This is a genomic window from Rhodobacter sp. SY28-1 (genome assembly GCF_005222785.1).
Taxonomy (GTDB): Bacteria; Pseudomonadota; Alphaproteobacteria; order Rhodobacterales; family Rhodobacteraceae; genus Tabrizicola.
This window is the reverse complement of record NZ_STGH01000001.1, coordinates 55,867-108,935: the sequence shown is the minus strand read 5'-3', so window position 1 is coordinate 108,935 and position 53,069 is coordinate 55,867. Positions and strand designations below refer to the sequence as shown.

At 65.6% G+C, this 53,069-nt stretch carries 61 protein-coding genes (2 of these 61 only partly in view); 28 read left to right on the top strand and 33 right to left on the bottom strand.

What is annotated here, in order from left to right:
- The 3 genes in view from E8M84_RS00560 to E8M84_RS00550 are tightly spaced (at most 49 nt apart) and all read right to left on the bottom strand, a layout consistent with a single transcriptional unit that may run on beyond the window.
- A protein-coding gene (locus tag E8M84_RS00560; protein ID WP_137109232.1) for a GntR family transcriptional regulator crosses the window boundary here: on the bottom strand, positions 1-538 show its 5' portion. It extends 146 nt beyond the left edge of the window; the window shows 538 of its 684 coding nt (coding positions 1-538); the start codon lies at positions 536-538; its stop codon lies beyond the left edge, outside the window.
- A 49-nt stretch (positions 539-587) separates the two neighbouring features.
- Positions 588-1,463, bottom strand: coding sequence for an amidohydrolase family protein (locus tag E8M84_RS00555; RefSeq protein ID WP_137109231.1), 876 nt, complete (start codon positions 1,461-1,463; stop codon positions 588-590).
- Complete coding sequence (locus tag E8M84_RS00550) at positions 1,460-2,242, bottom strand: crotonase/enoyl-CoA hydratase family protein (RefSeq protein ID WP_137109230.1); 783 nt, start codon at positions 2,240-2,242, stop codon at positions 1,460-1,462. The genes E8M84_RS00555 and E8M84_RS00550 overlap by 4 nt, the downstream gene beginning before the upstream one ends.
- A gap of 130 nt (positions 2,243-2,372) precedes the next feature.
- Between E8M84_RS00550 and E8M84_RS00545 the strand changes: the two genes are divergently transcribed.
- From E8M84_RS00545 to rpsD, 4 genes are all read left to right on the top strand, one after another.
- A complete protein-coding gene (locus E8M84_RS00545) occupies positions 2,373-4,115 on the top strand; it encodes an AMP-binding protein (protein WP_137109229.1) in 1,743 nt (580 codons plus the stop codon).
- A complete protein-coding gene (locus E8M84_RS00540) occupies positions 4,116-4,868 on the top strand; it encodes an SDR family NAD(P)-dependent oxidoreductase (RefSeq protein ID WP_137109228.1) in 753 nt (250 codons plus the stop codon).
- An 8-nt stretch (positions 4,869-4,876) separates the two neighbouring features.
- Positions 4,877-5,320 (top strand): MarR family winged helix-turn-helix transcriptional regulator, encoded by a 444-nt coding sequence (locus tag E8M84_RS00535; protein WP_240790251.1) that lies wholly within the window; start codon positions 4,877-4,879, stop codon positions 5,318-5,320.
- A gap of 168 nt (positions 5,321-5,488) precedes the next feature.
- Entirely contained in the window at positions 5,489-6,109 is a 621-nt protein-coding gene (rpsD, locus tag E8M84_RS00530) for a 30S ribosomal protein S4 (protein WP_137109227.1), read from the top strand.
- Between the two features lie 57 nt (positions 6,110-6,166).
- Here the strand turns inward: rpsD and E8M84_RS00525 are convergent, their stop codons facing one another.
- From E8M84_RS00525 to E8M84_RS00515, 3 genes are read right to left on the bottom strand one after another with little or no spacing between them, the layout of a single operon-like run.
- On the bottom strand, positions 6,167-6,583 hold the full coding sequence (locus tag E8M84_RS00525) for a GFA family protein (protein ID WP_137109226.1): 417 nt from the start codon (positions 6,581-6,583) through the stop codon (positions 6,167-6,169).
- Entirely contained in the window at positions 6,583-7,044 is a 462-nt protein-coding gene (locus E8M84_RS00520) for an SRPBCC family protein (protein ID WP_137109225.1), read from the bottom strand. The genes E8M84_RS00525 and E8M84_RS00520 overlap by 1 nt, the downstream gene beginning before the upstream one ends.
- Positions 7,041-7,373 (bottom strand): helix-turn-helix transcriptional regulator, encoded by a 333-nt coding sequence (locus E8M84_RS00515; protein WP_137109224.1) that lies wholly within the window; start codon positions 7,371-7,373, stop codon positions 7,041-7,043. The genes E8M84_RS00520 and E8M84_RS00515 overlap by 4 nt, the downstream gene beginning before the upstream one ends.
- Before the next feature lie 129 nt (positions 7,374-7,502).
- Here E8M84_RS00515 and E8M84_RS00510 point away from each other — a divergent pair, with 129 nt between their 5' ends.
- From E8M84_RS00510 to E8M84_RS00490, 5 genes are all read left to right on the top strand, one after another.
- The gene (locus E8M84_RS00510) at positions 7,503-8,036 is read left to right on the top strand and encodes a TIGR00645 family protein (protein WP_137109223.1); all 534 of its coding nucleotides are present in this window, start codon (positions 7,503-7,505) and stop codon (positions 8,034-8,036) included.
- A gap of 11 nt (positions 8,037-8,047) precedes the next feature.
- Positions 8,048-9,463, top strand: a complete 1,416-nt coding sequence (locus E8M84_RS00505) for a homospermidine synthase (RefSeq protein ID WP_137109222.1) — start codon at positions 8,048-8,050, stop codon at positions 9,461-9,463.
- A 100-nt stretch (positions 9,464-9,563) separates the two neighbouring features.
- On the top strand, positions 9,564-10,649 hold the full coding sequence (gene hisC, locus E8M84_RS00500) for a histidinol-phosphate transaminase (RefSeq protein ID WP_137109221.1): 1,086 nt from the start codon (positions 9,564-9,566) through the stop codon (positions 10,647-10,649).
- On the top strand, positions 10,646-11,566 hold the full coding sequence (locus E8M84_RS00495) for a prephenate/arogenate dehydrogenase family protein (protein WP_137109220.1): 921 nt from the start codon (positions 10,646-10,648) through the stop codon (positions 11,564-11,566). Before hisC ends, E8M84_RS00495 begins: the two co-directional genes overlap by 4 nt.
- Entirely contained in the window at positions 11,566-12,474 is a 909-nt protein-coding gene (locus E8M84_RS00490) for an extensin family protein (RefSeq protein WP_137109219.1), read from the top strand. Before E8M84_RS00495 ends, E8M84_RS00490 begins: the two co-directional genes overlap by 1 nt.
- A 4-nt stretch (positions 12,475-12,478) precedes the next feature.
- Here the strand turns inward: E8M84_RS00490 and E8M84_RS00485 are convergent, their stop codons facing one another.
- Positions 12,479-13,522 carry a DUF2125 domain-containing protein gene (locus tag E8M84_RS00485; RefSeq protein ID WP_137109218.1) on the bottom strand — a complete coding sequence of 348 codons (1,044 nt, stop codon included), beginning with the start codon at positions 13,520-13,522 and terminating at the stop codon, positions 12,479-12,481.
- Between the two features lie 63 nt (positions 13,523-13,585).
- Here E8M84_RS00485 and E8M84_RS00480 point away from each other — a divergent pair, with 63 nt between their 5' ends.
- The 4 genes from E8M84_RS00480 (at position 13,586) to E8M84_RS00465 (ending at position 17,964) form a co-directional block, all read left to right on the top strand.
- A complete protein-coding gene (locus E8M84_RS00480; RefSeq protein WP_137109217.1) occupies positions 13,586-14,113 on the top strand; it encodes a gamma-glutamylcyclotransferase in 528 nt (175 codons plus the stop codon).
- Positions 14,114-14,186: 73 nt separating this feature from the next.
- Positions 14,187-15,362: a biopolymer transporter ExbB gene (locus E8M84_RS00475; RefSeq protein ID WP_137109216.1), complete on the top strand. Its 1,176-nt coding sequence runs from the start codon at positions 14,187-14,189 to the stop codon at positions 15,360-15,362.
- A gap of 1 nt (position 15,363) precedes the next feature.
- Positions 15,364-16,968 (top strand): peptidoglycan -binding protein, encoded by a 1,605-nt coding sequence (locus tag E8M84_RS00470; protein ID WP_137109215.1) that lies wholly within the window; start codon positions 15,364-15,366, stop codon positions 16,966-16,968.
- 141 nt (positions 16,969-17,109) lie between these two features.
- A complete protein-coding gene (locus tag E8M84_RS00465; protein ID WP_137109214.1) occupies positions 17,110-17,964 on the top strand; it encodes a DUF2189 domain-containing protein in 855 nt (284 codons plus the stop codon).
- A 214-nt stretch (positions 17,965-18,178) separates the two neighbouring features.
- Here the strand turns inward: E8M84_RS00465 and clpA are convergent, their stop codons facing one another.
- Positions 18,179-20,497: an ATP-dependent Clp protease ATP-binding subunit ClpA gene (clpA, locus tag E8M84_RS00460; protein WP_137109213.1), complete on the bottom strand. Its 2,319-nt coding sequence runs from the start codon at positions 20,495-20,497 to the stop codon at positions 18,179-18,181.
- Positions 20,498-20,655: 158 nt separating this feature from the next.
- Positions 20,656-21,423 carry a hydroxyacylglutathione hydrolase gene (gene gloB, locus E8M84_RS00455; protein WP_137109212.1) on the bottom strand — a complete coding sequence of 256 codons (768 nt, stop codon included), beginning with the start codon at positions 21,421-21,423 and terminating at the stop codon, positions 20,656-20,658.
- Between the two features lie 60 nt (positions 21,424-21,483).
- Between gloB and E8M84_RS00450 the strand changes: the two genes are divergently transcribed.
- Positions 21,484-22,239 (top strand): class I SAM-dependent methyltransferase, encoded by a 756-nt coding sequence (locus tag E8M84_RS00450; protein ID WP_137109211.1) that lies wholly within the window; start codon positions 21,484-21,486, stop codon positions 22,237-22,239.
- Positions 22,240-22,262: 23 nt separating this feature from the next.
- Here the strand turns inward: E8M84_RS00450 and E8M84_RS00445 are convergent, their stop codons facing one another.
- A complete protein-coding gene (locus E8M84_RS00445; protein WP_137109210.1) occupies positions 22,263-22,808 on the bottom strand; it encodes a L,D-transpeptidase in 546 nt (181 codons plus the stop codon).
- A gap of 382 nt (positions 22,809-23,190) precedes the next feature.
- Here E8M84_RS00445 and E8M84_RS00440 point away from each other — a divergent pair, with 382 nt between their 5' ends.
- From E8M84_RS00440 to E8M84_RS00415, 6 genes are all read left to right on the top strand, one after another.
- Positions 23,191-23,751 (top strand): F0F1 ATP synthase subunit delta, encoded by a 561-nt coding sequence (locus E8M84_RS00440; protein WP_137109209.1) that lies wholly within the window; start codon positions 23,191-23,193, stop codon positions 23,749-23,751.
- A complete protein-coding gene (atpA, locus tag E8M84_RS00435) occupies positions 23,751-25,289 on the top strand; it encodes a F0F1 ATP synthase subunit alpha (protein WP_137109208.1) in 1,539 nt (512 codons plus the stop codon). The genes E8M84_RS00440 and atpA overlap by 1 nt, the downstream gene beginning before the upstream one ends.
- 21 nt (positions 25,290-25,310) lie before the next feature.
- Positions 25,311-26,177 (top strand): F0F1 ATP synthase subunit gamma, encoded by an 867-nt coding sequence (locus E8M84_RS00430; protein ID WP_137109207.1) that lies wholly within the window; start codon positions 25,311-25,313, stop codon positions 26,175-26,177.
- A gap of 20 nt (positions 26,178-26,197) precedes the next feature.
- On the top strand, positions 26,198-27,640 hold the full coding sequence (atpD, locus tag E8M84_RS00425; protein ID WP_137109206.1) for a F0F1 ATP synthase subunit beta: 1,443 nt from the start codon (positions 26,198-26,200) through the stop codon (positions 27,638-27,640).
- Between the two features lie 9 nt (positions 27,641-27,649).
- A complete protein-coding gene (locus E8M84_RS00420; protein WP_137109205.1) occupies positions 27,650-28,042 on the top strand; it encodes a F0F1 ATP synthase subunit epsilon in 393 nt (130 codons plus the stop codon).
- 121 nt (positions 28,043-28,163) lie between these two features.
- The gene (locus tag E8M84_RS00415; protein ID WP_137110782.1) at positions 28,164-28,511 is read left to right on the top strand and encodes an H-type lectin domain-containing protein; all 348 of its coding nucleotides are present in this window, start codon (positions 28,164-28,166) and stop codon (positions 28,509-28,511) included.
- Here the strand turns inward: E8M84_RS00415 and E8M84_RS00410 are convergent.
- The 8 genes from E8M84_RS00410 to E8M84_RS00375 form a co-directional block, all read right to left on the bottom strand.
- Positions 28,508-29,449 carry a phosphatase PAP2 family protein gene (locus tag E8M84_RS00410; protein WP_170971804.1) on the bottom strand — a complete coding sequence of 314 codons (942 nt, stop codon included), beginning with the start codon at positions 29,447-29,449 and terminating at the stop codon, positions 28,508-28,510. The two genes, E8M84_RS00415 and E8M84_RS00410, sit on opposite strands and share 4 nt — an antisense overlap.
- A 110-nt stretch (positions 29,450-29,559) precedes the next feature.
- On the bottom strand, positions 29,560-30,579 hold the full coding sequence (locus tag E8M84_RS00405) for a ribose-phosphate pyrophosphokinase (RefSeq protein WP_137109203.1): 1,020 nt from the start codon (positions 30,577-30,579) through the stop codon (positions 29,560-29,562).
- 97 nt (positions 30,580-30,676) lie between these two features.
- Positions 30,677-31,693, bottom strand: a complete 1,017-nt coding sequence (locus E8M84_RS00400) for a low specificity L-threonine aldolase (RefSeq protein WP_137109202.1) — start codon at positions 31,691-31,693, stop codon at positions 30,677-30,679.
- Positions 31,693-32,145: a YcgN family cysteine cluster protein gene (locus E8M84_RS00395; RefSeq protein ID WP_137109201.1), complete on the bottom strand. Its 453-nt coding sequence runs from the start codon at positions 32,143-32,145 to the stop codon at positions 31,693-31,695. The genes E8M84_RS00400 and E8M84_RS00395 overlap by 1 nt, the downstream gene beginning before the upstream one ends.
- 39 nt (positions 32,146-32,184) lie before the next feature.
- Entirely contained in the window at positions 32,185-33,108 is a 924-nt protein-coding gene (locus E8M84_RS00390; protein WP_137109200.1) for a bifunctional riboflavin kinase/FAD synthetase, read from the bottom strand.
- 29 nt (positions 33,109-33,137) lie between these two features.
- Entirely contained in the window at positions 33,138-33,581 is a 444-nt protein-coding gene (locus tag E8M84_RS00385; protein ID WP_137109199.1) for a MaoC family dehydratase, read from the bottom strand.
- Between the two features lie 110 nt (positions 33,582-33,691).
- Positions 33,692-34,579 (bottom strand): TIGR01459 family HAD-type hydrolase, encoded by an 888-nt coding sequence (locus E8M84_RS00380; protein WP_137109198.1) that lies wholly within the window; start codon positions 34,577-34,579, stop codon positions 33,692-33,694.
- 106 nt (positions 34,580-34,685) lie between these two features.
- Complete coding sequence (locus E8M84_RS00375; RefSeq protein ID WP_137109197.1) at positions 34,686-35,603, bottom strand: manganese-dependent inorganic pyrophosphatase; 918 nt, start codon at positions 35,601-35,603, stop codon at positions 34,686-34,688.
- Positions 35,604-35,894: 291 nt separating this feature from the next.
- On the opposite strand from E8M84_RS00375, the gene E8M84_RS21350 reads away from it, so the two are divergent.
- The gene (locus tag E8M84_RS21350) at positions 35,895-36,065 is read left to right on the top strand and encodes a hypothetical protein (RefSeq protein WP_170971803.1); all 171 of its coding nucleotides are present in this window, start codon (positions 35,895-35,897) and stop codon (positions 36,063-36,065) included.
- Between the two features lie 28 nt (positions 36,066-36,093).
- Here the strand turns inward: E8M84_RS21350 and E8M84_RS00370 are convergent, their stop codons facing one another.
- The 3 genes from E8M84_RS00370 to E8M84_RS00360 are packed head-to-tail and all read right to left on the bottom strand — an operon-like array spanning position 36,094 to position 38,686.
- Positions 36,094-36,954, bottom strand: a complete 861-nt coding sequence (locus E8M84_RS00370; protein ID WP_170971802.1) for a DMT family transporter — start codon at positions 36,952-36,954, stop codon at positions 36,094-36,096.
- Positions 36,951-37,688, bottom strand: a complete 738-nt coding sequence (locus E8M84_RS00365; RefSeq protein ID WP_137109195.1) for an N-acyl homoserine lactonase family protein — start codon at positions 37,686-37,688, stop codon at positions 36,951-36,953. The genes E8M84_RS00370 and E8M84_RS00365 overlap by 4 nt, the downstream gene beginning before the upstream one ends.
- Positions 37,685-38,686 carry a TraB/GumN family protein gene (locus tag E8M84_RS00360; RefSeq protein ID WP_137109194.1) on the bottom strand — a complete coding sequence of 334 codons (1,002 nt, stop codon included), beginning with the start codon at positions 38,684-38,686 and terminating at the stop codon, positions 37,685-37,687. Before E8M84_RS00360 ends, E8M84_RS00365 begins: the two co-directional genes overlap by 4 nt.
- 182 nt (positions 38,687-38,868) lie before the next feature.
- Here E8M84_RS00360 and E8M84_RS00355 point away from each other — a divergent pair, with 182 nt between their 5' ends.
- The 3 genes from E8M84_RS00355 to E8M84_RS00345 all read left to right on the top strand — a co-directional run bounded on the left by E8M84_RS00355 (position 38,869) and on the right by E8M84_RS00345 (position 41,815).
- On the top strand, positions 38,869-39,156 hold the full coding sequence (locus E8M84_RS00355; protein WP_137109193.1) for a co-chaperone GroES: 288 nt from the start codon (positions 38,869-38,871) through the stop codon (positions 39,154-39,156).
- A 60-nt stretch (positions 39,157-39,216) separates the two neighbouring features.
- Positions 39,217-40,857, top strand: a complete 1,641-nt coding sequence (groL, locus tag E8M84_RS00350; protein ID WP_137109192.1) for a chaperonin GroEL — start codon at positions 39,217-39,219, stop codon at positions 40,855-40,857.
- 106 nt (positions 40,858-40,963) lie between these two features.
- The gene (locus E8M84_RS00345; protein ID WP_137109191.1) at positions 40,964-41,815 is read left to right on the top strand and encodes a DMT family transporter; all 852 of its coding nucleotides are present in this window, start codon (positions 40,964-40,966) and stop codon (positions 41,813-41,815) included.
- On the opposite strand, the gene E8M84_RS00340 is transcribed toward E8M84_RS00345, so the two are convergent.
- The 3 genes from E8M84_RS00340 to E8M84_RS00330 are packed head-to-tail and all read right to left on the bottom strand — an operon-like array spanning position 41,782 to position 43,203.
- The gene (locus tag E8M84_RS00340; RefSeq protein ID WP_137109190.1) at positions 41,782-42,264 is read right to left on the bottom strand and encodes a GNAT family N-acetyltransferase; all 483 of its coding nucleotides are present in this window, start codon (positions 42,262-42,264) and stop codon (positions 41,782-41,784) included. The genes E8M84_RS00345 and E8M84_RS00340 overlap by 34 nt on opposite strands.
- On the bottom strand, positions 42,251-42,751 hold the full coding sequence (locus E8M84_RS00335; protein ID WP_137109189.1) for a GreA/GreB family elongation factor: 501 nt from the start codon (positions 42,749-42,751) through the stop codon (positions 42,251-42,253). Before E8M84_RS00335 ends, E8M84_RS00340 begins: the two co-directional genes overlap by 14 nt.
- A complete protein-coding gene (locus E8M84_RS00330) occupies positions 42,748-43,203 on the bottom strand; it encodes an NUDIX domain-containing protein (protein ID WP_137109188.1) in 456 nt (151 codons plus the stop codon). Before E8M84_RS00330 ends, E8M84_RS00335 begins: the two co-directional genes overlap by 4 nt.
- 89 nt (positions 43,204-43,292) lie before the next feature.
- Between E8M84_RS00330 and E8M84_RS00325 the strand changes: the two genes are divergently transcribed.
- On the top strand, positions 43,293-44,042 hold the full coding sequence (locus E8M84_RS00325; protein ID WP_137109187.1) for an alpha/beta fold hydrolase: 750 nt from the start codon (positions 43,293-43,295) through the stop codon (positions 44,040-44,042).
- On the opposite strand, the gene E8M84_RS00320 is transcribed toward E8M84_RS00325, so the two are convergent.
- From E8M84_RS00320 to E8M84_RS00305, 4 genes are all read right to left on the bottom strand, one after another.
- Positions 43,954-44,454: a low affinity iron permease family protein gene (locus E8M84_RS00320; protein ID WP_137109186.1), complete on the bottom strand. Its 501-nt coding sequence runs from the start codon at positions 44,452-44,454 to the stop codon at positions 43,954-43,956. The two genes, E8M84_RS00325 and E8M84_RS00320, sit on opposite strands and share 89 nt — an antisense overlap.
- Positions 44,455-44,601: 147 nt before the next feature.
- Positions 44,602-45,666, bottom strand: coding sequence for a 5-(carboxyamino)imidazole ribonucleotide synthase (locus E8M84_RS00315; RefSeq protein WP_137109185.1), 1,065 nt, complete (start codon positions 45,664-45,666; stop codon positions 44,602-44,604).
- Positions 45,659-46,138 carry a 5-(carboxyamino)imidazole ribonucleotide mutase gene (gene purE, locus E8M84_RS00310; RefSeq protein ID WP_137109184.1) on the bottom strand — a complete coding sequence of 160 codons (480 nt, stop codon included), beginning with the start codon at positions 46,136-46,138 and terminating at the stop codon, positions 45,659-45,661. Before purE ends, E8M84_RS00315 begins: the two co-directional genes overlap by 8 nt.
- Before the next feature lie 75 nt (positions 46,139-46,213).
- Complete coding sequence (locus E8M84_RS00305; RefSeq protein ID WP_137109183.1) at positions 46,214-46,432, bottom strand: YdcH family protein; 219 nt, start codon at positions 46,430-46,432, stop codon at positions 46,214-46,216.
- Between the two features lie 212 nt (positions 46,433-46,644).
- Here E8M84_RS00305 and E8M84_RS00300 point away from each other — a divergent pair, with 212 nt between their 5' ends.
- The 3 genes from E8M84_RS00300 to E8M84_RS00290 all read left to right on the top strand — a co-directional run bounded on the left by E8M84_RS00300 (position 46,645) and on the right by E8M84_RS00290 (position 47,875).
- Positions 46,645-47,082 (top strand): Hsp20 family protein, encoded by a 438-nt coding sequence (locus tag E8M84_RS00300; RefSeq protein WP_137109182.1) that lies wholly within the window; start codon positions 46,645-46,647, stop codon positions 47,080-47,082.
- Positions 47,082-47,309: a DUF1150 family protein gene (locus E8M84_RS00295; protein WP_137109181.1), complete on the top strand. Its 228-nt coding sequence runs from the start codon at positions 47,082-47,084 to the stop codon at positions 47,307-47,309. The genes E8M84_RS00300 and E8M84_RS00295 overlap by 1 nt, the downstream gene beginning before the upstream one ends.
- A gap of 92 nt (positions 47,310-47,401) precedes the next feature.
- The gene (locus tag E8M84_RS00290; protein ID WP_137109180.1) at positions 47,402-47,875 is read left to right on the top strand and encodes a cytochrome b; all 474 of its coding nucleotides are present in this window, start codon (positions 47,402-47,404) and stop codon (positions 47,873-47,875) included.
- Positions 47,876-47,927: 52 nt separating this feature from the next.
- Here the strand turns inward: E8M84_RS00290 and E8M84_RS00285 are convergent, their stop codons facing one another.
- From E8M84_RS00285 to gpmI, 5 genes are all read right to left on the bottom strand, one after another.
- Positions 47,928-49,634, bottom strand: coding sequence for a bifunctional sulfate adenylyltransferase/adenylylsulfate kinase (locus E8M84_RS00285; protein ID WP_137109179.1), 1,707 nt, complete (start codon positions 49,632-49,634; stop codon positions 47,928-47,930).
- Between the two features lie 298 nt (positions 49,635-49,932).
- Complete coding sequence (locus E8M84_RS00280) at positions 49,933-50,412, bottom strand: RNA pyrophosphohydrolase (RefSeq protein ID WP_137109178.1); 480 nt, start codon at positions 50,410-50,412, stop codon at positions 49,933-49,935.
- A 4-nt stretch (positions 50,413-50,416) separates the two neighbouring features.
- On the bottom strand, positions 50,417-51,766 hold the full coding sequence (locus E8M84_RS00275) for a S41 family peptidase (RefSeq protein WP_137109177.1): 1,350 nt from the start codon (positions 51,764-51,766) through the stop codon (positions 50,417-50,419).
- A 5-nt stretch (positions 51,767-51,771) separates the two neighbouring features.
- Entirely contained in the window at positions 51,772-52,887 is a 1,116-nt protein-coding gene (locus tag E8M84_RS00270) for a murein hydrolase activator EnvC (RefSeq protein WP_137109176.1), read from the bottom strand.
- On the bottom strand, positions 52,884-53,069 hold the final stretch of the coding sequence (gene gpmI, locus E8M84_RS00265; protein ID WP_137109175.1) for a 2,3-bisphosphoglycerate-independent phosphoglycerate mutase. 1,332 nt of this gene lie beyond the right edge of the window; only the last 186 of its 1,518 coding nucleotides appear in the window; its start codon lies beyond the right edge, outside the window; the stop codon is at positions 52,884-52,886. Before gpmI ends, E8M84_RS00270 begins: the two co-directional genes overlap by 4 nt.

Genomic DNA, 53,069 nt, shown 5'->3' with positions numbered 1-53,069 from the left:
TCGCCAGCTGCCGGGCGCGGGTGTCCTCGATGAAGGCCGAGGGGCCGGCGAAGGGCAGGCCCGAAATGCGGGCGATCTCGGTCTGCAGAACCGGGCTTTGGGCCATCCGGGCCAAGAGCGCGTGAAAGCGGCTGTTCAGGTTGGAATAGGCATCGAGGTCGAGGGGGTCGGCCAGCGCGATGTCGATTTTGCCAAGTATTTCATCAGCTTCCGCCAGGTCTGCGGGCAAGACCCCGCGTTCGGCGGCCAGTCGCGCGGCAGTGCCTTCCAGCACGCCCCGCAGTTCGATCGCGTCGACCACGTCGGCCAGATCAAAGCGGCGGACGACAAAGCCTGCGCCCTTTCTTTCCAGCAGTGCCTCTTCGGCCAGCCGAGACAGGGCGGCGCGGATCGGGGTGCGGGAGATTCCCAGTTCGTCGGCAAGGGCCACTTCGGCCAGCCGCGTGCCGCCCGGCAACGCTCCGGACAGGATGCGCTGGCGCAGGGTGATCAGCGCGCGTTGGCTGTGAGAGGTCTTGGCGTCGGACACGGCGGTCACCGGAATGGATACAAGGCGTGGCTAACCCGTCCCGGTCCAAATGTATACATTACATCTTCAATAGACGCCGGGCGTTTTCCTTCAGGATCAGCGGACGGACCTCGTCCCGGATCGCGATGGCCTCAAAGTCCTTCAGCCAGCGGTCGGGCGTGATCGCGGGCCAGTCCGAGCCGAACAGCATCTTATGCTTCAGGATCGTGTTGGCGTAATGCACGAACTGCGGCGGGAAGTACTTCGGCGACCATCCCGACATGTCGATCCAGACATTCGGCTTGTGCTGAGCGACGGCCAGACCTTCCTCGGTCCAGGGAAAGGACGGATGCGCCAGGACGATCTGCATGTCGGGGAAATCCACGGCAACGTCGTCGATGTGGATCGGGTTCGAATACTTCAACCGCATCCCCATGCCGCCCCGCATGCCCGACCCCACCCCGGTCTGCCCGGTGTGGAAGAGCGCAATCGCACCTTCCTCGGCGATGGCCTCGTACAGGGGATAGGCCATGCGGTCGTTGGGATAGAAGCCCTGCATGGTCGGGTGGAACTTGAAGCCCTTGACCCCGAAGTCCCGCACCAGACGCCGAGCCTCGCGCGCGCCGGTCTTGCCCTTGGCTGGGTCGATCGAGGCGAAGGGGATCAGGATGTCGCCGTTCTCGGCGGCGAGGCGCGCGATGTCCTCGTTGGAATGGCGGCGAAAGCCGGTCTCGCGTTCGGCATCGACGCCAAAGATCACCGCGGCGATCTTGCGGTCGCGGAAGTAGGCGGCGGTTTCGGGGACGGTGGGCAGCATGCCGTGCGCGCCCGCCGGATTACGGAAATAGGCGGCCATGCCGGCCTGAAACTCGTTGTAGCCGTCATCCCGGCCGCAGTCACACGGCTCTTCGGCATGGGTGTGGAAGTCGATGGCGATCAGGTCGTCGAGGTTCATTCCTTGGGTGCCTCCAGCTTTGCCACGCGCTTGTCGAGAAAAGCGCGCAGGCGTTCGGTCGCCTCGGGGGTCACGGACGTCAGCGAGGACATCAGGCTTTCGACGAAAAGCCCGTCTTCGGACGACATGTCGCGGATGCGGGGCAGCGCGTTGATGATGGCATAGTTCGACATCGCGGCATTGCTGGCCGCCACGGTCGCCAACTCGATGGCGCGGGTCAGCGCCTGCCCGGCCTCGACGACGTATGAAACACCGCCCCAGACCTCCATCTGCTGGGGCGAGACGGTGCGGCCAGTCAGCATCATGTCCCCCATGCGCTGCGCCCCGATCAGCCGGGCGATGCGGACCGATCCGCCACCGCCGACGAAGATGCCGCGCTGGCCTTCCGGCAGGCCAAAGAAGGCAGTCGCGTCGGCCACCCGGACATGCGCTGCGGCGGCAAGTTCGAAGCCGCCGCCGACCACACCACCCTGCAGCGCCGCGACAAAGGGGATGCCGCCGCGTTCGATGCCGTCAAAGACCCGGTGCCAGCGGCGTGAGCCCTTGACGGCAGCGATTAACGGCTTTTCGGCATGTTCGGCAAGGTCGAGGCCCGCGCAGAAATGCTTGCCTTCACCCCACAGCACGGCAGCCTTCGCCTCATCTTGCGCGCGTTCGACGGCCAAGTGCAGCGCCTCGACCACGCGGTCGGAAATGGCATTTCGCTTGGGTTCGCGGTTCAACCCGATCAGCGCGATGTCGCCGCGCAGTTCATACAGGATGGGGGTGTCGGCGGTCATCTGGTCCTCCCTCGATTTAGTTATCCTATATAATGGTTTTGCCTCACACAAGTCTTGCATTTTTCTTTGGACCAATCATTATGTGATATAACGGTCGGAGGAGGAGTTCGTCCTTGTCTTGGGGGGAGTCATGACCGAACCGCAGCGTCCTGCCCTGCAACATGTCATCCGCGACGATGGCAGCCATCTGATCTGGGTCGAGGGGGAACTGCCGCCACATCCGGTGACGATCAACGACCGGCTTCTGCACTGGGCCGCGACCGACCCGGACCGTGTCTGGATGGCCGAACGGCAGGGCGAGGGCTGGGTGCGGATGACCTATGGTCAGGCGGCCAAGGCGATTGCGGCCCTTGGCGGGGCGCTGCTGGCGATGGGTCTGTCGGCTGAGCGCCCGCTGCTGATCGTGGCCGGAAATTCGCTGGCACATGCTTTGGCTGCGCTTGGCGCGCAGCATGTCGGCATTCCCTCGGCCGCCATCGCCCCGGCCTATGCCGGGCACGGTGGCGAGAAGCTGGGTCAGGTCGCCGTGCAGCTGAGCCCTGGCGCCGTGCTGGCCGACGAGCCCGGCAATCCGGCCTTTGCGGTGCATCTGCCCGGCGTCCCGGTGCTTGCGGCAACGGATATCCAGGCGCTGGCGCGGCAAAGCGCTGGCCCAGAGGTTGCCGCCGCCCATGCTGCGGTGACCGCCGCGACGGTCGCCAAGTTCCTGTTCACCTCGGGCACGACCGGCAAGCCCAAGGCGGTGATCCAGACCCACGGCATGCTGACCGCCAATCAGGCGATGGTGCGCGAGGCCTATGACTTTCTGAAGATCGAACCCCCGGTCCTGCTGGACTGGGCGCCGTGGAACCACACGGCTTCGGGCAACAAGGTCTTCAACATGGCGATCTGGAATGGCGGGACCTACCATATCGACCACGGCCGCCCGACACCCGATGGCATCGCCGCGACCCTGCAGAACCTGGGCGAGGTGGCGCCGACCTGGTACTTCAACGTGCCGATCGGCTATCAGTTCATCCTGGACCGGCTGGAGACGGACAAGGCCCTTGCCGGGCACTTCTTCTCGCGCCTGCGGATGCTGATGTACGCGGGCGCCGGGATGAGCCAGCCCGTCTGGGACCGTCTGGCGACCCTGTCCGCGCGGCATGTGCCGGGCGGGGTGCCGGTTGTCTCGGGCCTGGGCGCGACCGAGACCGGACCCTTTGCACTGTATCACACCGACGCAAAGCCGGCGCCGGGCAATATCGGAATTCCGGCTGTCGGAGTGGTCCTGAAACTGGTTCCGGCGGAAGGAAAGCTGGAGGCGCGGCTGAAAAGCCCGTCGGTGACGCCCGGCTATTGGCGCGATCCTGATCTGACGGCGCAGGCCTTCGATGAGGAAGGCTTCTACCGGCTGGGCGACGCGCTGCGCTTTGCGGTTCCGGGCGATCCGGCGCAGGGCTTCGTGTTCGACGGTCGGCTGGCCGAGAACTTCAAGCTGGCCTCGGGCACCTGGGTTTCGGTGCAGGAGGTGCGGGCGGCACTGGTCGCGGCGATGGAGGGGATCATCACCGATGCGGTCATCGCGGGGCCCGAGCGTGACGATCTGCGGGCCTTGCTGCTTCCCAACCGGGCGCGGTTGCAGCAGGCGCTGGGGCGGGACCTTCCGGATGACCTGAATGGCGATCCCGAGGCGATGGCCCTGGTCGACGCGGGGCTAACGCGGATGCGCGCGATGGGCGGTGGCAGCGCGACGCGCGTGGTGAAGGCCCGCTTCCTCGCCTCGCCCCTGCGGTTCGAAAGGGGCGAAGTCACCGACAAGGGCTCGATCAACCAGCGCGCGGTCCTGCGCGAGAGACCCGACGAAGTCGCGGCACTGTACGGAGAGGCATAGATGGAACTGCAGGGGACTCATGTGGCGGTGACGGGGGCCGGATCGGGGCTGGGGGCCGCGACCGCACGAAGGCTTGCGGCGGAAGGGGCGCGGGTCACCGTAATCGACCTTAAGGGTGCCGAGGCAGTTGCCGCCGAAGTGGACGGCCTGGCCCTTGCGCTGGACGTGACCGACCCGGAGGCTGGCGCGGCGCTGGACAGAACGATTGCCGCATTCGGCCCCCTGCGCGGGCTGGTCAATTGCGCCGGGATCGGCGGGGCGTCCCGAATCGTGGGGCGCGATGGGCCGATGGACCTCGCAGCGTTCCAGAAGATCGTGGCGGTGAACCTGTTCGGCACGTTCAACATGCTGCGCCTGACCGCGGCCCGGATGTCCGCCAACACCCCCGACGCGGGGGGCGAGCGGGGGGCAATCGTCAGCACGGCCAGCGTTGCGGCGTTCGACGGGCAGTTGGGTCAGGCGGCCTATGCGGCGTCGAAGGGGGGCATCGTCTCGCTTGCCCTTCCGGCCGCGCGGGAACTGGCGCGCTTCGGCATCCGGGTGAACACGGTTGCGCCCGGCATTTTCGAGACGCCGCTGCTGGGCGAACTGTCCGAGGAGGTGCGCGCGGGCATTTCGGCCTCGATCCCCTTCCCTTCGCGCTCTGGCACTCCGGCCGAGTTCGCCGATGCCGTGGTCTTCTGCCTGACGAACCGTTATCTGAACGCCGAGGTGATCCGCCTGGATGGTGGAACCCGGCTGCCGCCACGATAGGAGGTCCCGTGAACGACAATCTCGACGCAGGTGTGTCGCAGTTCATCGGCTACAACATGAAGCGCGCGCTGACGGTGGTGCAGGCCGACCTGGCGCAGGTCCTGGCCGAATTCGGCCTGCGGGCCGTGTCCTATTCCGCGTTGCTGGTGATCGTCCGGACCCCAGGCATCAGCCAGAGCGACCTCGCCGATGTCCTGCGGATCGAAAAGTCGAACCTGGTGCAGTTGATCGACGAGCTTGCGAACCGGGGACTGGTGACGCGTGAGCCGGTGCCCGGCGACCGCCGCCGCCATGCGCTGATCCCTGCCAAAGCCGGGATCGCCCTGGCCGAGGCCGCCACCCGCGCAGTCCAGGCGCATGAGGATCGGGTCTTCGCCGCGCTGAGCATGCTTGAACGTGCAACGCTGGTCCATCTTCTCCGCCGCGTCTGGGCAATGCCGGTTCGCGCGTGATCCCGGACGGGGCTGCTGTTGACTCCCCCGGTTTCCCTTGTATAAGCCCGCCAGTCCCGGAAGCGATTCCGGGACTTTTCATTGGTGTTGGTGGCCCCCGCAAGGGGATGCCTGTCGGGCCGAAAGGTCAAAGGACAACGCCCTTCGTAACACAGAAGGAGATCAGCGGTGACCAAACGCACCTCTGCCAAGTACAAGATCGACCGCCGCATGGGCGAGAACATCTGGGGCCGTCCGAAGTCCCCGATCAACAAGCGCGAGTACGGCCCGGGCCAGCACGGCCAGCGCCGGAAGAACAAGCTGTCGGACTTCGGTACGCAGCTGCGCGCCAAGCAGAAGCTCAAGGGCTACTACGGCGACCTGACCGAAAAGCAGTTCCGCAAGATCTATGGCGAAGCCGAGCGTGTGCGCGGCGACACCGGCGAGATGCTGATCGGCCTGTTGGAGCGTCGTCTTGACGCGGTGGTCTACCGCGCCAAGTTCGTCCCGACCATTTTCGCCGCCCGCCAGTTCGTCAACCACGGCCACGTTCTGGTGAACGGCAAGCGCGTGAACATCGCGTCGTACCGCGTGTCGGAAGGTGACGTGATCTCGGTCCGCGAAAAGTCGCGCCAGATGGCGGCGATCCTGGAAGCGATCCAGCTGACCGAGCGCGACGTTCCGGACTATCTGGAAGTCGACAACAACAAGCTGACGGCGAAGTTCGTTCGCACTCCGGGCCTGGGCGACGTGCCCTATCCGGTCCAGATGGAACCGAACCTGGTCGTCGAATACTACGCGAAGAACTAAGCGGTGCTCTAGCGCACCCCGCAAAGGCCCGCCTTCTGGCGGGCCTTTTCATTTGGGTCAGGCGGGCGGCATCTGGGCGTAGGCGGTCAGCCCGGGGGGCAGGCTGTCCCAGGCTTGCGCGGCGCGGGTCCAGGTGACCTGCCGGGGAGCAAAGCGGCCGGGGTCATCCAGACTGGCAGCGGTGACGGCGATAATGCCGGGCATGGCCGGGAACGCCAGATAGACCGGGGTGCCGCAGATCGGGCAGAAGGCGTGGCGCTTTTCCATGCCAGTCTCGGCCAGAACCGACCATGCGCTGGCAGGCCCGCTGACCACAGCCCCCGGCGTTTCGGCAAAGACCAGCCAAGAGGAATGCCCGCTGCCGCTCCGTCTTTGGCAATCGCGGCATTGGCAATGGGTCTGCTCGACTGGCTGGCCCGTCATCGCATACCGCAACGCCCCGCAGGCGCAACCGCCGGTGAAGGGGGCCTCCATCACGCGGCCTTCGGTTTGGCGAAGACGTTCAGGCCGGTGCCGGTCTCAAGATAGGACTTGAGGCTGGACAGCACGATGGGCCAGCCCTTGCTGACGCCCTGCTCCATGCCGCTGCCCTTGATCAGGTCGTCGTGAGTGACGATCAGCTTGGTCATGCCGTCATAGGGGATGACGTCGAAGGTGACGCGGGAATAGGCCTCGGGCTCGGTTTCCTGGGACTTGTTCACCCAACTGATGACCAGCCTGGACGGTGGCATGTGTTCGACCACCTTTCCGGTCAGTTCCGCCACCCCCGTTTCGGTGCGGACATGGTCCCAGCGCGATCCGGGCTGCCAGTCCGATACGTTCGAATGCCCCCAGTAGCGGCTGGTGATGTCGGCGCTGGTGAGGGCCTCGAACACCTTTTCCGGGGGTGCAGAGATGAAGGTGACATAGACAAAACTTGTGCGTTCGGTGGTCATTCCTGATTCCCTTCCAACTCGCGTTTCAGATCATGCAGCAGGGTCAGGCGCTGCGTTTCGAACTTGCGGACCCAGCGTTCATAGATGTCGTGCAACGGCACGGGGTTGATGAAGTGGAGCTTCTCGCGGCCCTTGCGGACAGTGCTGACCAGATTGGCTGCCTCCAGCAGGTCAAGGTGCTGGGTTACTGATTGCCGTGCCATGTCCAGATGCGTGCAAAGCTGGCCAAGGGTCTGGCCGTTGTCTTCGCACAAGAGGTCAAGCAGCCTGCGCCGGGTGGGATCGCCCAGAGCCTTGAACACCTTGTCTGTATCCGGAACCGTTTCCATCAGGTGCAAGATATGCAGGTAAATACCTGCATGTCAACCCGGTTGGACCAGGGCCTCGGTTGCTGCCTTCCATTTCAGCGCCATTTTCCCTATGTCGCAGGACAACGCGTCCGCAGGGGGATCATGCCGATGACCGACAAGCCCAGCCTCGAAAACCGCTTTGAACGGGGGCTGTTTGCCAGCCGCTGGCTGATGGCGCCGATGTATCTGGGTCTGGCCGTGGCGCTTGGGATGCTGACGGTGATCTTTCTCAAGGAGATGGTCTACTATCTGCCGCAGATCTTCGACATGACTGCCGAGAAGATGATCCTCGTCGCGCTGACGCTGATCGACCTGACGCTGGCGGCGAATCTGCTGTTGATCGTCATGTTCTCGGGCTACGAAAGCTTTGTGTCCAAGTTCGATTTCGACGCGGGCGCAGACAAGCCGGGATGGATGGGCAAGGTCGACTTCGGCGGGCTGAAGATGAAGCTGATCGCCTCGATCGTCGCGATCTCGGGGATCCATCTGCTCAAGCGGTTCATGGAAATCAGCGATCTCGATACGGCGACCACCTTCGGCGAGACCGAGATGCTCTGGCTCGTGGTGATACATCTGACCTTCGTGGTCTCGGGCGTCCTGATGGCGCTGATGGACTGGCTGCAGGCCCGGTCCTACAAGTAAGGAGTTACGCGATGACCTATCCCGTGCATGCGCGCATCGACGGCGCGCTGGTGATGATTGGCTTTGGCTCTATCGGCCGGGGGGTGCTGCCGCTGATCGAACGGCATATCGGGTTCGACCGGGCGCAGTTCACCGTGATCGAGCCGCTGGATGACCATGCCGGTATCCTGAGCGAGCATGGGATCCGGCATCTGCAAGTGGCGCTGACCGCCGACAATTTCGCCGAGGTGCTGCGCCCGCTGTTCCCGCAGGGGCGCGGGATGATCGTCAACCTGTCGGTGGATGTGGATTCCATAGAGTTGATGAAGCTCGCGCAAGAGATCGGGGTCCAGTACATCGACACGGTGGTGGAGCCCTGGCCGGGGTTCTACTTCGGGTCCTCGCTGCCCAACGCGGAGCGGACGAACTATCCGCTGCGCGAACGGGTGCGGGAACTGGGCAAGGCCTATGTGGGTGGACCGACCGCGGTCAGCTGCTGCGGGGCGAACCCCGGGATGGTGTCGTGGCTTTTGAAAGAGGCGCTGCTGCGGCTGGCTTCGGATACCGGGGTCAAGGCCGATCCGCAGTCCCGCGAAGATTGGGCGCGGCTGATGCAGGGGCTGGGGGTCAAGGGCATCCATGTGGCCGAGCGGGATACCCAGGTTTCGGCACATCCGAAGCCCTTGGGCGTTTTCGTGAACACCTGGTCGGTGGATGGGCTTCTGTCCGAGGGCTATCAGCCGGCCGAACTGGGCTGGGGCACGCACGAAAAGAAGTTGCCCCCGCACGGCCACGCCTTTGACCACGGGCCCGGCTATGCGATCTGGATCGACCGGCCCGGCGCGGATACGCGGGTGCGGTCGTGGTGTCCGGACGTGGGGCCGCAGTTCGGCTATGTCATCACCCACAATGAGGCGCTGTCGATCCCGGATTACTACACGGTCTGGGACGGGGCGAAGGCGGTCTACCGGCCGACCTGCCACTACGCCTACCACCCCTGCAACGACGCCATCCTGAGCTTGCACGAAATGAACGGGGCCGGAAAGCGGCAGCCGGATCAGCATATCCTGACCGCTGAGGAGATCACCTCGGGCGGCGATGACCTGGGTATGTTCCTCTACGGTCATGCCAAGGGCGCGATGTGGTACGGCTCGCGTCTGTCCTGCGAGGAAGCGCGGCGGCTTGCGCCTTACCAGAATGCGACGGGGATGCAGGTGACGTCCGCCGTGCTGGCGGCAATGGTCTGGGCGGCGGAGAACCCGAACGCGGGCTTCGTCGAGGCCGACGAGATGGACCATGTCCGTTGCCTGGAGGTCCAGCGTCCCTACCTTGGGTCCATCGAGTGCCACTACACCGACTGGACCCCGATCCAGAACCGGATCAATAGCTTTGCCGAGGACCGCGACGATCAGGACCCTTGGCAATTCACCAACTTCCTGGCCGTGTGATCGGCAGGTTGCGGCCTGCACCGCGATGCCGATCCCGGCGAAAGGTTCTGGCCATGCCAGCGCCGGGCGGCTAAACGGGGCGTGACTCCCGGGGGCCCGCATGAACGACCAGATCAAGCCACAGCCAGGCATTCTTGACATCGCGCTTTACGAGGGCGGCAAGGCGCATGTGGCGGGTGTGGCCAACGTGGTCAAGCTGTCGTCGAACGAGAACCCTTTCGGGGCCTCGGACAAGGCGAAGGAAGCCTTTGGCCGCACTGTGCATACCTTGCACCGCTACCCGAACACCGACCACGCCGACCTGCGCGCGGCCATTGCCGAGGTGCACAAGCTTGATGCAAGCCGCATCATCTGCGGCGCCGGGTCGGACGAGATCATCACCTTTCTTTGCCAGGCCTATGCCGGGCCGCGCGATGAGGTCGTGTTCACCGAACACGGGTTCCTGATGTACCGCATCTCGACCATGGCCGTGGGCGCGACCCCGGTCGAGGTGCAGGAGCGGGAGCGGACGGCGGATGTGGATGCAATCCTGTCGGCCTGCAACCGGCGGACCAAGCTGGTCTTCCTTGCCAACCCGAACAACCCCACCGGCACGATGATCTCGGGCGCCGAGATCGCGCGCCTGGCCGAAAGCCTGCCGCCGCAGGCGCTGTTGGTGCTGGACGGGGCCTATGCGGAATATGTCGAAGGCTACGATGGCGGCGCTTCGCTGGTCGATGCGCGTGACAACGTGGTGATGACGCGGACCTTTTCGAAGATCTACGGTCTGGGCGGGTTACGGATCGGTTGGGGCTATGGGCCGAAGCACGTCATTGACGTGTTGAACCGCATCCGGGGGCCCTTCAACCTGTCGACCACGCAACTGGAGACCGCCGAGGCCGCCGTCCGCGACCAGGACTTTGTCGCGCGCTGCCGCAGCGAGAACACGCGGATGCGGTCGTGGCTGGCCAATGCCTTGGCCGAGATCGGGGTGCCCTCGGACACGTCGATGGCCAACTTCATCCTCGCCCGCTTTGCCAGCCAGGAAGAGGCCGAGGCCTGCGATGCCTTCCTGCAGGCGCAGGGTCTGATCGTGCGGCGCGTCGCAGGATACAAGCTGCCGCACTGCCTGCGGATCACGATTGGCGATGAATCGTCCTGCCGCCAGGTCGCCCATGCGGTGGCGCAGTTCAAGGGTGTCAAATGATCTACCAGCGCGTCGCCCTTATCGGTCTCGGGCTGATCGCGTCGTCGATGGCGCATGCCATGCGTGCGCAGGGGCTGGCGGGCGAGATCGTGGGCTACGCCAAGTCACCCGAGACGCGGACGGTGGCGAAGGACCTGTTCTGCGACCGGGTGAACGAGACGGCCGCCGAGGCGGTCAAGGGCGCGGACCTTGTGGTGCTGGCGGTGCCGGTTGGAGCAATGGGCGAGATTGCTGCCGAGATCGGGCCGCATCTGAAACCCGGAGCGACGGTGACGGATGTGGGGTCGGTCAAGCGGGCGGTGGTCGATGCCGTGGCGCCGCACATGCCTAACGGCGTGCATTTCATCCCCGGTCACCCGCTGGCGGGGACCGAGTATTCTGGCCCGCGCTCGGGCTTTGCGACCCTGTTCCAGAACCGCTGGTGGCTTTTGACGCCGGGAGCGGATGCCGATGCGGCGGCGGTGACGCGGCTGCGGTCGGCTCTGGAAGCGATGGGCGCGAATGTCGACGAGATGGATGTCGAGCATCACGACCTGGTGCTGGCCGTTGTCAGTCACGTCCCCCATGCGATTGCCTATACGATGGTGGGCGTGGCCGACCACATGCGGCGGGTCTCGCAGTCCGAGGTCATCAAGTATTCCGCCTCGGGCTTCCGCGACTTTACCCGGATCGCGGCCAGCGACCCGGTGATGTGGCGCGACGTGTTCCTGACCAACAAGGACGCGGTGCTGGATATCCTTGGCCGCTTTGCCGAAGAGCTGTTCGTCCTGCAGCGGGCGATCCGGATGGGGGATGGCGACCACCTGCACGCCTATTTCACCCGCACCCGTGCGATCCGCCGTGGCATCATCGAAGCCGGGCAGGACACGGCCGCGCCGGACTTCGGTCGCGCTGCGCCGCCAGAGAAGAAGGGCTGATGCGGTTGCGCGCGATCCTTCTCGCGCTGAGCCTCTGCCTGTCGCAGGGGGCCTTCGCGCAGGAAATCGACCGCTCGCCCCGGCCGCCCGCGAATCCGAAGCTTTCCCCCATCGTGCAGGCCGCAGACGTGGCGGGGCACCTGCAGGCACAGGCCGAGGCGCTGGTCCCGACCGCAAGCGCAGCGGAGGCCGTCCCGGACCTGCCTTCCGATGCGCTGCTGCGGTCATTGCGCCCGCTGCGCCGTCCCGAGGCTCTGACGACGCGGTTGGCTGGGCTGAAATCTGCCTCGAACGCGCCGGGCCTCGATCTGTCCGGTCGCGAGCCCGACGATGAGATCGACCTGGCGGCCATCCCGCCCCCGACCCGGAAGGAAGAACGCAAGAAGCGACGCGAGAAGGCGTCCACGGCCGGATCGGTCTGCGGCGTGCCGGCGATCAAGGGCGAGGAAATCGCGCGGATCGGATCCAAGGTCAGCGGTTGCGGCGTGGAAAACCCGGTGCGCGTCACCTCGGTCGCGGGGGTGCGCCTGTCGCAGGCGGCGACGGTCGATTGTTCCATCGCCAAGGCGCTGAATTCCTGGGTGGACGAGGTCGCGCAACCCGCCTTCGACGGCAAACTGGTCGAGTTGCAGGTTGCGGCGCATTACATCTGCCGCAGCCGCAACAACGTGAAGGGTGCCAAGGTCAGCGAGCACGGCAAGGGCCGCGCCATCGACATCTCGGCCTTCATCCTGTCCAACGGGAAGGTGCTGACCGTGGCGCAGAACTACAACAAGCTGCTGCGGCGCATCTACAAGGCCGGGTGCGGCTACTTCAAGACGACCCTCGGCCCCGGCTCGGACGGGTATCACGAGGACCATTTCCACTTCGACACCTCGGCCCGGAAGGGCGGGGCCTATTGCCGGTGAGGCTTTAGCCCGAGGGTGGCAGCATCAGCGGTGCGGGTCCGAGCGGGAAGGGTCCAAAGCTCATCCGTCCGTCGGCCAGTGTCAGCTTCAACGTCAGCACCGACAGGTCATCCGACTGCGCCGCAAGGGCCTGCATGCCCCGCGCGATGGTCGGGGCCATTTCGGGCTGAACCACTCCCGCCGCGACCAGAAGCGCGGGCAGGCGGTTCCAGTTGGTGACCTCGACCGTGATCTCGCCCGCGGCAAAGCCCTGGTCGTCGGCCTGGACCTGACCCTTGGCGCTGGCGGAAAGCTGTCCCCAGGTGAAAGCGAACTGGCTGATGTCGAGCTTGGACAGCAGGGGCCGGGTCTCACCCGAATGGCGATCAAGCGGCGCGGTCAGGGTCAGGAAGATGCCCGTCCGCAGGCTGTCGATGGTTTCCGGCAGGTCAGAGACAGGTAGCCCCTCGATGGTCACTGCCTTCACGGCGGCGACGAAGGCGGGGTCCGGCGTGATCCCGGCCAGGTCGGTCGAGAACAGGTAGGTGTTCGGCGCATCTCCCGCGCCCGTCACCTCTTCGTCGGCGCTGAGCGAGACCACGCTGCGACCCGCACCGACAGTCCAGCCTGCCGAGGACGTGGCGCCCAGCCGGTCGGTTTCCAGCACGATGGCCGCCAGTGGCAGATCGGTCGACGGCTTGGCGCGGAAGCTGGCGCGCAGCCCCTCGGACGCCACGCTCACCGTCTGGTCGGGAAGGGTCACCTTCTGCTCGGGTGCCAGCGCCGCGATCACATGCCAGGGCTTCCAGGTCATCGCGAAGACCTGCAGGAAGGGCGTCTCCCATCCCGCGCCCGTCGCGGGGTCCATCAGCCGCAGCCCCTCGACCGTGACGTCGAAGCGGTTCGGGTACCCGGCGACCGTCAATGCCGTCTTCTCGGCCACCAGACCCTGTGCTGTGGCGTCGACAAAACCGTCCTCGACCGCCTGCCGGATCGCGCCCGACCCGACGAACCAGTAGCCCGACCAGAGACCGCTGCCCAGAAGGAGGAGGAACAGCAACTTGCGCATCGCACGGCCCTTTTCATTGCCCTTGGCCCGGTGTTTACAGGGCGAAACGCAACAGGGCCAGCCATGCACGCACCGCTTTGGGTCTTCGGCTACGGATCGCTGATCTGGGACCCGGGCTTTCCGGTGGCCGAGCGCCGCATCGCCCGGCTGGACGGCTGGCACCGCAGCTTTTGCATGCGGTCGATCCACCACCGCGGCACCGTGGACCATCCGGGGCTGGTGCTGGCGCTGGACCGGGCCGAGGGCGCGACCTGCACCGGCGTTGCCTTCCGCGTTACGCCCGGAGAGGAAGCCGCGACCCTGAACGCCCTGCGGGAGCGTGAGCTTGTGTCGTCAGCCTACCTGGAAATGACTCTGCCCGTGGCCACCGACACCGGGCCTGTCGACGCTCTCGCCTATGTCATCGACCCCGACCATGTCCAGTATTGCCGCCTCGACTGCGAGGAACAGGCCCGCATTATCGCCAGCGCCACCGGCGGGCGGGGCCTGAACCGCGATTACCTGTGGTCCACTGCCGCGCATCTGGCAGATTTGGGCATCGGCGACCCTGACCTGGAATGGCTTGCCACACGGGTCCGCGACCTGATCTGACCTTTTGCTTGGCAGTTGTCGCCATCCTGATAGTCTTGGCCGCAAGGCAGGGACCGAAGGACAGAGGACAAGCATGTCCCAGACAGACCAGCGAGCGGCCGAGGTTTCGACGACCTTCTCGCAGCCGATCCGCGCGATCACGACAATGCTTCTGGTCTGCGCCCTGGTCGGCAGCGGGGCCTGGCTAATCCACGCCCAGATCATCGACATCGTGCGCACCAACCCGATCCTGAACGGGATCATCGCGCTGGTGTTCCTGTTCGGCGTCCTGTCCTGCTTCTGGCAGGTCTGGATCCTGGCCCAGTCGGTCTACTGGATCGAGAATTTCGTCCGTGGCACTCCGGGCAGCGAGGATGAAGCCCCGCCGCGACTTCTGGCCCCGCTGGCGGCGCTGTTGCGGTCGCGGTCAGCCCGGATGTCGATTTCGGCCTCGTCCTCCCGCTCGATCCAGGACTCGGTGGTCCAGCGCATCGACGAAGCGCGCGACATCACCCGCTACCTGATCAACCTGCTGGTTTTCCTTGGCCTTCTGGGCACGTTCTGGGGCCTGGCGACCACGGTTCCGGCTGTCGTGGAAACCATCCGGTCGCTGGCTCCGCAAGAAGGCGAAAGCGGGCTGGACGTGTTCGGCAAGCTGATGGGGGGCCTTGAAAGCCAGCTGGGAGGGATGGGGACTGCATTCTCCTCCTCGCTTTTGGGCTTGGCCGGATCGCTGGTGCTGGGGCTTCTGGAACTGTTCGCCGGCCACGGCCAGAACCGTTTCATCCGAGAACTGGAGGAATGGCTCTCATCCATCACGCGGCTGGGCTATGCCGGGGACGGCGACAGCGCGGACCAGAACGCGCTGGGGATGCTGGTCGATCACATGGCACAGCAGATGGAGGAGTTGCAGGCCCTGCAGACCCAGACCGAGAACAGCCGCTTCCAGTCCGAGATGAAGATCAACGAGCTGGTCGCCGCCATGACGCAGCTGACCGACCGGATCGACGCGGAACGCGGCCAGTCCGCCCTGCTGCGCCGGGTCGCCGAAGGGCAGGAACGGCTGCTGGCGGCTTTGGAGACCGGCGAGGCGGGCGGCGGGTCTGACCCCGAAAGCCGGATGCGGCTGCGGTCGATCGATGTGCAGCTTCTGCGGATCCTGGAGGAAATGGCGGCGGGACGGCAGGAAACGCTGACCGACCTCAAATCCGACATCGGCCAGCTGACGATGGCCATCCGCCAGCTTGGCCGCGGCGCCGGGCGGGCCTGAGATGGTCGCGCGGACCCGACGCCGTGACCAAAGCCTGATCTGGCCGGGGTTCGTCGACGCGGTGACGACCCTCCTGATGGTGCTGATGTTCGTGCTGACCATCTTCACTGTCATGCAATCCGTCCTGCGCGACACGATCACCACGCAGGACACCGAACTGGACAGCCTGACTGCGCAGGTCGCGCAATTGGCCGACGCGCTGGGGTTGGAGCAGGCCAAGGCAACGGGGCTGGAGGCGCGGGTGGCCGAGTTGCAGGCGGGCCTGACCTCGGCGCTGGCCGAGGGGGAGCGGCAGGCGGGGCTGATCGCATCCCTGACCGCCGACCTGACGGCGCGGGAAGGCGAACTGGCGTCGGCCAAGTCCCGGATCACCGATTTCGAGGCCCAGGTTGCAGCCCTGCTCGTCGAACGCGACACGGCGCGGGGCGATGCGGAACGGCTGACCGCCTCGGTTGCCGAGCTCGAGTCAGCAAGGGCCAAGCTGGTGTCCGAGGCCGAGGCGATGACTTTGGCCCTGGCCAAGGCGCGCGACGAAGTCGACGCCAATGCCGAGGCCGCCCGCCTTGCCGCCGCCCGCCGCGACGCACTGGAGGCGTTGCTTACGCAAGAAAGGGCCAAGGCCGCTACCGACGCCGCCGCGCTGAAGGCAGCACAGGAACAGGTGACCGAGGCTGAGGCCGCGCGCTTGGCGGATGCGGCGGCCTTGCAAGCCTTGCGTGACCGGCTGGCGAATTCCGATACCGAGCTGACCGCAATGACGTTGGCGCTGGAAGAGGAACGCAAGCGGGCCGAGGAAACGCTGACGCTTCTGGCCGGCGCCCGGGCCGCTGCCGAGGGGGTGAGTGCCAAGGATGCGGCATTGGCGGCGGCCCAGGCGACGCTGCTGGCCGAACAGGAAAAGGCCCTGGCCGCCGCGCGAGAGGTCGAACTTCTGAACCAGCAGGTCGCGGCGCTGCGCAGCCAGTTGGGCAGCCTGCAATCGGTGCTGGACGAGGCCCGGGCAAAGGACGAAGCCGCCAAGGTGCAGCTGGAATCGCTGGGCAACGACCTGAACGCCGCCCTGGCCCAGGTGGCCGCCGAACAGCGCAAGCGGGCCGAGCTTGAGGCGGCAGAGGCCGCGCGGCTGGCCGAGGAAAACAGGGACCTCGCCCGCTTCCGGTCCGAGTTCTTTGGCCAGCTTTCCACTCTTCTGCAGGACCGCGAAGGCGTGCGTGTGGTGGGCGACCGTTTCGTCTTCTCCTCCGAGGTGCTGTTCAACCCGGGCGCGGCTGACCTGGCACCCGAGGGTCAGGCCCAGATTGCCGGGGTCGTGCGGATCCTGGACGAAGTCCGCGCCAACATCCCTCCAGAGATCGACTGGATCATCCGGGTCGACGGGCACACCGACAATGTCCCGCTGTCGGGCGGGGGCGCCTTCGCCGACAACTGGGAGCTCAGCCAGGCCCGCGCCCTGTCGGTGGTCCGCTACATGCAGGACCAGCTGGGCTTTCCACCTGACCGGATGGCCGCCACGGGGTTCGGTGAGTATCGTCCCGTCGCCACCGGGGACGACGAGGCCAGCCGCGCGCAGAACCGGCGGATCGAGCTGAAGCTGACCGAACGCTGACCGGGGCGCACCAATCCGTGACTGCAGGGCCGGGCAATCCGTGCTAGGCTGAACCCAGAACCATTCGTGCTTGCCGTCGTTGCCACTGGGACGTCCCCGGGCAGGACCAGCCGGGACGCCCCCTTTGCGGGAGGACCCCTGATGCCGAAGACGATTGGAAACCCCCTGTCCTGGACCTTTGGCGCGCTGGGCTCGGCCGCCGGGTATGCGACCGATGTCGCCACCCATTCGACGGCCGATCCCAATGTGCGGCCGGAAACGCGGGTGCTGGTGTCGGGCGACCTGACCGACGCCCTGCGCAAGGGCTGGGACGACCTGGCCGCGATGCGGTCGGACGTGATGTTCGCCTGCTTGCTGTATCCCGCGATGGGGGCGGTGCTGCTGGCGCTGGCGAGCCAGGGCGATCTGTCCCACCTTCTGTTCCCGGTGCTGTCCGGCTTCGCGCTGGTCGGGCCGGTGGCGGCGCTGGGGCTGTATGAGCTCAGCCGGCGGCGCGAGGTGGGGCGCGAGGTCAGCTGGGGCGCGATGTTTGACGTGCTGCGGAACCCCCGCTTTCCGCGCATCCTGATGCTGAGCCTGTTCAACGCGGTGATCTTCATGGCCTGGCTTCTGCTGGCCGACGCGATCCACGCGGCGACGCTGGGGTCCGAGCGGGTGCTGAGCGTCGGGGTTCTCTTGAGCGAGGCGGTGTCGACCCCGGCGGGCTGGGTGATGATCGTCGTCGGGACCGGAGTCGGGTTCCTGCTGGCGGTGGCGGTGCTGGCGGTCAGCGTGATCTCGTTTCCGCTGCTCTTGGACCGGGACGTCACGCTGCCGGTCGCGGTGCTGACCTCGGTTCAGGTCGCGCGGGAGAATCCGGTGGTGATCGCCACCTGGGGGCTGATCGTCGCGGGGGGGCTGGTGCTGGGCATCCTGCCGCTGCTGCTGGGTCTGGTGGTGGTGCTGCCGGTCCTGGGCCACGCGACCTGGCATCTGTATCGGGCGGCGGTGGTCTGATCCTGTCCACGGTGGACAGACCTGGATGGATCAATGATTACAAAGACTTGGTCGCGGGCATTAGGGGTTTCTTAACATCCCGCGGAAGGCTCCTCGTTCGCCCTTGGCTTCTCGTCGCGGGGCCCCCGGCGAGGAGTGACGAAGTCTACGAACAGCGGCACAATGAAGACCCCCCGCCGGATCAGGGCGGGGGGTCTATTGACTTGCGTGGGCCTTACTCGGCGGTCAGGAGCGGGGGCTTCTGACCCGTCAGCCGAGGCTTGGCCGGTTCCTCGATGTCCAGAACGATGGCGTCGTCCTTGACTTTCACTCGGACCACACCGCCCTTGACCAGCTTGCCGAACAGAAGCTCCTCGGCCAGCGGCTTCTTGATGTGTTCCTGGATCACCCGGGCCAGGGGCCGCGCGCCCATCTTGTCATCATAGCCCTTGTCGCCCAGCCACATCGCGGCCTCGGGCGACAGCTCGATATGGACGTTGCGGTCCATCAGCTGAGCCTCAAGCTGCAGGACGAACTTCTCGACCACCTGCATGATGATCTCCTTGCCCAGCGGGGCAAAGTTGATCACGGCGTCCAGGCGGTTGCGGAACTCGGGCGTGAAGGTCCGCTCGATCGCGGCAGTATCCTCACCCGTGCGGCGTTCACGGCCAAAGCCGATGGCGGCCATCGACTGTTCGCGCGCGCCCGCGTTCGAGGTCATGATGAGGATCACGTTGCGGAAATCCACCGTCCGGCCGTTGTGGTCGGTCAGTTTCCCGTGGTCCATCACCTGCAGCAGGATGTTGTAGACATCCGGGTGGGCCTTTTCCATTTCGTCCAGCAACAGGACGGAATGCGGGTGCTGGTCGATGGCATCGGTCAGCATGCCGCCCTGGTCAAAGCCGACATAGCCCGGAGGAGCGCCGATCAAGCGGGAAACGGCATGTTTCTCCATGTACTCCGACATGTCGAAGCGGATCAGTTCCACGCCAAGCGACGAGGCAAGCTGCTTCGCGACCTCGGTCTTGCCGACGCCCGTGGGGCCCGCGAACAGGTAGTTGCCGATGGGCTTTTCCGGTTCGCGCAGGCCGGCGCGGGCCAGCTTGATTGCGGCACACAACGCCTCAACCGCCTTGTCCTGGCCGAAGACCACGCGCTTCAGGGTCTTTTCCAGATCGCGCAGGGTTTCGGCATCGTCCTTCGACACGGTCTTGGGCGGGATGCGGGCGATCTTGGCAACGACGGCCTCAATCTCCTTCACGCCCAACGACTTGCGGCGCTTGATACCGGTCAGCAGGTGCTGGGCGGCCCCGGCTTCGTCGATCACGTCGATGGCCGAGTCTGGCAGTTTCCGGTCGTGGATGTAGCGCGCGGCCAGTTCCACCGCCGACTTGATCGCGTCGTTGGTGTATTTCAGGTCGTGATGTTCCTCGAAGCTGGGCTTCAGGCCCATGAGGATCTTGATCGCATCCGGCACCGAAGGTTCGTTCACGTCGATCTTCTGGAAGCGCCGCGACAGGGCGCGGTCCTTTTCGAAGTGCTGACGGAATTCCTTGTAGGTAGTGCTTCCCATGCAGCGCAGCTTGCCGCCCTGCAGCGCGGGTTTCAGCAGGTTCGAGGCATCCATCGCGCCGCCGCTGGTGGCACCAGCGCCGATGACGGTGTGAATCTCGTCGATGAAGAGGATCGCGTCGGGGTGATCCTCAAGTTCCTTCACAACCTGCTTCAGCCGTTCTTCAAAGTCGCCACGATAGCGGGTTCCGGCCAACAGAGCGCCCATGTCGAGCGAGAAGATCGTCGCCTTGGACAGAACCTCGGGCGTCTCGCCATTGACGATCTTGCGAGCGAGGCCTTCGGCAATGGCGGTCTTGCCGACGCCCGGGTCGCCCACGAGCAGCGGGTTGTTCTTGCGGCGGCGGCAGAGCACCTGGATTGCACGCTCAACCTCGGCCTCGCGGCCGATGAGCGGGTCGACGTCACCCTTGCGGGCCTTAACGTTCAGGTCGACGCAGTACTTGGACAGCGCCGATTCCTTGGCTTCGCCAGCCTCGGCCTTCGGGGTTTCATGCTGTTCCTCGGCGCCCTGAACGGGACGCGCCTCGCCGTAGGACGGGTCCTTCGCCACGCCATGCGCGATGAAGTTGACCGCGTCGTAGCGGGTCATGTCCTGTTCCTGCAGGAAGTAGGCGGCGTTCGATTCGCGTTCGGCGAAGATCGCGACCAGGACGTTCGCGCCGGTGACTTCGGTGCGGCCCGAGGACTGCACATGGATCGCGGCGCGCTGGATCACGCGCTGGAAGGCGGCGGTGGGGACGGCCTCGCTCCCCTCGACATCGGTCACCAGCGTCGACAGGTCGTCGTCGATGAAGTCGGTCAGGGTCTTGCGCAACTCGTCCAGGTTCACGGCGCAGGCCTTCATCACGCGGGCGGCGTCGGGTTCGTCGATCAGGGCGAGGAGCAGGTGTTCCAGCGTCGCCAGTTCGTGGCGGCGCGAATTGGCCAGTGCCAGCGCCGAGTGGATGGCTTGTTCAAGCGTGGTCGAAAACGATGGCACGTTCGGTGCTCCTGTCCTGCAGGTCGGCCGGGCACGAGCGCCCGTACCAACCGTGGCCTCATAAGCTTAAAGTTCGGTTTTATTCACCGCACTTCAAGCGCAATTTTCCAGATTTTGGGGTTTCCCCCGAAGTTCACGCCATTTGTGATACAGGGCGCCTAGAACTTGTCTTTTCTGGCCCGGATTTCGGCGAAAACCGTGACATCGTCGGCATCTGGGAGGCCGACTGCTGTCTTCAGCGCGGGCAGATGTGCCCGCAGGTAGGGGTTCGTCGCCAGTTCTTCTTCGAGCGGAACGGGGACGGTCGGAAGGCCCTTGGCGCGCCGCTCGGCGACCCAGGCGATACGAGAGATAAGCCGTGAATTGCCCGGTTCAAGGGTCGCGGCAAAGCGCAGGTTCGAGGCGGTGTATTCGTGGCCCGAGCAGATGAGCGTTTCCGGCGGCAGCGCGGCGAGTTTCTGAAGGCTTGCATGCATCTCGCGGGCGGTGCCTTCAAACAGCCGACCGCAGCCCCCGGCCATCAGGCTGTCGGCGGTGAAGGCGAGTTTGGACTGGGGAAAGTGGTAGGCGATGTGGCCGAGCGTGTGGCCGGGCACGTCGATGACGCGGGCGAACGCGTTGCCGACGGAAAAGCTGGACGCCTCGGTCAGGGCAAGGTCGAGGCGGGGCAAGCGGTGGGCGTCGGCGGCGGCGCCGAGGACCATGGCTCCGGTCCGGGTGCGCAGGGTGTCGACGCCCTGGATGTGGTCGTCGTGGTGGTGGGTGATCAGGATGTCGGTCAGCCGCCACTGGTGGGCTTCCAGCGCGGCGAGGATGGGGCCGGGCTCGGGGACGTCGATGACGGCGGTGTGGCCGGTGTCGGGGTCGTGGATCAGGTAGGCGTAGTTGTCCTGCAGGCAGGGGACGGTGACGAGTTCAAGCGGCATGGTCTTTGGTCCCTTGCTGGGTATGATGCGCAGGATTGACCCCAACGGGCGACCGCCGCAATGCATCTCGACGTGCTGGACCTGAGGAATTTCTACTATCGGACGCAGCTGGGCCGGGTGGCGCAGCGGGCGATCCGGGATCAGGTCGTGCGGTTGTGGCCTCCTAAACAGGGCGAGACGGTGGTGGGGTTCGGCTTCGCGGTGCCCCTGTTGCGGCCCTATCTGCCTGAGGCGCGGCGGGTGATCGGGCTGATGCCGGGGCCGCAGGGGGTGATGCCCTGGCCTGCCGGGATGGAGAACGTGAGCGTGTTGTGCGAGGACACGGCCTGGCCGGTGCCGACGGGGCTCGTGGACCGGCTGGTGCTGATGCACGGGCTGGAGACCTCGGAAAACCCGTCCTCGGTGCTGGAGGAGGCGCACCGGGTGCTGGGGCCGGGGGGGAGGGCGCTGTTCATCGTGCCGAACCGGGGGGGCCTGTGGTCTCGGCGGGACGAGACGCCCTTTGGCTATGGCCGGCCCTATTCGGTGGCGCAGCTGGAGGCGCAGCTGAAGCGGCACGGCTTCACGCCGGAGCGGAACTGTTCGGTCCTGTTCGCCCCGCCCCTGAGCACCCGGTTCTGGCTGCGGTCGGCGGATTTCTGGGAAGGCTTTGGGCGAAAGATGCCCTGGCTGGCCGGGGGCGTGCTGATGGTCGAGGCGTCGAAGCAGGTCTATGCACCCACGCAGGGTGGTCTGCGCGCGGCGGTGAAGAAGCCGCTTCGGGTGCTGGAGGGCGTCGGTCAGGGCGCGGCGGAACCGGCCCTGAGCCGGGAGTAGGGTGGGCAGCTGCCCACCGTCCCTCAGATCACGCGGACCAGGGTTCCGACCGGGCACAGGTCGAACAGTTGCGCGATGTTCTCGTTGTACAGTCCTATGCAGCCGTCCGACGACCTGCGCCCGATCTTCCGGGTGTCGTGGGTGCCGTGGATGATGTAGGCGGGCCAGCCCAGATACATCGCGTGGGTGCCCAGCGGGTTGTCGGGACCCGGGCCGATCGGCTTCCAGTCGGGGTAGCGCTCCATCTGCGATGGCGTCGGCGTCCAGCTGGGTCCCACCTTCTTGCGGACAATCTCGGTGTAGCCGCGCTTGGTCAGCTCGTCCGAGATCGGGACCGAGGTCGGGAAGATGCGGTGGTCTGTCCCTTCGGCATTCCAGTAGTGCAAAGCGCGCGACGTGGTGTCGGCAACGATCATCGCCCGACCAAGTCCGTCGAAATGGTCGCGCCAGTCCTGCATGGCAAAGCTGGAGACATTGCTGCGCACCGAGGCGCTTTCGGCCCAAGCCGCCGTGGCAAGGAAGGGCGCGCCAAGCGCTGCGCCGAGAAGTCCGCGTCGGTTGAGGGTCATGGACCTGCCTTTCTGCTTTTGGCGGGCAGGTGTCCGCCTGACCGGCGGGAGGGTCAACCCGTCAGGACCGGTGCCTGACGCAGCTGTGACCCGATGTGAGCCGCGAATCCGTCCGGATGGCGCGACGGAATCGGCGCCCGGCAAGATGTCAAACAGAGACCGCCATGGGCGCCGGGACACCGCCGCCCATGCGTTTGCGCCAACAGCGACAATCTGGCCGGTTCGAAGGCTCAAGAAACCGTGTGCAACCCGGTTGCGGGGTAGGGAAGCCTCTGCTAAGGACCCCGCGACGGATGGCGCCGCCCAGACGAATGTCGAGGTATGCGCCGAAGGGACGCCCGGTTCGCAAGAGCCCGGGGCATGAGACAGCGGAAGGGTTGACGTGTCAGAACCAGCTTCGATCTCTCTGGGCATCGCCGCACGCTATGCGTCGGCCTTGTTCGATCTGGCCAAGGAAGGCGGGGCGCTGAAGGCACTGGAAGCCGACGTCGCAGCGCTGACCGAAACGCTGGCCGCCAGCGAAGACCTGCGGGGTGTGATCGCCTCGCCCGTGGTCACCCGGGAGGAGCAGGGCAACGTCATCGCCGCCATCGGCGCGAAATTGGGCCTGTCCACGCTGACCGCGAACACGCTGGCCCTGATGGCCGACAAGCGCCGCCTCTTCGTGCTGCCGCAGCTTGCCGCGCAACTGACCGACATGATCGCTGCCGAGAAGGGCGAAGTGACTGCCGAGGTCACCGCCGCCCGCGCACTGTCGGCCGCACAATCGAAAAAGCTTGCCGAAACGCTGAAGGCCCGCGTCGGCAAGACCGTGAAACTGAAAACGACCGTCGATGAATCCCTCATCGGCGGTCTCGTCGTCAAGCTGGGCTCGACCATGATCGACACTTCGGTCAAGGCAAAGCTCGCGGCCCTGCAAAATGCAATGAAAGAGGTTGGGTGATGGGAATCCAGGCTGCTGAAATCTCTGCGATCCTCAAGGAGCAGATCAAGAACTTCGGCAAGGACGCACAAGTGGCCGAAATTGGCCGCGTGCTGTCGGTCGGCGACGGGATTGCCCGCGTCCACGGGCTGGACAATGTCCAGGCTGGCGAGATGGTCGAATTCCCCGGCGGTATCCGCGGGATGGCGCTGAACCTCGAAGTCGACAACGTCGGTATCGTTATCTTCGGGTCCGACCAGGACATCAAGGAAGGCGACACCGTCAAGCGCACCAAGTCCATCGTGGACGTTCCGGTGGGCAACGGCCTGCTGGGTCGCGTCGTGGACGGCCTGGGCAACCCGATCGACGGCAAGGGCCCGATCGTGTCGACCGAGCGTCGGATCGCCGACCAGAAAGCCCCGGGCATCATCCCGCGCAAGTCGGTGCATGAACCGATGGCGACCGGCCTGAAAGCCGTGGACGCGATGATCCCGGTTGGCCGTGGCCAGCGCGAACTGATCATCGGCGACCGTCAGACGGGCAAGACCGCCGTGGCGCTGGACACGATCCTGAACCAGAAGTCGTACAACGACGCCGCAGGCACCGACGAATCGAAGAAGCTGTACTGCGTCTACGTCGCCATCGGGCAGAAGCGGTCGACCGTGGCCCAGCTGGTGAAGAAGCTGCAGGAAACCGGCGCGGACGCCTATACCATCGTCGTTGCCGCAACCGCCTCCGACCCGGCCCCGCTGCAGTTCCTGGCGCCCTACGCCGCAACCGCTATGGCGGAATTCTTCCGCGACAATGGCCGCCATGCGCTGATCATCTACGATGACCTGTCGAAGCAGGCCGTGGCCTACCGTCAGATGTCGCTGCTGCTGCGCCGTCCGCCGGGGCGTGAAGCCTATCCGGGCGACGTCTTCTATCTGCACTCGCGCCTTCTGGAACGGTCGTCGAAGCTGAACGAGGATTTCGGCGCTGGCTCCTTGACCGCGCTGCCGATCATCGAAACCCAGGGCGGCGACGTGTCGGCCTTCATTCCGACGAACGTGATCTCGATCACCGACGGCCAGATCTTCCTGGAAACGGAACTCTTCTACCAGGGCATCCGTCCGGCCGTGAACACCGGTCTGTCGGTGTCGCGCGTGGGTTCGTCGGCACAGACGGCCGCAATGCGGTCAGTTGCCGGCAAGGTGAAGCTGGAACTGGCGCAGTACCGCGAAATGGCGGCCTTCGCGCAGTTCGGCTCGGACCTCGACGCCTCGACCCAGCAGCTTCTGAACCGCGGCGCGCGTCTGACCGAGCTGATGAAGCAGAACCAGTACTCGCCGCTGACCAACGCGGAAATCGTCTGCGTGATCTTCGCGGGCACCGCCGGTTACCTGGACAAGATCGCCGTCAAGGACGTCGGCCGGTTCGAGCAGGGGCTCCTGAAGCACCTGCGCACCAGCGGCAAGGCGCTTCTGGAAGACATCACCAAGAACGACCGCAAGGTGGCGGGCGATCTGGAGAAAGCGATCCGCGCGGAACTTGACGCCTTCGCCAAGACCTTCGCTTGAGCCCCCTGAAGGAGTAGGCAGATGCCCAGCCTTAAGGACCTCAAGAACCGGATCGGAAGCGTGAAGAACACGCGGAAGATCACCAAGGCCATGCAGATGGTCGCGGCGGCAAAACTGCGCCGCGCCCAGGAAGCTGCCGAAGCCGCGCGTCCGTTCGCCGAACGGATGACCGCGGTCATGTCGGCGCTGGCTGCGGGCGTGGGCACCGGGGAAGGCGCACCGAAGCTTCTGGCCGGGAACGGCAAGGACCAGGTGCATCTTCTGGTGGTCATGACCAGCGAGCGCGGGCTGTGCGGCGGCTTCAACTCGTCGATCGTCAAGCTGGCCCGGACCCGGGCTGCAGAGCTGACGGCGGCGGGCAAGACGGTGAAGATCCTCACCGTCGGCAAGAAGGGCCGTGAACAGCTGCGCCGCGACTGGGGCAGCGCCTTCGTGGGTCACGTGGACCTGAGCGAAGTGAAGCGCGTGGGCTATGCCAACGCGCAGGCCATCGCGCGGGAAGTCATGGCGGCTTTCGAGGCTGGCGAGGCGGACGTGGTCACGATCTTCTACAACCGCTTCCAGTCGGTGATCAGCCAGATCCCGACCGAGCAGCAGGTCATCCCGGCCAAGTTCGAAACCGCAGGCGCCACGGCGCTGTACGACTACGAACCCTCGGAAGAGGCGATCCTGGCCGATCTGCTGCCGCGCGGCGTGGCGACGCAGATCTTTACCGCTCTCCTGGAAAACGGCGCCTCGGAGCAGGGCGCGCGGATGTCCGCAATGGACAACGCGACCCGCAACGCTGGCGACATGATCAACCGGCTGACGATCCAGTACAACCGGAGCCGTCAGGCCGCGATCACCAAGGAACTCATCGAAATCATTTCGGGCGCCGAGGCGCTCTGACGAACCCGGAGTAGACAACAATGGCAAAAGCCCCGAAAGCCTCTGCTGGCGCTGGCAAGGTGACCCAGGTCATCGGCGCGGTCGTCGACGTGCAGTTCGACGGCGCACTTCCCGCGATCCTGAACGCGCTGGAGACCGACAACAACGGCAAGCGTCTGGTCCTGGAAGTGGCCCAGCACCTTGGCGAAAACACCGTCCGCTGCATCGCGATGGACGCGACCGAGGGCCTGGTCCGCGGCGCTGCGGTCAAGGACCTTGGCGCGCCGATCTCGGTCCCCGTGGGTGACGCGACGCTGGGCCGCATCCTGAACGTCATCGGCGAGCCGGTGGACGAAAAGGGCCCGGTCGTGGCCAAGGAAATGCGCCCGATCCACCAGCCCGCCCCGTCGTTCAGCGAGCAGGCGACGGAAAGCCAGGTGCTGGTCACCGGCATCAAGGTCATCGACCTGCTGGCACCCTACGCCAAGGGCGGGAAGATCGGCCTCTTCGGCGGTGCCGGCGTGGGCAAGACGGTTCTGATCATGGAACTGATCAACAACATCGCCAAGGTGCACTCGGGCTATTCGGTGTTCGCCGGTGTGGGTGAACGGACCCGTGAGGGCAACGACCTGTATCACGAGATGATCGAATCGGGCGTTATCAAGATCGACGACCTGACGGCATCGAAAGTGGCGCTGGTTTACGGTCAAATGAACGAACCCCCGGGGGCCCGTGCCCGCGTGGCGCTGACCGGCCTGACGCTGGCCGAACAGTTCCGCGACCAGTCCGGGACCGACGTTCTGTTCTTCGTCGACAATATCTTCCGCTTTACCCAAGCCGGTTCGGAAGTGTCGGCTCTCTTGGGCCGTATCCCGTCCGCCGTGGGCTACCAGCCGACGCTGGCGACCGACATGGGTGCGCTGCAGGAACGCATCACCTCGACCAAGGCGGGCTCGATCACCTCGGTTCAGGCCATCTACGTTCCGGCCGACGACCTGACCGACCCGGCGCCGGCCACGTCCTTCGCCCACCTCGACGCCACCACGGTTCTGTCGCGTGCGATCTCCGAACTCGGGATCTACCCCGCCGTGGACCCGCTCGACTCGACCTCGCGTCTGCTGGACCCGGCGGTCATCGGGGAAGAGCACTACAACGTCGCCCGTTCGGTGCAGGGTATCCTTCAGCGCTACAAGTCGCTGCAGGACATCATCGCCATCCTCGGCATGGACGAACTGTCGGAAGAGGACAAGCTGACCGTGGCCCGCGCCCGGAAGATCCAGCGCTTCCTGTCGCAGCCGTTCGACGTGGCGAAGGTTTTCACCGGCTCGGACGGTGTGCAGGTTCCGCTGGAAAAAACCATCGCGTCCTTCAAGGCGGTGGTGAACGGCGAATATGACCACCTGCCGGAAGCCGCCTTCTACATGGTCGGCGACATCGAGGAAGTGAAAGCCAAGGCTGCCAAACTCGCGGCAGCTGCGGCGTAAGGGGGCGAAATGGCCAGCACGGTTCAATTCGACCTGGTCAGCCCGGAACGCCGCCTTGCGTCGTTCCCGGCGACCGAGGTCCAGATCCCCGGCGCTGACGGTGATCTGACGGCGATGGAGGGCCATGCGGCCACCATCACCTCGCTGCGGCCGGGCGTTCTGCGCGTGGTGGCGGCGGATGGCATCAAGGCCTTTATCGTGACCGGCGGCTTTGCCGAGATCAGCGCGACCGGCGTGTCGGTGCTGGCTGAACAGGCCGTGCCGCTGAACGAGCTGACCCCCGCCGCGCTTGATGCGCTGGTGGCCGACGCCTGCGAAGCGGCTGCCGTCAACTCGGACAAGGACGCGGCCGACAAGGCCGTGGCCGACCTCTATGCGATGCGGGCCGCTGCGGCGATCTGAGCCCAGCGCACTGTCGACGATTGGACAAAGGCCCCGCCGAAAGACGGGGCCTTTGCATTCTTCTGGCCCTTTGGCCGAAAAATCGGCATTATTGACCTTGGGGATGGGTGTTGGGTTAGTGATGCGACGGTTTTCAGGCGCTGTTGGTGTCCAGCAAGGGACAAGAATCCTTTTTTCCGACTTTGCGCATGATGGCGCGATGTGGACGGGTTCGGGACCGCGCGAAGTCCGCCATGTTCAGACTTTCAGCGAGCCTTTCCAGTCCCCGCCGGTGGTGACGGTCGGCATTTCCATGTGGGACATTGACCGCAAAACCAACTCGCGCGTCGATATCAGCGCAGACAACATCACCGCCACCGGGTTCGAGATCGTGTTCCGCACCTGGGCCGACACCCGTATCGCCCGAATCCGCGCCGACTGGATGGCCATCGGACAGGTGCGCGACGACGATGACTGGGACGTCAGCTAAACCCGCGCAGGCTCGCGGATCAGGCGGCTAGCAAGCCAGACCGACAGAGCAAAGACCGCCAGCCCGGCCAGCAGGTCGACCAGGTGGTGCCCGCCATGGGTCAGGGTGGCGGGAACCATCGCCGTATTGACCGCGGTCAGCGGCAGGAAGGCAAAGGTCCCGCGCGAGAACCAGACCACCATCAGCGCCATGATCATGTGGTAGGACGGGAAGGCGACGACCCCGGTGATGACCTCGGGACTGATCTGGCGCGGGCCGACCTCGACCAGGTTTTTCAGATGCTGCCCATAGGTCGGGTCGAAGTAGAGGCCGGTCGCCAGACGGTCGGCCTCGGGGATCGACTGGAAGGCCGAGGGACCGACCGAAGGGATGACCCACCAGATTGCGACGGCGATGATCAGGGTGATGATCCCGACCAGGAGAAACCGGTGCAGGGCAATTTCGCGCGACAGGGCGGCCAGGAGAACGATGGTCAGCAGGATCTGCACCAGCGATGAATGGTAGATATAGCCAAGCACTGCGGCAAAGCCCGGATACTGCGCCAGCCAAGCCACGGCGGTCGGCCAGTGGTAGCCCAGCACGGCATCGGCCTGGATCAACGCAGGGTCGATCAGCGGGTTCGGCAGCGGGAACAGGGCGAAGATGAAGATCGAGGAGACGGCGGTGAAGCCGGTGAAGATCGCGGCACCGACCAGTGCGAGGGCGATGCGCGGGGCGGCCTTGACCTGCCGGACATAGCCGCCGATGGCAGCAAGCCCCAGGGTCGCGACGTAGCCGCCCAGGAAAGGTGGCCAGTTGACCTGACGCTGCATCGTCAACGCCAGAGCAAGGGCAAGGACACCGATAAGGGCGATGAACCACAAGAGGCACGCTTCGATCGGAAGCAGCCGTACAAGCCGGTTAGACCCCTGCCCCGCCATTGCGGCCCTTGATTCCATAATCCTCGCCCGTTCCGGCAAATGCCCCGCAATCATGCGCGGACCTGCAACAATGGATTGGCTATCGGAGAATTGGGCTGACTTTATGGCAATTCCGGTGCGGTTTCACGTCAGCTGCGCTGGTAAAGACCTTCGTAGATCGGGACCAGCGTGTCCGTCTCGAACAGGCTGGAAACCGACATCCCGCCCCAGATGTTCAGGATCGCTTGCGCGAACATCGGCGCGGTGGGGACGATGCGGATGTTCTTCGCGGACTTCACTGCCTCGGTCGGGGCAATCGAGTCGGTGATGACCAGCGACTTCATGACCGAATTCTGGATGCGTTCCACCGCGGGACCGGACAGCACGCCATGGGTGATATAGCTGTGCACCTCGGTCGCCCCGGCCTCCATCAGCGTCTCGGCGGCCTTGCAAAGCGTCCCGGCCGTGTCGCAGATGTCGTCGACGATGATGCACTTGTGGCCCTTCACGTCGCCGATCACCGTCATGCCCGCAATCTCGCCCGCCTTTTCCCGCCGCTTGTCGACAATGGCGAGGGGTGCGTTGATCCGTTTGGCCAGTTCCCGCGCGCGCGCCACGCCGCCGACGTCGGGCGAGACGACCATCAGGTCCTGCATCTGACCCTTGAACTGATGCTCGATGTCCAGCGCAAAGACGGGCGAGGCGTAGAGGTTGTCAACGGGGATGTCGAAGAAGCCCTGGATCTGCGCGGCATGCAGGTCGAGCGTCAGGACGCGGTCGACGCCGGCCTGGGTGATGAGGTTTGCCACCAGCTTGGCCGAAATCGGCGTCCGGGCCTTGGCGCGGCGGTCCTGACGGGCATAGCCGAAATAGGGGATCACGGCGGTGATCCTGGAAGCAGAAGACCGACGCAGAGCGTCGGTCATGATCAGCAGTTCCATCAGGTTGTCATTCGCCGGGTTCGAGGTCGACTGGATGACGTACATGTCCTCGCCGCGGACGTTCTCGAAGACCTCGACGAAGATCTCCTGATCGTTGAACCGCTCGACCCGGGCGTCCACCAGATTGACGCTCATCCCCCGGTGCATCGACATCCGCCGGGCGATGGACTTCGCCAAGGGAAGGTTGGCGTTACCGGCGATGAGCTTCGGTTCGGTGACAGCGGGCATGGCGGCTCCGGGCAGCGGATTCGGGATGCGCACGCCTTATCACCCGGCTTTGCGAATGCAAACCGGCGCGGCCGCTAACGGTGCGAAAAAGCCTTGGTCAGAAGGCGTTGAGGAAGGCGTCGACGTCAGCCTCGGTCGTGGACCAGCTTGCGACCAGGCGCGCCCGTTCCCGGCCTTCGGGGGCGGGGAAGCGGTAGTAGGCCGCACCTGCGGCTTCCAGCCTTTCGTGGTGGCCTGCGGCCCATTCCGGGAAGAGCATGTTGGCGTCCGCGGGCGGCACATGGGCCTGCCTTTGCCGCAGACCTTCGACCAGTCGCTGCCCCATGGCGTTGGCCTGTTTCGCCAGCCGCAGCCAGAGGCCGCCTGACAGGTAGGCCTCCATCTGGGCCGACAGGAACCGATGCTTGGAAAAGAGGTGCCCGCCCCGCTTGCGGCGGAGTTCAAGCTCCCAGGCCTTGGCGGGGTTGAAGAGGACGACGCCCTCGACCCCCAGGCAGCCGTTCTTGGTGCCGCCCAGCGAAAGGACGTCGATTCCCGCCTTCCAGGTCATTTCGGCCGGGGTCGCGCCCGTTGCGACCAACGCATTGGCGAAGCGCGCGCCGTCGAGGTGGCAGGGGATGCCCCTGGCCTTGGCGAGTGCCGTCAGGGTGGCGATCTCGGCAGGGGTGTAGACCGTCCCGGCCTCGGTCACGTTGGTCAGTGACAGCATGCCCCTTTGGACGCCGTGGACGCCGCTTTCGCCGGTGGTGGCGAGGGCCTGTCCCAGCGTGTCGGGTGTGATCTTGCCGTGCTCGCCTGGTACCAGCACCAGCTTGGCGCCGGAGTAGAACTCGGGCGCGTTGCATTCGTCTTCGGCGATGTGGGCGTGGCGGTGGCAGAAGACGCCATCCCAGGGCTGCACATGGGTGGCGATGGCCAGCGCGTTGGCGGCGGTGCCGGTGGCGACAAGCCGGACCTCGGCCCGGGGTGCCTCGAACAGGTCGCGGACAAGGTCGGTGACACGCTCCATCGCGGCATCGGCGCCGTAGCTGCGCTCATAGCCTTCGTTCGCCTTCAGGATCGCGGCCATGATCTCGGGCGCGGCGCCCGAGGTGTTGTCGGAAGCAAAGCGCATCAGGGGGTTTCCTCGATCAGGTAGTCTTCCCAGTCATCCTCGGGGACCGACCCTTCGGGGATGGTGATCCCCTTGATGCCGTTCCCCGAAGTGTGGGTGCTTTCCGGGTCGCCGGTCAGCAGCGGGTGCCACGACGGCAGTTTCTTCTTTTGCCACAGCAGTTTGTAGGCGCAGGTCGCGGGCATCCAGTAAGCGATCTTGGGCAGGGTCTTTGGTGTCAGGACGACACATTCCGGGACATGCAGCTTGCGGTTCGGGTAGTCGCGGCACTGGCAGGTATCGCCGTCCAGGAGGCGGCAGGCGATGCGGGTATAGGCGACCTCGCCTGTGTCTTCGTATTCCAGCTTGTTCAGGCAGCACTTGCCGCAGCCGTCACACAGAGCCTCCCATTCCTGTTGGGTCAGCTTGTTCAGGGGAACGGTTTCCCAGAAGCGGGGGCGGAGCGTGGTCATGCGTGGAAGGTGCGGCGGCGCGGCGGAAAAGGGAAGGGGTTACAGCGCCGAAAGGATCTCGCGTGCCTTGGCGCAGTCGGCGTCCATCTGGGTGATGAGCGCGGGGAGGCCGTCGAACTTCAGCTCCGGCCGCAGGAAATCGACCAAGGCGACGGAAAGGTGGTGGCCGTAAAGGTCGCCCTTGAAGTCCAGCAGGAAGGTTTCCAGGTTCGGGACTTCGCCGTTGAACATGGGCCGCACCCCAAGGCTGGCCGCGCCCATGTAGGATCCGGCATGGGGGCCGGTCAGGACGTCGACCTTGACGGCATAGACCCCGAAGCGCGGCAGATGAAGGCCGGAAAGGGCCATGTTCGCGGTGGGATAGCCAAGTTCCCGGCCCCGCTTTTCGCCGTGGATCACCTCGCCCTCAATCCGGTGCAGGTGGCCCAGCATGTCGGCGGCATCGCGGGGGCGGCCTTCGGTCAGGGCCTGGCGGATCGCGGTGGAGGACACCTCGCGCCCGGCGATCTGGACCAATGGGGCAATGGTGGTGGCGAAGCCGAAATGTTCTCCAAGGGCGCGGAGATCCCTGGCCGTGCCCGCGCGGCCCTTGCCGAAGCAGAAGTCGGCGCCGACGACGACGTGGGATATGCCAAGCCCTTCGGCCAGAACGGTTTTTGCGAAGTCCTCGGGAGTCAGGGCAGCGAGGGCGCGGTTGAATGGGATTTGGAACAGATGCTCCACCCCCAGCTTCGCCAGCCGGTTGGCGCGGGCCTCGGCGTTCATCAGGCGAAAGGGCGGGGCGTCGGGGGCGAAGAACTGGCGGGGGTGGGGTTCAAACGTGATGATGCCCAGCGGGCCACGGTCGCGGGCGAGGTCGATGACCGAGGCGTGGCCCAGATGCACGCCGTCAAAGTTGCCCATCGCAACGGATGCGCCGCGGGCTTTGGGGTCAAGCCACTGGAAGTCTTGATGAATCTGCATCCGCGCCCTTCACGGGGGCGTCTGCCCCGTCAGTCGAACTTGCGGCTGGGCGCGAGAACCAGCGCCTCACCCTTCAGGACAACGGTTTTACCCACCGAGGCGACGGTTTCAAGGGTGACTCGGCGCTTTGCGTGGTCGATGGCGGTGACGGTCACCTCGGCCCGGACCATGTCGCCGGGGCGGACGGGCGCCATGAACTTGAGAGATTGGCCAAGGTAGACGGTGCCGTGGCCCGGGAGTTGCTCGCCGATGACGGCCGAGATGAGGCCAGCGGTCAGCATCCCATGGGCGATCCGACCTTCGAAAATGGTGTCCTGAGCGTACTGTTCGTCGAGGTGGACGGGGTTCCGGTCGGTGGAGACTTCAGCAAAAAGCTCGATATCCCGGTCGGTTACGACCTTTGACAGGTGGCGGGACATGCCGATTTCGATGTCCTCGATGCAGATCGTGCCGCGGGGCATGTTGTCGAGCATGGTAAGCGAATCCTTTCCGACGCGGGGAAAGGCTAGCACATGCTGCAGCGCGGCACAATCCGTTGCGCAAGATTTGTTCAATATGCGCGCAGTAAGTGAACGAATGTTACCTAGCGGAGGCGACCCATCGCGAAGGTCGGCGACAGCTGCTCCCCTTCCAGCCAGGGGAGCAGGAGACCGGCCTCGGGGGCTTCGACGTCCGCGCCGAAGCGCTCGGCCTCAAGTCCGCCGGTGATGAACAGCGTGTCGAGCCCCTCGCCGATGCCGCCCTGAACGTCGGTGCGGATGCCGTCGCCGATGCAAAGGACCTGCGGGTCGGTCAGGCCGATCTCGGCCAAGCGACGGCGGGCGAGGTCGTAGATCGGGGGGTTGGGTTTGCCGAAGTAGAGCGCGGTGCCGCCCATCGCCTCGTAGGCCTGCGCCAGCGCCCCGGCGCAATAGAGCCGTTTGTCGCCCATGTCGACGATGATGTCAGGGTTGGCGCAAAGCATTGGCAGGCCTAGCGTTTTTCCCATGAGGAGCGTGGCGCGATAGTTGTCGGGTGTTTCCGTGAGGTCGTCGGCAAGGCCGGTGCAGACGATCCCCTCGGCTTCGTTCAGGGGGACGCGGGTGATCGGGGACTGCGTGGTAGCGTAGGCGGCAAGATCATCCGCGAAGTCGGTGAAGAAAGGCTCATCCTTCTGTGCGCCGATGAAGTAGACCTTGCGGCCCACCGCACCCGACAGCATCCCCATCTGCGCGGCATCGCCCGAGGTGACCACCAGGTCATAGGCGTCGTGTGGGACGCAGAGGGCATCCAACTGCTTGATGACGCTGGATTTCGGACGCGGCGCGTTGGTCAGGAGGACGACCTTGCCGCCCGACTTGCGGAAGGCTTGCAGGGCGGCAACGGCAGCCGGATAGGCAGCTTTCCCGTTGTGCAGGCAGCCCCAGAGGTCGCAGAAGACGGCGTCGTAGCGACCGGTCAGATCGGCGAGGGAACGGATGATCTCGGTCATTCGGGGGCCCTTTCGGCGCAAAACGGCGGTCAACGACGCGTCTACGTCGCGTATACCGTCCATGCATACGCGCGTATGCACGAACGGTTGCGCAACAGGCCTGAAATCAGAGCTTCAGCGCCGGGATGATCTGCTTCTTGCGGCTCATGATGCCGGGCAGGACGACGGTGTCGCCGGTGACCTTGGCGCCGAAGGAGGCTTCGGCCATCTGCTTCACCAGGTCGTTCGGGACGAGGAGAGTCGCTTCCTCCTTGATGATGTCGACGACGAAGAGCAGGACCTGATCGGCCCCGTCTTCCTTGGCGACATCGACCATGGACCGCATCAGGCTGTCCTTGCGATCAAGTACGATCTTGGGCGCGGTGGTCTCTAGCACGGACACGCGAAGCTCTTTCCCGGCGACGTTGTATTCCTTGCTGTCCATCCGCAGGAGTTCGGCGTCCGAGAAGGCGGAGACGTCGGACTTGGCCTCGAACATCTTCGTTGCCAGCTCGGCGATGTCGACGCCCAGGTCTTTCGCCAGCTTTTCAGCCACAGCGCGGTCGTGCGGCGTGGTGGTGGGCGAACGGAACTCCAGCGTGTCCGAGAGGATGCAGGACAGCATCGCGCCCTTGATGTGCTTCGGAGCCGTGGCGGCATGGTCACCCATCAGGTCGTGCATGATGGTCGCGGTGCAGGCCAGCGGGCGGATGGTGATGTCGATCGGGGTCTTGGTCTTGATGCCGCCGACCAGAAGGTGATGGTCGATGATGCCCTGGATCTTCGCCTCGTTGATCGAGGGCGGCAGTTCGGCCGGGTTGTTGGTGTCGACGATCACCACCTTGTCGTCAGCGGTGACGTCCGAAATGATCGCGGGCTTGTCCAGACCCCAGTGCTTCAGCACGAAGGCGGCTTCGGTGTTGGGTTCGCCCAGCAGGACAGGTTTCGCCGGGGTGCCGGTTTCGGTCAGGTACCAGGCCCAGATGATGGGCGACCCGGTGGAATCGGTGTCGGGGGATTTGTGGCCGAAGACGAGGGTGGTCATGGGGATGCCCTTGGGAGGTTTTGCGGTTCGCTGGCGGTATAGGCGAGGGCGGGGCGATTGTCACGCGGGGCCAGATGTGGCATGATGGCGACCTTGGTAGAGGAGTGTCCGTGTCATGGAACCGACCGTCTGACGCCCCACTTTGGGGGCATGAGTGGGGCCTGACGGCCCGCGTGCAGCCCATTGCCCGAGGAGTGCCCTGAGAATGGACAAGACCGTTTCGGCCTAAGCGCCGTTTCGTGGCCGGTTTCGTGCCGGCCCTTCCATCCTATTCCAAGACAGGGGCAGATCATGCCGAACACAAAGACTGGAAAACCCGCCATGGCGGGGCTGAAACCGTTGAACAAGGGCGCGAAGGGGCCCGGGTTCGACCCGGCAAGCCTGCGGGCCCCGAAAGGGCCGCAGGGGCTGAAACTGATACCGAAGCGCGGGATGATCCCCGGCAAGTCGGGGCAGCGGTAAGGCCAAGGGGGCGTCCTGTGGGACGCCCCTACTCGGGCAGGGGTGCGGTGCGCGTGCTGCGGAGGATGTGCCAGAAGACTGAGGCAAAAACGATAAGGCCGCCCGCGATGGTGGCGGGCTGGGGCGTTTCGCCGAACATCAGCCAGACCCAGACCGGGGCAATCGGGGCCTCAAGTGCGCCGATCAGGGCGGTTTCGACCGCCGGGATGCGGCGCGAGCCGAGGATGAAGAGGGCAAAGCCGAGAAGCGAGTTTGACAGGCCGAAGATGGCCAAGATGAGGATGGTGTTTCCGTCGGGCACCGAGGTCGTGGCAAAGGGCAGGACTGCCACGACGGTCATCAGCGTGGCGACAAGGCCCGCGGCGAGGGCTGGAATCTCGGGGTTGCGGCGGGCCAGGACGACAAGGACCGCCATGCCGAATGTCATCGCCAATGCCAGCGCATCGCCAAGCGCGGTGCCATCCGTGCTGAGGCCGACCATGAAGACCGCGCCGATCAGGGCGACCAGTGCGGCGATGATGGCAGAGCGGGGGGCCGCCTCGCGCAGGACGAGCCAGGCGAGCACTGCGGTCATCAGCGGAACGGTGGCGTAGATGATGGCGACATGGGCGATGGAGGTGAGGTGGAGGCTGGCCAGATAGGCCGGAAGCGTCAGGACCGAAACCAGCACATAGGCCCAACCCGCCTTGCCGAGGCGCTTGAAACTGCCAAGCCCCGCCCAGCCCTGGAAGACCAGCAGGACGACGGCCATTCCCAGCACGCCAAAGATTCCGCGCCAGAAGATGATGTTCACAAGGTCGGTGTCGGCGGCGCGGATGAAGAGGCCCGCCGTGCTCCACGACAGGGTCGCGATGAAGACCATCGCAAGGCCCAGACGGCGGTCGGTCACCAAGGCTTTGGCGCTTTGGGCAGGACCGGCCATTGCGTGGGTTCGTGGCCGTAGATCAGGATCGCCTCGGGCGGGGCGAGGGACAGGAGGTAGTTGGCCGAGGCCTGTGCCGCAGCCGGGTTGTCCGCATCGGCAAATCCCTCTGCGGGTTCGGATGCCCGGTTGATCGCGTCGGCGGCAAGGATGACGTGGCGGCCATCGGGCAGGGCGACCAGCGCCGAAAGGTGGCCCGCCGTATGGCCGGGGGTGGGGATAAGGGTCAGGCCCTCGCAAACCGGGGTGTCGGCGTCGATCTGGTGGTAGAGCGCCTCCGGCCAGGGGATCGGACGGGCGCTGCCGAAGTAGAGCGGCGCGGGCTCGGCCCGTTCGCGGGTGGTCAGGACGATGGGGGCGTGGGCGAAGAGGGGCAGCGAGCCGACGTGGTCGATATGGCCGTGAGAGAGGATGACGAGGTCGATGTCCCGGGGCGCAAGGCCGAGAAGGGCCAGCGCACCTTCGGCCGTCTGGTCATGGCGGAAGTCGATCAGACGGCCAAAGCGGGGGAGGCCGTCCTGAGCAGGGCGGTCGGGATCGGTCAGATACCCGGGCGGGAAGCCGGTGTCGAACAGGATGTTCTGGCCCCGGTCGGTCTGCATCAGATAGCCGGGGATGCCGATGACCCTTTCACCGCCCCGCACCTCGAACAGGCCGAGATCAAGGATGTAAAGCCGCGCGATCCGGCCGGGCAGGATCACAATTTCAGCTCCTCCAGAGTGAAGCCTTCCTTCTGCAACAGGTTCAGCACCCCATCCTCACCCGACAGGTGCAGGGCCCCGAAGGCGGTGAAGACCGGACCCTTGGCTGCGGCGTCCGTCAGCACCGGGATCCAGGCGCGGTTGCGTCGGGAGGCGACGATCTCTTCCATCTGGGCGAACTCGGCGTCGACCTCGGCGCGGGTATAGCCGGGCTGGTCATAGCTGGCAAAGCGCATCAGCTCCCACGCCTGGCGGCTTTCGCCCGCGAAATAGCTGTCGACGAGGGTGGTGAAGTAATCCTCGCTCATGTCCTCGATGGCGAGAGTCGAGGCCAGCATCTCGGTCAGCTGGTCCGTGGTCAGGTCGCCGAAGATGGTGAACAGCGTGTCGAACGGTTCCAGTCCGCGCACCGGGACCCCCGCGGCCTGGGCGGTGTCGACGACCATGCCGTCCAGCCCCTTCGGCTTGTCGGTCATCGCCGACATCGCGCAGGGCGGGATCGACAGCAGCGTCAGGACATACCAGGGCTGGAACTTCGCCGCCATGAAAGCCGGGATGCCCCGGTCGGACATCGCCCTGGACAGGGGGTCCCAGACCTCGGGCGGAAGAAGCTGGTTCAGCGTCGGGCCTTCGGTGATGACCATGGTCGAGGGGGTCTTGGCGATCAGCGACATGAGCGCCTTCTCCTCGTCCGGTCCCGCCTCGACCAGCACGGTCTTCGCCGAGGTGATCTTCGGGGTCAGCGCGGTCAGGGTAGGCGCGTGGCGGGGGTCGTCGAAGTGGTAGGTCCCGACGATGGTAATGACCTCATCCCCCCGGGTCGCGCGCCAGAAATTTCCGGTGGGAAAGGGCACCGCATTGGCTGCGGCGGCGATCTCGGCCCGGCGGGCGGGATCCATGGTGGAAAACAGGTTCTGGCCGACGCAGGCGGCTGAGGCCGCGCCGCAAACAAGGGCGCCCAGAAAGAGGACGGACAGGCAGGTGAGAAGACGGGACATGCGGCAGATCACTCAAGCTTCGGTTCGGGCCATCGTGGCATCGGACCGGCAAAAGGCAAATCAAAAAGCCCGACCGGGGTGTTGACACACAGCGGGCCTTCGCCTACCTGCTAGCGCGTTAGCACTCGGGCAAGCTGAGTGCTAATCAAGATCAAACCTGGAAACTCAAGGGAGTACCCCAGATGGCTTTCAAACCGCTGCATGACCGCGTTCTGGTCAAGCGTATCGCTTCCGACGAAAAGACCAAGGGCGGGCTGATCATCCCCGACACCGCCAAGGAAAAGCCCGCAGAGGGCGAGATCGTCGCCGTGGGCGAAGGTGCGCGCAAGGACTCGGGTGAGCTGATCGCGCCGTCGGTCAAGGCCGGCGACCGGATCCTCTTCGGCAAGTGGTCGGGCACCGAAGTGACCCTGAACGGCGAAGAGCTGCTCATCATGAAGGAAAGCGACATCCTCGGCATCATCGGCTGAGGGGAGTCGGGGTGAACCCCGACCTGCGCAAATCCATAACCCATTCAAGGAGCTATCATAATGGCTGCTAAAGACGTCAAGTTCGACACCGACGCCCGCGACCGCATGCTGCGCGGCGTGAACATCCTCGCCGACGCCGTGAAGGTGACCCTGGGCCCGAAAGGCCGCAACGTGGTCATCGACAAGTCGTTCGGCGCCCCGCGCATCACCAAGGACGGCGTCACCGTCGCCAAGGAAATCGAACTGGCCGACAAGTTCGAGAACATGGGCGCGCAGATGGTGAAGGAAGTCGCTTCCCGCACCAACGACGAGGCCGGTGACGGCACCACCACCGCGACCGTGCTGGCCCAGGCCATCATCCGCGAAGGCATGAAGTCGGTCGCCGCGGGCCTGAACCCGATGGACCTGAAGCGCGGCATCGACCTGGCGACCGCCAAGGTTGTCGAGCAGATCAAGGCGATGGCCCGTCCGGTGAAGGACTCGGCTGAAGTCGCGCAGGTCGGCACCATCTCGGCCAACGGCGAAACTGAAATCGGCCGTCAGATCGCGGAAGCGATGCAGAAGGTCGGCAACGAGGGTGTCATCACCGTCGAAGAGAACAAGGGCCTTGAGACGGAAACCACCGTCGTCGAAGGCATGCAGTTCGACCGCGGCTACCTGTCGCCCTACTTCGTCACCAACGCCGACAAGATGATTGCGGAACTGGAAGACGCCTTCATCCTGCTGCACGAGAAGAAGCTGTCGTCGCTGCAGCCGATGGTTCCGCTGCTGGAAGCCGTGATCCAGTCGCAGCGTCCGCTGGTGATCGTCGCTGAAGACGTCGAAGGCGAAGCGCTTGCCACCCTCGTCGTCAACAAGCTGCGTGGCGGGTTGAAGATCGCTGCCGTGAAGGCTCCGGGCTTCGGCGACCGTCGCAAGGCCATGCTGCAGGACATCGCGATCCTGACCGGCGGCCAGGTGATCTCGGACGATCTCGGCATGAAGCTGGAGAATGTCGGCCTCGACATGCTGGGCCGTGCGAAGAAGGTCATCATCAAGAAGGATGACACCACGATCATCGACGGTGCTGGCGAGAAGGCGGAGATCGAAGCCCGCGTCGGCCAGATCCGCGCGCAGATCGAGGAAACCACCTCGGACTACGACCGCGAGAAGCTGCAGGAGCGTGTGGCCAAGCTGGCGGGCGGCGTTGCCGTCATCCGCGTCGGCGGCATGACCGAAGTCGAAGTGAAAGAGCGCAAGGACCGCGTTGATGACGCCCTGAACGCGACCCGTGCGGCCGTGCAGGAAGGCGTGATCGTCGGTGGTGGCGTGGCGCTGGTGCAGGCTTCCAAGGGCCTCGACGGCCTGAAGGGCGCCAACAGCGACCAGGACGCCGGCATCGCCATCGTCCGCCGCGCGCTGGAAGCTCCGCTGCGCCAGATCGCCGAGAACGCCGGTGTCGACGGTGCCGTGGTGGCTGGCAAGGTCCGCGAGTCCAATGACACCTCGTTCGGCTTCAACGCCCAGACCGAAGAATATGGCGACATGTTCAAGTTCGGCGTGATCGACCCGGCCAAGGTGACCCGCACCGCTCTGGAAGACGCGGCGTCGGTGGCTTCGCTCCTGATCACCACCGAGGCGATGATCGCCGACCGTCCCGAGCCGAAAGGCGCTCCGGCCATGCCGGGCGGCGGCGGCGGCATGGGCGGGATGGACTTCTGATCCACCGCTTCAGGACTACGGGAAAGGGCGCCTTCGGGCGCCCTTTTTCTGTTGCGGATGGTGGGCAGCATTGCCCACCCTACAAAGCCCCGGCATGGTGCCACCCATGCGGCTTTTTCTTCTCACCGCCCTGACCATGCTGGCCTTCGCGGCCAATTCCGTGCTGAACCGCTGGGCGGTGGGGCCGGGCCATATCGGGGCGGTCGAGTTCGCGATGGTCCGGCTGGTGTCGGGGGCCGCGATGCTGGCCCTGCTGCTTCTGTGGCAGCGCGGCGGCTGGGGCTGGCCCGGCAGTCATGGGCGCGTGGGGGGCGTTCTGGGGCTGTCGGTCTATCTGACCGGGTTCTCGCTGGCCTATCGGGGGCTTGAGGCCGGGACCGGGGCGCTGGTGCTGTTCGGCATGGTTCAGGTCACGATGTTCGCCGGAGCCGTCTGGTCGCGGGAGGCGATCCCCGCGCGGCGCTGGATCGGGGCGGGGCTGGCGCTGGGCGGACTGGGTCTGATCGCCACACCGGGCGCTGCCGAGGCGCTGCCGCTGGTCCTGATGGCGGCGGCGGGGGTTGGCTGGGGGGTCTATTCGCTGGCGGGCCGGGGGTCTGCCGATCCGCTTGCGGCAACGGCGTGGAATTTCCTGCTGTCAGTCCCGCTGGTCCTGCCGCTTGGCCTTGTCGCCGGGGTTGCGCAACCCGATGGGATCGGTCTGGCGCTTGCGGTGGTGTCCGGCGCTGTCACCTCGGGGCTGGGCTATGCGCTGTGGTATGCCGTGCTGCCTGCGCTGGGCGCGGCGCGGGCGGCGGTGGCGCAACTGTCCGTCCCGATGATCGCGGCGCTGGGCGGGGCGGTGCTGTTGGCAGAGGTCCCGGGTCTGCGGTTCTGGGGAGCAGCCGTTCTGGTCCTGGGCGGTGTGGCGCTTGCCAGTCTGCCCTACAGGTCCTTCACCATCCGCTCGACCCAGTGACCTGTCGTGCTGTCCTGACGGCGGATGCCGGTGGGGCGGAAACCCTCCCGCTCCCAGAAGGCCCGGCCGCGCGGGTTCGCGTCGAGGACGGCCAGATACAGCCGCGGAGCATGGCGTTTGCGGGCAAGCGCGGCGGCATGGGCCAGGAAGGCCTTGCCGTGGCCGGCCCCTTGCGCCCAGGGGCCGATCAGCATCAGGCCCAGATAGGCGTCGTTCGGCTCGGGAAAGCCGTAGGAGACCTCGGCCACGCCCGAGAGGCGGTGGTTCAGGAAGAGGCCCAGCCGGTCGCTGGTCGCAGGATCGCAGTTCGGGGGGGCGTCGGAGAAGAAGTCCTGCGCCTGCGACTCGGGATCGCAACGGCCTTCGGCCAAAAGCCAGTAGTCCGGCGCCTCGCGGTAGAATTGCGCGACGAGGGCGGTTTCCGAGGGGAATAGCTCACGGATGCGCATGGGCGATCCTTGTGATTTCCAGGTCGAGCGGGCCAGAGGGTCTGCGCCATGTCACCAGGTCGCCAACCTGCGTGCCGAGGAGGGCGCGGGCCAAGGGAGAGTTCGGCGCGATGCGGTGGCGGGTGGCGTCGGCTTCGTCCTCTCCCACGATCTCGTAGGTGGTCTCGTGACCATCCGGATCGGCGACGGTGACGGCAAGGCCGAAGGCGACTTCGGTCAGGTCATGCTGGACGGGGTCGATGACGACTGCGGCTTTCAGACGCGACTCCAGCCAGCGCAGGTCGCGTTCGGCTGCCGCCTCGGGCAGCTTGTCCAGCCGGTCGACCCGGGCCTTCAATGCCGCCAGATCGGTCTGACGCTGGGCGATCCGCGCGTGAAGGGCCGCAAGCCCGCGCGGGGTGACGATGTTGGGGCCCGGGGGCACGGGGAGTTCGGGCAGGTCGGGGCGGTCGGCGCCTGCATCCTCGTTGACAAAAGCGCGGCTCATTTCAGGATCACTTCCAGCGGATCGTAAAGCGCGGCGGCCGTGCCCCAGGCGGCGTCGGGCAGCCTGTCGGGCTTGAAGCGGACGCGGCCCGCGGCGAGTTCCGTGCGGGAGAAGAAGCGGCGCTGGCTGACGACTCCTTCCGGGTCGGTCCAGGCGTCGTCGAGGGTCCCGGCGGCGATGGTGCAGCGGAAGAACAGGTCGATCTGGTGAAAGCCCGTGTCGGGGTCGTGGAATTCGTTCACCAGGACCGGCGGGCCGACGGAAATGGTGAGGCCGGTTTCCTCCATCACCTCGCGGGCGAGGGTGTCGGGCAGCGACTGTCCGGCCTCGCATCCCCCGCCCGGGGCGCACCAGAGGCCGAGGCGGGCGTCAGGGTAGGCGTTGACCAGCAGAAGCTGGTCCTCCTGCAGGATCAGCGCGCGGGCGGCGAGGCGGGGCTTGAACTTGGCCATGCCGATAACCCTGTGACGCAGCGTCGGCTTTGTCCAGTGGGCGGAAATCCGGGCTTGATCGGCGGGCGGGCCGGGCCGACAGTCGGGGCATGTGGCTGACTGGTCGCCTTGCTCGCTTCCTGCCCGCCCCCGCCACCGAAGAGGGCGCGGGGGTGACGGATGCCGTAGTGCTGTTGCATGGCCTTGCGCGCACCGATGCCTCGCTGGCGCCGATGGCAATGGCGCTGAAGGCGGCGGGGTTCCGGGTGGTGAACTGGTCTTATCCGTCGACCAAGGCCACGCCGGAAGAGCTGGTGGAGGAAGTCGGCCAGGCGGTCGCAAAGGTCGAGCCGGGGCGGGTGCATTTCGTCACCCATTCGATGGGCGGTATCCTCTTGCGCGACTGGCTGACGCGGCAGCGCCCGGCGCAGATGGGCCGGGTGGTGATGCTGGCCCCACCCAACCACGGGTCAGAGCTGGTGGACAAGATGGGTGACAACCCGGTCTTCAGCATGATGAACGGCAAGGCGGGTCTCACCCTGGGGACCGGGCCGGACAGCTGGCCGAACCGCCTGCCGCCGGCGGATTATCCCTTGGGGATCATCGCCGGGACCCGGTCGCTGAATCCGGTGTGGAATACGATGCTGCCCGGGCCGAACGACGGCAAGGTGACGGTGGAAAGCACCAAGCTTGACGGGATGGCCGAGCATCTGGTCCTGCCGGTCACCCATACCTTCATGATGGTGAACCCCGTTGTGATCCGGCAGGTCATCAGCTTTCTGCGCGAGGGGAAGTTCGACCCTTCGGTGACCCTGACCTCTGTCGTGAAAGAGACTTTTCAGGCGGTTCAGTCTGGCTGACGACCTCGGGTGTGCCGGTGTCGGTCATGCCCTTGTCCAACTGCGCGCGGCCAAAGGCGGCCAGGGCCTCATACTGGCGGACGAAGGCGGCAAGCTCCTTTTCCTCCAGCTCTTCCAGGTCGAGCAGCGACAGATGCGCGCCGCGGGTGGCCCGGATCAGTTCGTCCAGTTTCAGCTGCATCGCCACCGTGTCGCGGTTCTGGGTGTTCTGGATCAGGAAGACCATCAGGAAGGTGATGATGGTGGTGCCGGTGTTGATCACCAGCTGCCATGTGTCGGAATAGCCGAAGATCGGTCCGGTCAGCAGCCAGACGACGATCAGGCCGACCGCAAGCAGGAAGGTGATCGGTCGGCCGGACAACTGGGCGATCCAGCGGGCGGTGTGGGCGTAGATCGAGGTGTGGTCGGCCATGATGTTCCTCGGGCGGGTGTCGGTGCCCGAGACAACGCAGGAAAGGACGAACGGTGCCCTGATCGGGATCAAGCGGCGGTGCGTGTTGCACCTTGTTTCTTCTCGCTGGTCCGCCGACGAAAAGCCGAAAGCGCTACGCAGGAGGCGTCAGGTGCGATTGATCCGGTTCACATGGCCCATCTTGCGGCCGGGGCGGGGCGTGCCCTTGCCGTAAAGGTGGACGGCAGTGTCACGGGCTTTCAGAAGGTCGGGCACGCGCAGGACGTCGTCGCCGATCAGGTTCTCCATCACCACATCGGCATAGCGGTTGCCGTCACCCAAGGGCAGGCCCGCAACCGCGCGGATATGTTGTTCGAACTGGTCCACCGTGCAGCCTTGCTGCGTCCAATGGCCCGAGTTGTGGACGCGGGGGGCGATTTCGTTCACCAGAAGTCCGCGTGGGGTGACGAACAGTTCCACCCCCATGACGCCCACATAGTCGAGCGCGTTCAGGATGCGGGCAGCCAGCAGGATCGCGTCTGACCGCTGGGTGGGAGAGAGGCGCGCAGGGACAGTGGTCGTGCGCAGGATACCGCCTTCGTGGATGTTCTCGCCGGGGTCGAAGCAGGCGACCTGGCCGTCGAGCGCGCGGGCGGCGATCACGCTGACTTCGCGGTCGAAGGCGACGAAACCTTCCAGCACGCAGGGCGCGTTGTTCATGCTGGCCCAGGCGGCGGGGATGTCCGCGGCGTCGGTCAGCTTGGCCTGCCCCTTGCCGTCATAGCCAAGGCGGGTGGTCTTCAGAATCGCGGGCAGGCCCAGCTTTTCGACCGCTGCGCGAAGGTCTGCCTCCGAGTTCACTGCGGCCCAGGGGGCGGTGGCAAGGCCGAGGTCGTTCAGGAACGATTTCTCGCTGATCCGGTCCTGGCTGATGGCCAGCGCGCGGCGGTTCGGGCGGATCGGTTTGAGGCTTTCGAGGAGGTCGAGCGCCGAGGTCGGGACATTCTCGAATTCGTAGGTGATGACATCGACCGATGCCGCGAAGGCGCGCAGGGCCGTTTCATCCTCGTAGGATGCCGTGGTGACCTTCAGCGCCACGTCTCCCGCCGGGGCAGCGCCCGGTTCAAAGATATGGCAGCAGTAGCCCAGCCGGCTGGCAGCGACGGACAGCATCCGGCCCAATTGCCCGCCGCCAAGGATGCCGATGGTGGACCCTTGCGGGAGTTCAGTCATCCTTCGGCTCCTCGGGGATAGAGGCGGACAGGGCCTCCCGCCAGGCGTCGAGTTTCGCCGCAACGGCTGGGTCGGACGTCGCAAGGATCGCGGCGGCCATCAGGCCCGCATTCGCCGCCCCGCCGATCGCCATGGTGGCGACAGGATAGCCCTTGGGCATCTGCAGGATCGAATAGAGCGAGTCGACGCCGGACAGCGCCTTGGTCTGCACCGGGACGCCGATCACCGGAACGCGGGTCTTGGACGCCATCATCCCGGGAAGGTGCGCCGCGCCGCCCGCGCCTGCGATGATGACCTTCAACCCGCGCTGGACGGCGGTCTTGCCATAGTCCCAGAGGCGGTCAGGGGTGCGGTGGGCGCTGACGATCTTCGCCTCATAGGCGATGCCAAGCTCGTCCAGGATTTCAGCCGCAGCCTTCATCGTCGGCCAGTCGCTTTGCGACCCCATGATGATTCCGACGGATACGGCCATGCGTGCCCCCTTGGTTTCAGGGGCGATTACCTTGGCGCGGGCGCAGGGGCAAGTCTAAGGCGCGAGACGGGGCAATCAGGCGATGATATCGGGGATCAGCATATCCTCGATCTTCACGATCTGGTCCTTCAGCGCCAGCTTCTGCTTTTTCAGGCGGCGCAGGGTCAGCGCATCTGGACGGCCGGTCTGCTCCAGCGCATGGATGGCCTCATCCAGGTCGCGGTGTTCGCGACGCAGGACTTCAAGCCGGATGCCAAGCATTTCGTCGTGGCTGAGTTCGGTGGGCGCGTTCATGGGTCTGGCGAATCGGTTCCTGCCTTTGCCGTAGGATATAGGAAAGCTCTGCCGCTGCGGGAAGGTTTCTGGCGAAAATCGCGTGGAAAGCGCCTGCTCTCGCCGGATAGCTGGGCCTTGCGGGCCTGACCTGCCCGCCCCATATTCAACCCGTGCGGTGCCTGATCCAGGGCCGCGCAGACCGAACCGTCGCTTATGCCAAGGACTGTCCGATGACGAAGTTAAGCTTTGGGGCCCACCCGTATCTTCTGGGGTTCGAGCAGCTGGAACGGCTGGTGGAACGCACCGCGAAATCGGGGGCCGAGGGCTATCCTCCGTTCAACATCGAGGCGGTGGCGGAAAACGCCTACCGGATCACGCTGGCGGTCGCGGGCTTCCGCGAGGAGGACTTGTCGATCACCGTCGAGGACCGGCAGCTTGTCGTTCGTGGCCGTCAGGCCGAAGACACGGGCGACCGGGTGTTCCTGCACCGGGGCATCGCGTCCCGCGCGTTTCAGCGGAGCTTTGTGCTCGCCGACGGCGTTGAGGTTGCAGGGGCCACGATGGAGAACGGGCTTCTCCACGTCGACCTGCACCGCCATGTGCCGGAAACCGTGGTCCAGACGATCCGGATCGGTCGCAAGGATGCCAGCCAGAAAGGGGGCAAATGATGAATACGCCATTCAACGGATTGCCGCAGGGCACGGACCGCATCGTCTATGTGCGCGAGGTTGCGGTGGATGACCTGCCGGATGACGTGCGCGAGCAGTTGGGCGACGCACGGGTGATCTGGTCGGTGCACGGCGCCGATGGCCAGCAGCTTGCGCTGGTCGCGGACAAGAGGCTCGCCTTCCATCTGGCGCGCGAACACGACTACACCCCTGTAAGCGTGCACTGATACCCCGGCCCAGCAGCCAGCATTGACTGGCCTTCCGCGACGGAACCGCTACGCTTGATCGTAAGCGGAGTAAGCGTCAACGGAGGTTCGTCTTGAAAACCACTACCGGATACTCGGGGCTGCAGATCGCCCTGCACTGGATCATCGCCGTCCTGATCCTTGTCGCCTGGTTGTCAGGCGAGGGGGCGGAAGAGGCGATGGAGGCCGTCGAGGATGGTGGAGTTGCGGGCTTTGTGCCGCATGTGGCCTTTGGCCTTGCGATCCTGACGCTGGTGATCGTGCGGATTGTCGTCCGGCTGTCGCGCGGCGCTCCCGCTGCCCCCGGTGCACCGGGAAGCGTTTCGGTGATGGCGGCGGACTGGGGCCATCGGCTGATCTATCTGCTGATGGTCGCGGTGCCCCTGGGCGGTGCCAGCGTCTTTTTCCTGGGGCTGGACGTGGGCGAGGTCCACGGGCTTGCCGCGAACCTCCTGATGCTGGTCGTCCTAGGCCATGCGCTGATGGCGTTGTATCACCAGTATGTTCTGAAGGACGGCCTTCTGCGCCGGATGATGAAGGCGGAATGAATGACAAAGGCCGCGCCCCCCTGGGACGCGGCCTTTTGGTTTCAAGGCGGGATCAGGCGCGGATCAGGCCCATCTGCTCCAGCTTCAAGAGCACCTGGTGCGCGCAGTGGTCGACGTCGACATTTTCGGTGTCCACCACCAGTTCGGCCTGGGTCGGGGCTTCGTAGGGGTCGGAGATCCCGGTGAATTCCTTGATCTTGCCCTCACGCGCCAGCTTGTAGAGGCCCTTGCGATCACGGCGTTCGCATTCCTCGATGCTGGTGGCGACATGGACCTCGACGAAGGCGCCGTAGGCCTCGATCATCTCGCGCACGGCGCGGCGGGTCGCGGTGTAAGGCGCGATGGGCGCGCAGATCGCGATGCCGCCGTTCTTGGTGATCTCGGAGGCGACATAGCCGATCCGCTTGATGTTGATGTCGCGGTGTTCCTTGGAGAAGCCGAGTTCCGAGGACAGGTGTTTCCGCACCACGTCACCGTCGAGGAGCGTGACGGGACGCCCGCCCATCTCCATCAGCTTGACCATCAGCGCGTTGGCGATGGTGGATTTGCCGGACCCGGACAGGCCGGTGAAGAACACCGTGAAGCCCTGCTTGGACCGGGCAGGCGAGGTCTTGCGGAGTTCGTTGACGACCTCGGGGAACGAGAACCATTCCGGGATGTCCAGGCCTTCGCGCAGGCGGCGGCGCAGTTCGGTGCCCGAGATGTCGAGGACGGTCGAGCCTTCCGGGATCTCGTTTGCCGGGTAGTACTGGGCCTTCTCCTGCACATAGACCATGTGCTTGAAGTCAACCATCTCGATGCCGATTTCCTTGGCGTGCTGGGCGAAGAGCTCCTGCGCGGCGTAGGGATCGTAGAAATCCTTGCCCTGAGAATTCTTGCCGGGGCCAGCGTGGTCACGGCCGACGATCATGTGGGTGCAGCCGTGGTTGCGACGGATGATCCCGTGCCAGACGGCCTCACGCGGGCCACCCATGCGCATGGCGAGGTTCAGAAGCGACAGCGCGGTGGTCTGGGCTGGATACTTGTCCAGCACTGCCTCATAGCAGCGGACGCGGGTGAAGTGGTCGACGTCGCCGGGCTTGGTCATGCCGACGACGGGGTGGATCAAGAGGTTCGCCTCGGCCTCGCGCGCGGCGCGGAAGGTCAGTTCCTGGTGCGCGCGGTGCAGGGGGTTGCGGGTCTGGAAGGCGACGATCTTGCGCCAGCCCATCTTGCGGAAGAAGGCGCGGAGTTCATTCGGCGTGTCGCGGCGGGCCTTGAAGTCGTAGTGGACCGGCTGCTGGATGCCAATCACCGGGCCGCCGAGATAGACCTTGCCCGCCACGTTGTGCAGGTAGTTCACCGCCGGGTGGGCGAGATCGTCGGCGCCGAAGACGCCCTCGGCCTCCACGGATTTGTTGGGGATCCACTTGTCGCTAATCGACAGGATGGCAAGGATCACGCCTTCCTGGTCGCGCAGGGCGATGTCCTGTCCGGGTTCGACCTTGTCGGCAAAGGCCTCAGTGACGTCCAGCGTGATCGGCATCGGCCAGAGCGTGCCGTCCGCAAGGCGCATGTCGGCGACGACGCCGTCATAGTCCGCCTGCCCCATGAATCCCTTCAGCGGGTTGAACCCGCCGTTCATCAGAAGTTCGAGGTCGCAGATCTGCCGTGGGGTCAGGTCCCACGAGGGCAGGTTCCCGGCCTCGGCCTTCAGCTTCTGGGCCGAGTCGTAGGAGACGTAGAGTTCGGGGATCGGGGCGTGGTTCTGCAATTGCATTCGGGCAACCTTTCAGCGCGGCGGATACCCCGCCAGTTGCGCGGGGCGTAGCCCGACCGGGGGGGCGACATCAAGCGAATGCAGGGGATTTTGCGCAGATAAGGCGGAAATCGCGGGGCACATGCCGCGGTTGGGCAACGGTTCTACGCTGCCGCGACGTGCGCGACGGATTTCCCGTCAACGCGCGTTTTCTGCGAAGTTTCGGAATTCTGTTCTCTGCCATACCGCTCGTCGATGACTTCGTCACTCCTCGCTGGCGTCCGCCCGACGAGGAGACGAAGTCGATACGCAGGAGGCGTCAGGCGAGGTAGGCGCGGAAGCTGCGGATGACTTCCTCGTAGACCGCGCGTTTGAAGGGGACGATCGACTCCACCATCTCGTCGGCCAGGATCCAGCGCCAGGTGGAAAATTCCGGGTGGTCGGTCGCGATCTTCACGTCCGCATCCGTGCCCTTGAAGCGGAACAGGAACCATTTCTGCTTCTGGCCGCGATATTTGCCACCCCAGACCTTGCCCAGAAGCTCGGGCGGCAGGTCGTAGGTCACCCAGCCGTGGGTCTTGCCGACGAATTCCACCTTGTCACGGGTGACGCCGGTTTCTTCCCACAGCTCGCGATAGGCGGCCTCGCGCGGCTTTTCGCCCTCGTCGATCCCGCCCTGCGGCATCTGCCAGGCGGGGGTGGGGCTGTCGATCCGTTGCCCGGCAAAGACCATGCCGCGGGCGTCGATCAGCACCACGCCCACGCAGGGCCGGTAGGGAAGGCTTTCCGGATCGGCCATCGGGTCAGGGCGCGTCCGGAGCTATGGCGGTCAGGCCCTTGATGATGTCGACCGCATAGGCCAGCTGGTAATCCTCATCCCGCAGCTTGGCGGATTCTTCCGCCCGGGTAAGTTCTTCCTCGTAGAGCCGCTTTTCCTCGTCCGTCATCGAGTCATTGGTGATCGCACCGCGCAGGTCGGCTTCGGACCGCTCACGCAGGGCTGCGCTTTTCTCTTCCGCCGGGGCGTTCGGATCGACGGGTTCGGGGACCGGCTGCTGCACGACGATATCCGGCGAAATCCCCAACGCCTGGATCGACCGGCCCGAGGGTGTGTAGTAGCGCGCGGTGGTCAGGCGCATCGCCCCGTCGCCGCGCAGCGGGATCAGCGTCTGGACCGAGCCCTTGCCGAAGCTCTTGGTGCCGACGACGATGGCCCGGCGATGGTCCTGCAGCGCCCCCGCGACGATTTCCGACGCCGAAGCCGAGCCGCCGTTGATCAAGAGCACGATCGGCTTGCCCTCGATCAGGTCGCCCGCCTGGGCATTGTAACGCTCGCCACTTCCCTGCGCGCGACCGCGGGTGGACACGATCTCGCCCTTGTCGAGGAAGGCGTCCGACACCGTGATCGCCTCGTTCAGAAGGCCGCCCGGGTTGTTGCGCAGGTCGATGACCACGCCATCGAGGTTCTCCAACCCGCCCAATTCCTCCAGGGCCTTCTTCAGCTCGGTATTCAGGCCGGAGGTGGTCTGGTCGTTGAAGGTGGTGATCCGCAGGACCACGGTCTTGCCGACGACCCTGCCCCGGACCGCGGTCAGCTTGATCGTGTCGCGGATGATCGAGACGTCGAAGGGTTCGGGTGTGCCCTGCCGGACGACGGTGATGATGATCTCCGATCCGATCGGGCCGCGCATCTTTCCCACCGCGTCGTCAAGCAGCAGACCTGACACCGCCTCGCCGTCGACATGGGTGATGTAGTCGCCGGCCAGGATCCCTGCCTTGTCGGCCGGAGTATCGTCCATCGGCGCGATGACCTTGATGAAGCCCTCTTCCTGGGTGACCTCGATCCCCAGTCCGCCGAATTCGCCCCGGGTCTGGACCTGCATGTCCTCGAAATCCTTGGCGGACAGATAGCTGGAATGCGGGTCAAGCGAGGTCAGCATGCCGTTGATCGCGGCGGTCACCAGTTCTTCGGTCGGGACTTCCTCGACATACTGGGCGCGGACGCGTTCGAAGATGTCGCCGAACAGGTCAAGTTGTTCGTAGATCGAACTTTGCGGTACTGCCTCTTGCGCGACAAGGGGACCGGCGATCTGGGTGGTTGCCACGACCCCGGCCACGGTTCCGGCAAGGGCGGCCATCACATGCTTCTTCATGCTCGTCAGTCTCCTGTGCGGGCGAGGCTTGCGAACCACGGCATCGGGTCCACGGGCTGCGCGCCCTGTCTGAGTTCCATATAAAGCGTTTCCGTATCGCGCCCGCCAGACCCATCTGGGCCCAGGGTCACGAATTCCGCGGTCGTGCCCGCCGATCCTCCCATCAAGCCAAGAGGGGCCTCTGCCGCCACGACTTCTCCCACTTCGCCATACAGGGTTTCCATCCCCGAAAGCACCAGAAGATAGCCGTCGCCGGGTTCAAGGATCATCACATTTCCGTAGTCCAGAAGCGGCCCGCGAAAGCGGATCGTGGCGGGCCAGGGCGCGGTCACCAGGGCGCGGGCCTGGGTGGCCAGTGTCACGCCGGGGCGGCGGACATTGGAGGCGTCGGCCTCATTCGGGCGGCGCAGGACGGTGCCCAGGACGGGCAGAGGCAGGCGGCCCTTTTCCCCGGCAAAGCTGGTCCCGGCCTCGGCATCGGGCGACAGGCCTGCGGCAAAGGCGTCCAGCGTATCGGCGCTGTCCAGAAGCCCCTTCAGCACCTCGGGGTCTTCGGTGAATCGTTTCGGCAGGTCGGTCCGGTCCGAAATGGCCTGCGACAAGGCCGTGCGGGCGGTCTGGGCCGTCGCCAGTCCGCGTTCCAGCACCTCGCCCGCCGACAGTTGCAGGGCGCGGAGGTCGGAGAGTTCCTGCAGTTCCGCCTTCAGCACCAGCGCCTCGGACTGAAGCGCCGGGGTCACGTCTGCCAGGATCATCCCCGACCGCGCCGTGCCCAGCGCCCCGTCGGGGTGCAGAAGCAGCAGCGGCCCAGGGTTCGCCTCCATCGTCGCCAGCACGCCCAGAAGCCGCCCGATCCCGTCGCGCTTGGCCTCGAAGGCGCGGGTCAGGGTGGCCTCGCGCAGGGCTGCCTCACGCAAGGCAGACCGCAGGGCGCCAAGGCCTGACTCGTAGGCGCGGATCGTCTGGCTTAGCGCCGCCACCCGGTCCCGCGCTTCGGTCGCGCCTTCCAGCGCGGCAACGGCCTGTTGCAGGTCGGCGGACGCCTTCGCCGCCTGTTCGGCCACGGTTTCGGCCCGCAGGGGCAGAGCGAGGAGGACCAGAAGGGCGGCAGCGCGGATCATGCGATGAGCGTCTGTCCCGTCATCTCGGGCGGCTGCGGCAGGCCCATCAGTTGCAGAAGCGTGGGGGCGAGGTCAGCCAGGCGGCCGGTCCGTAGGGTGGCGCCATCCGGCCCACCCACCAGGATGACCGGGACCGGGTTCGTGGTATGGGCGGTGTGTGGCCCGCCGGTGACGGGGTCGAC

Excerpts from the sequence above, each read along its gene's own strand:
- E8M84_RS00485 (WP_137109218.1), bottom strand. The coding sequence starts at position 13,522 with ATGCGCAAGTTGCTGTTCCTCCTCCTTCTGGGCAGCGGTCTCTGGTCG.
- E8M84_RS00285 (WP_137109179.1), bottom strand. The coding sequence starts at position 49,634 with ATGCAATTGCAGAACCACGCCCCGATCCCCGAACTCTACGTCTCCTAC.
- E8M84_RS00375 (WP_137109197.1), bottom strand. The coding sequence starts at position 35,603 with ATGACCACCCTCGTCTTCGGCCACAAATCCCCCGACACCGATTCCACC.
- gloB (WP_137109212.1), bottom strand. The coding sequence starts at position 21,423 with ATGCCGCTTGAACTCGTCACCGTCCCCTGCCTGCAGGACAACTACGCC.
- atpD (WP_137109206.1), top strand. The coding sequence starts at position 26,198 with ATGGCAAAAGCCCCGAAAGCCTCTGCTGGCGCTGGCAAGGTGACCCAG.
- E8M84_RS00545 (WP_137109229.1), top strand. The coding sequence starts at position 2,373 with ATGACCGAACCGCAGCGTCCTGCCCTGCAACATGTCATCCGCGACGAT.
- purE (WP_137109184.1), bottom strand. The coding sequence starts at position 46,138 with ATGGCCGTATCCGTCGGAATCATCATGGGGTCGCAAAGCGACTGGCCG.
- E8M84_RS00405 (WP_137109203.1), bottom strand. The coding sequence starts at position 30,579 with ATGCCCGCTGTCACCGAACCGAAGCTCATCGCCGGTAACGCCAACCTT.
- E8M84_RS00300 (WP_137109182.1), top strand. The coding sequence starts at position 46,645 with ATGACGAAGTTAAGCTTTGGGGCCCACCCGTATCTTCTGGGGTTCGAG.
- E8M84_RS00495 (WP_137109220.1), top strand. The coding sequence starts at position 10,646 with ATGATCTACCAGCGCGTCGCCCTTATCGGTCTCGGGCTGATCGCGTCG.
- E8M84_RS00470 (WP_137109215.1), top strand. The coding sequence starts at position 15,364 with ATGGTCGCGCGGACCCGACGCCGTGACCAAAGCCTGATCTGGCCGGGG.
- E8M84_RS00490 (WP_137109219.1), top strand. The coding sequence starts at position 11,566 with ATGCGGTTGCGCGCGATCCTTCTCGCGCTGAGCCTCTGCCTGTCGCAG.
- groL (WP_137109192.1), top strand. The coding sequence starts at position 39,217 with ATGGCTGCTAAAGACGTCAAGTTCGACACCGACGCCCGCGACCGCATG.
- E8M84_RS00320 (WP_137109186.1), bottom strand. The coding sequence starts at position 44,454 with ATGGCCGACCACACCTCGATCTACGCCCACACCGCCCGCTGGATCGCC.
- E8M84_RS00305 (WP_137109183.1), bottom strand. The coding sequence starts at position 46,432 with ATGAACGCGCCCACCGAACTCAGCCACGACGAAATGCTTGGCATCCGG.
- E8M84_RS00355 (WP_137109193.1), top strand. The coding sequence starts at position 38,869 with ATGGCTTTCAAACCGCTGCATGACCGCGTTCTGGTCAAGCGTATCGCT.
- E8M84_RS00420 (WP_137109205.1), top strand. The coding sequence starts at position 27,650 with ATGGCCAGCACGGTTCAATTCGACCTGGTCAGCCCGGAACGCCGCCTT.
- hisC (WP_137109221.1), top strand. The coding sequence starts at position 9,564 with ATGAACGACCAGATCAAGCCACAGCCAGGCATTCTTGACATCGCGCTT.
- E8M84_RS00465 (WP_137109214.1), top strand. The coding sequence starts at position 17,110 with ATGCCGAAGACGATTGGAAACCCCCTGTCCTGGACCTTTGGCGCGCTG.
- E8M84_RS00280 (WP_137109178.1), bottom strand. The coding sequence starts at position 50,412 with ATGGCCGATCCGGAAAGCCTTCCCTACCGGCCCTGCGTGGGCGTGGTG.
- E8M84_RS00380 (WP_137109198.1), bottom strand. The coding sequence starts at position 34,579 with ATGACCGAGATCATCCGTTCCCTCGCCGATCTGACCGGTCGCTACGAC.
- E8M84_RS00360 (WP_137109194.1), bottom strand. The coding sequence starts at position 38,686 with ATGTCCCGTCTTCTCACCTGCCTGTCCGTCCTCTTTCTGGGCGCCCTT.
- E8M84_RS00410 (WP_170971804.1), bottom strand. The coding sequence starts at position 29,449 with ATGGAATCAAGGGCCGCAATGGCGGGGCAGGGGTCTAACCGGCTTGTA.
- E8M84_RS21350 (WP_170971803.1), top strand. The coding sequence starts at position 35,895 with ATGCCGAACACAAAGACTGGAAAACCCGCCATGGCGGGGCTGAAACCG.
- E8M84_RS00520 (WP_137109225.1), bottom strand. The coding sequence starts at position 7,044 with ATGACCACCGAACGCACAAGTTTTGTCTATGTCACCTTCATCTCTGCA.
- E8M84_RS00325 (WP_137109187.1), top strand. The coding sequence starts at position 43,293 with ATGTGGCTGACTGGTCGCCTTGCTCGCTTCCTGCCCGCCCCCGCCACC.
- E8M84_RS00510 (WP_137109223.1), top strand. The coding sequence starts at position 7,503 with ATGACCGACAAGCCCAGCCTCGAAAACCGCTTTGAACGGGGGCTGTTT.
- E8M84_RS00505 (WP_137109222.1), top strand. The coding sequence starts at position 8,048 with ATGACCTATCCCGTGCATGCGCGCATCGACGGCGCGCTGGTGATGATT.
- E8M84_RS00415 (WP_137110782.1), top strand. The coding sequence starts at position 28,164 with ATGCGACGGTTTTCAGGCGCTGTTGGTGTCCAGCAAGGGACAAGAATC.
- E8M84_RS00445 (WP_137109210.1), bottom strand. The coding sequence starts at position 22,808 with ATGACCCTCAACCGACGCGGACTTCTCGGCGCAGCGCTTGGCGCGCCC.
- E8M84_RS00330 (WP_137109188.1), bottom strand. The coding sequence starts at position 43,203 with ATGGCCAAGTTCAAGCCCCGCCTCGCCGCCCGCGCGCTGATCCTGCAG.
- E8M84_RS00475 (WP_137109216.1), top strand. The coding sequence starts at position 14,187 with ATGTCCCAGACAGACCAGCGAGCGGCCGAGGTTTCGACGACCTTCTCG.
- E8M84_RS00335 (WP_137109189.1), bottom strand. The coding sequence starts at position 42,751 with ATGAGCCGCGCTTTTGTCAACGAGGATGCAGGCGCCGACCGCCCCGAC.
- E8M84_RS00345 (WP_137109191.1), top strand. The coding sequence starts at position 40,964 with ATGCGGCTTTTTCTTCTCACCGCCCTGACCATGCTGGCCTTCGCGGCC.
- E8M84_RS00270 (WP_137109176.1), bottom strand. The coding sequence starts at position 52,887 with ATGATCCGCGCTGCCGCCCTTCTGGTCCTCCTCGCTCTGCCCCTGCGG.
- E8M84_RS00525 (WP_137109226.1), bottom strand. The coding sequence starts at position 6,583 with ATGGAGGCCCCCTTCACCGGCGGTTGCGCCTGCGGGGCGTTGCGGTAT.
- E8M84_RS00450 (WP_137109211.1), top strand. The coding sequence starts at position 21,484 with ATGCATCTCGACGTGCTGGACCTGAGGAATTTCTACTATCGGACGCAG.
- E8M84_RS00480 (WP_137109217.1), top strand. The coding sequence starts at position 13,586 with ATGCACGCACCGCTTTGGGTCTTCGGCTACGGATCGCTGATCTGGGAC.
- E8M84_RS00555 (WP_137109231.1), bottom strand. The coding sequence starts at position 1,463 with ATGAACCTCGACGACCTGATCGCCATCGACTTCCACACCCATGCCGAA.
- E8M84_RS00390 (WP_137109200.1), bottom strand. The coding sequence starts at position 33,108 with ATGCAGATTCATCAAGACTTCCAGTGGCTTGACCCCAAAGCCCGCGGC.
- E8M84_RS00540 (WP_137109228.1), top strand. The coding sequence starts at position 4,116 with ATGGAACTGCAGGGGACTCATGTGGCGGTGACGGGGGCCGGATCGGGG.
- E8M84_RS00430 (WP_137109207.1), top strand. The coding sequence starts at position 25,311 with ATGCCCAGCCTTAAGGACCTCAAGAACCGGATCGGAAGCGTGAAGAAC.
- E8M84_RS00340 (WP_137109190.1), bottom strand. The coding sequence starts at position 42,264 with ATGCGCATCCGTGAGCTATTCCCCTCGGAAACCGCCCTCGTCGCGCAA.
- E8M84_RS00395 (WP_137109201.1), bottom strand. The coding sequence starts at position 32,145 with ATGACCACGCTCCGCCCCCGCTTCTGGGAAACCGTTCCCCTGAACAAG.
- E8M84_RS00295 (WP_137109181.1), top strand. The coding sequence starts at position 47,082 with ATGAATACGCCATTCAACGGATTGCCGCAGGGCACGGACCGCATCGTC.
- E8M84_RS00550 (WP_137109230.1), bottom strand. The coding sequence starts at position 2,242 with ATGACCGCCGACACCCCCATCCTGTATGAACTGCGCGGCGACATCGCG.
- E8M84_RS00275 (WP_137109177.1), bottom strand. The coding sequence starts at position 51,766 with ATGAAGAAGCATGTGATGGCCGCCCTTGCCGGAACCGTGGCCGGGGTC.
- E8M84_RS00385 (WP_137109199.1), bottom strand. The coding sequence starts at position 33,581 with ATGCTCGACAACATGCCCCGCGGCACGATCTGCATCGAGGACATCGAA.
- E8M84_RS00400 (WP_137109202.1), bottom strand. The coding sequence starts at position 31,693 with ATGCGCTTTGCTTCCGACAACACCTCGGGCGCCGCGCCCGAGATCATG.
- E8M84_RS00315 (WP_137109185.1), bottom strand. The coding sequence starts at position 45,666 with ATGACTGAACTCCCGCAAGGGTCCACCATCGGCATCCTTGGCGGCGGG.
- atpA (WP_137109208.1), top strand. The coding sequence starts at position 23,751 with ATGGGAATCCAGGCTGCTGAAATCTCTGCGATCCTCAAGGAGCAGATC.
- E8M84_RS00515 (WP_137109224.1), bottom strand. The coding sequence starts at position 7,373 with ATGGAAACGGTTCCGGATACAGACAAGGTGTTCAAGGCTCTGGGCGAT.